This is a genomic window from Photobacterium sp. SKA34, from assembly GCF_000153325.1.
Taxonomy (GTDB): Bacteria; Pseudomonadota; Gammaproteobacteria; order Enterobacterales; family Vibrionaceae; genus Photobacterium.
The window spans coordinates 177,556-235,226 of sequence record NZ_CH724145.1 but is presented as its reverse complement, the minus strand read 5'-3'; the positions used below and the strand labels follow the sequence as shown (position 1 = coordinate 235,226).

Sequence of the window (57,671 nt, the reverse complement as noted above, 5' to 3'; positions counted from 1 at the left end):
AGTTGTTACTGAATACCCAATTACTTGGTTAATGTAAGTAGATGAATAGGTAAGCCTAATACCTTCAATTGTGGCTCCAATGTCTTCGCATCACCCACCACAATAATTTGATAATCTTTTGGGTTAAACCATTTCTGAGCTAAGTTATCCATGGTCGTTTTAGTAATCGTATCGACAATCTGGTTTCGCTGAGCGACAAAATCTTTTGGTAAATCATAAGTTAATATATTACCTAACAAGGATGCTTTTTGACTTGGCGTCTCATAACTCAAGGCATCTTTTTGCCCCACAGCTAAACGCATAAAGTTAACCTCTTTATCGGTTACCCCTAATGTACTCATTTTCTTCAACTCGGCGAGAAACTCTTTTATAGATGCAACCGAGGCATCAGCTCTAACTTGAGCATAATAAACCCCTACACCCACTTCTTTTCCACCACTAAAATAGCCCCCTGCGCCATAAGTAAAGCCTTTATCTTCACGTAGATTCATGTTGATACGGCTATTAAAGTTACCCGCTAAATTAAAGTTAGCCAATTGAGTTTTAAAAAGCTCACCTGCGGCATCAAATGGCATTCCATGACGCACTAAACGGATTACGGTTTGCGGTGCGTCCGCTTTATTTACCAACCATATTGCTTGTTGCTTCAACACAGGTAATTTTTGTGGTGCGATACTTGGCGCAGGTTCTCCTTGCCATTGCCCGATAGGTGCTAACGCTTGTACTAGTTTCGCTTGTGTTATATCCCCCACCACTACTGCATCAGCACTGTTAGGAGTATAATAACGATGATAGAAGTCTTTCACATCTTGCAGGGTAATATTGCTCAACGTTTGCTTGGTACCATCCGTTGGACTCCCAAACACAGTACCTTTAAATAAGACTTCTCGTGTTGCTTGCCCCGCTAACCAATCCGGACTTTGATGCTCATAAACAATACCTTCAATCATCTGCTTTTTAAGGCGCTTAAAATCACTTTCTTTAAAGGCGGGATGGAAAAGACGTTGCTCTAATAACGCCATCGTTTCAGGTAAGTTCTTAGTTAGCGTACTGAGTGAAATCGTGGTGCCATATAATCCAGCCTGTACTGAAATATTACTGCCAAGAGTATCTAACTTAGATGCCATTTGCTCTGCGGTATATTTCTCAGAGCCTTCATTCATCATCGTAGCTGTAAGCTCAGCTAAACCTTCTTTACTTGCCGGATCTAAACGACGCCCTGCAGGTACAGTTAACTGCAAACTGATCGTTGGGGTTTCTTGATACTGGGTACCAACCACTTTGATCCCATTCTCGAGGCTGAACTCATACAGTGTGGGCATGACGGCTTTCACTGGCTTTGAAGCCTTTGGCATCACTGAACGATCAAAATTATCTTTAACCGTGCGGTAAGCTAAATCTTGATCTTTGATCTTGGTATTTTTAGGCAACACACGTGGCGCTGGCGCATAATTGGGTTTCGCCGCTTGAAGCTGTAATTCACCATGCGGCACAACACTGAGCGTGACACTTGGATGTTGATAAATATACTGGTTATACGCACGCATTACGCTTTGCGTATTCACCTTATCAATGTTCGCTAAATCCGTTGAGATATAATTAGGGTTACCAAAGAAAGTCTGATAAGCCGCAAGTTGTGACACCTTACCGCTGACACTTTGTAAACCATAAATAGCACTCGCCTCAACCGAGCCTTTTATTTCATCCAGTTGGGCTTTATTAATCCCTTGCTTATCGATGCCATTAATGATCGACATAACGTCTTTACGCAATTCATCTAAATGGCCTTTATCGCCACTCGGTGCCATCGCATACACATACATAGTACACGCCAATTCCGCACAGTCTTGGAATGCCCCTGCATCAACGGCTTTACCTGTCTTCACCAATCTTTGATGAAGTAAGCTATTCGTGCCACTCCCTATCACTTGCCCTAACATATCCAGTGAGGGTTGTTGCTCGGCGCCTAAATACGCTGTCGGCCAGCCCATCATTAACATAGGCTGCTTAATATTATCTTGTAGCGTAATGTAACGTTCAGAAGGTAACGTCACTGGTTGCTTAGGTGCATCCTTTGCTTCAGGGCCGCGCGGAATAGAGCCAAAATACTTATTTACCCACTCCAGTGTTTGCGCTTTATTAATATCGCCACCAATAGTTAACGTCGCATTATTTGGTCCATACCAACGAAGGAAAAAGGCTTTAAGATCGTTGACATCAACACGATCTAAATCTTCAACATAACCAATGGTTTGCCATGAATACGGATGACTACGAGGGTATAACGCTTCCGCCATTTTTTCATAAATTAAACCATACGGGCGGTTTTCAAAGTTTTGTGCACGTTCATTTTTCACCGTATCTCGCTGAATTTCAAACTTACGCTGTGAAACCGCATCCAGTAAAAAACCCATACGATCTGACTCAAGCCATAAGGCTTTCTCTAATTGATTCGCTGGGACTGTTTCAAAGTAATTCGTGCGATCACGGTTAGTACTACCATTTAAATTACCGCCAGCTTCTGTAATCAATTTAAAATGCTGTTGATCACCAACATGCTTAGAGCCTTGAAACATCATATGCTCAAAGAAGTGGGCAAAGCCTGATTTACCTTGTTGCTCTCGCGCAGAGCCCACATGGTAAGTCACATCCACATTCACTAACGGATCAGAGTGATCCGGCGATAAAATAACAGTCAACCCATTAGCCAAACGGTATTTGCTATAAGGAATCACAGCTTTCCCTTGTACCGCTTTAACTTGCTCAATAAACGTTACCCCTTTGGGTAACACTTGGGTGGTCTGCTGTTCAGTAAATTGAGTACAACCTGTCAATGACACTACGGCTGCACCCAGGATCCATTTTTTCACGCTCGAGTTCCTTAAAACGATAATGATGGGAAAAGTCCCAATACGATTGCGGCTAATACGATATAACGTAATGTTTTGCCAATTAAAATGACAACTGCACACCACCAAAATCGCATCCGTAGCCAGCCTGCCGCTAAACATAAGGGATCACCAATAATTGGCATCCAGCTAAGTAGCAAACTCCAGTAGCCATATTTTTTTAGCCACAATAACGCTTTATGACTCTGTTTTTGCTCTGAAGTTTTATCTGGTAGTAAAAGTCCTAACCAATAATTAGTTAATCCACCTAAGGTATTACCTATCGCAACGACTGCGATTATTTGCCATATCGGGTTATCCCCTAATTTTACAGCAGCGATAAGATTCGCTTCAGATCCACCGGGTAACAATGTGGCACTAAGAAATCCGGTCGCAAATAGAACCCATAAGCCCGTATCACCGGTAAATAAATCAGTCATGTCTGTCGCCTTTTTATTAGGAAGGCAAAGTGTGCCATTTGAAGCGATAACTGAACAATATTTTTATATTGTCATTAAATAAAAAAAGGCAGCGAAACGCTGCCTTTTTAACTAGATAGTGAAAGAAATACCTTAACTTCCACCCACCAATGCTAACAAGATACCAGCAGCAACAGCAGAGCCCAATACACCAGCTACGTTTGGTCCCATTGCATGCATCAATAAGAAGTTTTGAGGGTTTGACTCTAAACCCACCTTATTCACCACACGTGCAGCCATAGGAACAGCAGATACACCTGCAGCACCAATTAATGGGTTAATTGGCTCTTTACTAAAGCGGTTAAGCGCTTTTGCCATTAATACACCACCACCAGTACCAACACTAAATGCAACCGCACCAAGCACCAAAATACCTAATGTTTCGATTTGTAGGAATGTCGCAGCTTCAAGTTTTGAACCAACACCTAAACCAAGCATGATAGTCACAATGTTAATAAGCTCGTTCTGTACTGTATTTGACAGACGATCAACCACACCAGATTCACGCATTAAGTTACCTAAACAGAACATACCAACAAGTGGGGTTGCTGATGGTAGGAACAAGATTGTCATTAGCAACACCGCTAATGGGAACAATACTTTTTCCATCTTCGTCACATGACGAAGCTGTTGCATCTGAATTTGACGTTCTTCAGGTGTTGTTAATGCTTTCATGATCGGTGGCTGGATAATCGGAACAAGAGCCATATAGCTATATGCCGCAACCGCAATTGCACCTAAAAGATCTGGTGATAAACGGCTTGCAAGGAAAATAGCGGTAGGACCATCCGCACCACCAATGATAGCGATTGATGACGCATCAGCGAGCGTAAATTCCATACCCGGTATAACATTCAGTACAATTGCACCAAACAAGGTAAAGAAAATACCAAACTGCGCCGCCGCACCTAATAACAGAGTTTTAGGGTTAGCAATCAAGGCACCAAAATCAGTCATGGCCCCAACACCCATAAAGATCAGCAATGGAAAAATTCCCGTTTCAATCCCCACATAATAGATGTAGTACAGCAGACCACCTGGATCGGTGAAACCAGCATTAGGGATATTGGCAAGAATGGCACCAAATCCCATCGGCAATAGCAATAACGGCTCAAAGCCCTTACGAATAGCCAAAAACAGTAGACCACACCCAACGATGATCATCACGATCTGACCAAACTCGAAGTTCGCGATCCCTGTTTCGGCCCAGAGTTTTAATAAACCTTCCATGGTTACCTCTTATGCCAGGCTAACGATTGGCGATCCAACAGTCACAGAGTCACCTTCTTTAACATGTAGTTGGTCAACGACACCACTACGTGCTGCACGTACCTCTGTTTCCATCTTCATCGCTTCTAAGATCACAAGAACATCACCTTCTGTTACTTGGTGACCCGGCTGAACGTTGATCTTAAAGATGTTACCCGCTAGCGGTGCTCCTACCGCCTCTGCAGCAGCACTTGCCGTAGACGCAGCAACAGGCGCTGATGCTGTCTGTTGTACCACTTCCACAGAAGAAAGTTCACCACCCTCTGCTACTTCAACGTTATAAACCTGACCGTTTACACGTACGCTATAGCTTTCAACCTCAGCTGCCGATTTAGCAGCAGGTGCTGCTACAACAAGCTCTTCCCCCGTAGGTGTTGGCTCAAAAGCATCTGAGTTGTTACGGTTTTTAAGGAAGTTAAGCCCAACTTGTGGGAATAATGCGTAAGTTAATACATCATCAACTTGTTGATCAGCTAACGTAATACCCTCAGCTTTTGCTTTTGCGACGAGATCATCAGTTAAGATAGCTAACTCATCATCAATTAAATCAGCTGGACGACAAGTAATAGGCTCAGCACCCTCAAGTACTTTCGCTTGAAGATCACTATTTACAGCCGCTGGCGCTGCGCCATATTCACCTTTTAGAATACCCGCCGTTTCTTTACTGATACTCTTATAACGCTCACACGTAAGTACGTTTAATACAGCCTGAGTACCTACAATTTGTGATGTTGGCGTAACTAATGGAATAAAACCAAGATCTTCACGTACACGTGGAATTTCTTCTAATACTTCATCAAAACGATCGGCTGCTCCTTGCTCTTTTAACTGACTTTCCATGTTGGTCAGCATGCCACCAGGCACTTGCGCTAATAGAATACGTGCATCAACACCTTTTAAGCTGCCTTCAAATTTCGCGTATTTCTTACGAACATCTCGGAAATAGCTAGCAATAGGCGCGAACTTTTCAAGATCTAAGTTCGTATCACGACCTGTACCTTGGAGCATTGCGACTACGGTTTCTGTTGGTGTGTGGCCGTAAGTTTGGCTCATTGAAGAAATAGACGTATCTAGAATATCGAGTCCAGCTTCTACTGCCTTCACAGCGGTTGCTGTTGAAAGGCCCGTTGTTGCATGGCAGTGCAAGGCCAATGGAATATCACATGATGCTTTAATACGTTTGATCAGCTCTTCGGCTTCATAAGGTTTCAGTAACCCCGCCATATCCTTAATACAAATAGAGTGACAGCCAAGATCTTCTAAACGCTTAGCAAGATCGGTCCATGTATCTAAGGTATGAACCGGACTTGTTGTGTAAGAAATAGTACCTTGTGCATGGGCACCTACATCAATCGTCGACTTTACGGCTTTTTCAAAATTACGCACATCATTCATTGCATCAAAAATACGGAAAACATCCATACCATTTGCATGTGCACGTTCAACAAATTTCTCAACAACATCATCACCATAATGACGATAGCCTAGTAAATTCTGTCCACGAAGTAACATCTGCATCGGTGTTTTTGGCATCACTTGCTTTAATGCACGTAGACGCTCCCAAGGATCTTCACCAAGATAACGAATGCATGAATCAAAAGTAGCGCCGCCCCATGTTTCTAACGACCAATAACCCACATCATCAAGTTGAGCCGCAATTGGCAACATATCTTCAAGGCGAAGACGGGTAGCAAATAAAGATTGGTGTGCATCACGCAATACCACATCAGTGATAGCTAGAGGCTTGGACATGTTCAAAACTCCTTGTAAGAATAAGTGTCCTAAAATCAAAACTATTTATTAGTTGGAAATATCAGCTCGAGCTCTTCGCTTGGCGATACTGATGCACAGCGACTGAGATCGCTGCAATCACATCGGGTTTAATACCGTTTTGATTTGGGGTCACTGCCGGTTTAGCAGTTTGAGGGGCTTCAATTGGCTCTGCTGGCGCAAGTTTTGCCAACAATTTCACCAAAAAAATAAGGATTGATAGAAAGACAAATACAACAACCATTCCTGTTGCCATAATTACCGCTGCTTGCCACAGCGTATCTCCCAAATCAGTCATCATAAGTTCCTTCTAGTTGTAACCGTAGTGTTAACGATTATCACGACAATTAAAAACAAGTCAAACTGATTTACAAAAATTGGTTGTTTTTGCAACATCTATCCAATTTTCACTCAAATAAAGCATATTTATCAGCCTTAATTGCAATATTTCATCACATGTAGCCACAATATAAATTCAAATACACAAAAATCTAATATAGAGAAGCAAGACACTGAAATATAGTAAAAAAAAAGATTTAATATATATCTTGAGGGGATAATATTTTTCTAAAAAAGAGGATTTATCGTATCAAATAAGCTCTTAGGTACCCTTCTTGACACTAAATAAATAAAACCATTATAACTTATTCACAATAATGATATAAAAACTTAGCGATGCTTAGAAATCAAAAAAAGATACAAAAAAGCCCAGCAAAAGCTGGGCTCTAAATGATGGTGCGCGCGGGAGGATTCGAACCTCCGACCGCCTGGTTCGTAGCCAGGTACTCTATCCAGCTGAGCTACGCGCGCACTAAATCGGTGTAACAGTAACAAACATTAAGGCTCATCACTTTTAATAATGGTGCGCGCGGGAGGATTCGAACCTCCGACCGCCTGGTTCGTAGCCAGGTACTCTATCCAGCTGAGCTACGCGCGCACTAAATCGGTGTAACAGTAACAAGCATTAAGGCTCATAACTTTTAATAATGGTGCGCGCGGGAGGATTCGAACCTCCGACCGCCTGGTTCGTAGCCAGGTACTCTATCCAGCTGAGCTACGCGCGCACTAAATCGGTGTAACAGTAACAAGCATTAAGGCTTATCACTTTTAATAATGGTGCGCGCGGGAGGATTCGAACCTCCGACCGCCTGGTTCGTAGCCAGGTACTCTATCCAGCTGAGCTACGCGCGCACTAAATCGGTGTAACAGTAACAAGCATTAAGGCTCATCACTTTTAATAATGGTGCGCGCGGGAGGATTCGAACCTCCGACCGCCTGGTTCGTAGCCAGGTACTCTATCCAGCTGAGCTACGCGCGCACTAAATCGGTGTAACAGTAACAAGCATTAAGGCTCATCACTTTTAATAATGGTGCGCGCGGGAGGATTCGAACCTCCGACCGCCTGGTTCGTAGCCAGGTACTCTATCCAGCTGAGCTACGCGCGCACTGTTCTTTCTTTTAGGAAAGATATTGCTTTTAGCTATAAAAGGATATAATGCATTCGACAAACCTTACCTTGCGATAATCGTTGACGAAAGCAAAATAAATGGCGGTGAAGGAGGGATTCGAACCCTCGATACGGGATAAACCGTATACTCCCTTAGCAGGGGAGCGCCTTCAGCCTCTCGGCCACCTCACCACACAAATCGGTGTGAATAACAAGTTTACCACTCATCACTCTAAATAATGGTGCGCGCGGGAGGATTCGAACCTCCGACCGCCTGGTTCGTAGCCAGGTACTCTATCCAGCTGAGCTACGCGCGCACTGGGTGTTTCTCGCTAAAGAAATCACCATATTGATATCAACAAGGTTGTCATCAATAAAGAATGGCGGTGAAGGAGGGATTCGAACCCTCGATACGGGATAAACCGTATACTCCCTTAGCAGGGGAGCGCCTTCAGCCTCTCGGCCACCTCACCACACAAATCGGTGTGAATAACAAGTTTACCACTCATCACTCTAAATAATGGTGCGCGCGGGAGGATTCGAACCTCCGACCGCCTGGTTCGTAGCCAGGTACTCTATCCAGCTGAGCTACGCGCGCACTAAATGCCTTATCGGCTAACTTATCTTATCAAAATAAAACAAGTTGAAAGATGGCGGTGAAGGAGGGATTCGAACCCTCGATACGGGATAAACCGTATACTCCCTTAGCAGGGGAGCGCCTTCAGCCTCTCGGCCACCTCACCGTCTTTCGGGGGCTCATATTACTGTCAGCCAAAAATAAGTCAATCACTTTATTGATAAAAAATGACAATCACGAACCGCATGCGTACTTAATAGTCAATGAGGTAATTTATACAACGTAAGCGTTGAAATATTCACTTAATTTTAACTTAATTGGTCCTGTAATTACTGACGATTAAATAAATATTTAAACGTATTCATTTATTACAGATACAAAAAAGGCCTAGTTTTTATACCAGACCTTCTTCAAATTAATAGTTACCAGAACCCTGAGAGTCTGTTTCTTTTTCTGCTTGAATTCGCATGTAAATTTCTTCGCGGTGAACAGATACTTCTTTAGGTGCATTAACACCAATACGTACTTGGTTACCTTTAACACCTAAAACAGTTACGGTTACTTCATCACCGATCATTAGGGTTTCACCTACGCGACGTGTCAAAATTAACATTTATGTGCTCCTTGAGTCATCTCAAACTTATAAGAATTTAACGTTTATTATCCAATATTATTTACTATTTCGTAAATAGCCACTGCTCAAGAAACAGCGAGATATGATTGATTATCCAGACTTTGACCGTCAACCACAAACCTTTTATGGATTAAATCTACAGCAGCAACATGATCATCATGATTAATTAACAAAGATAAGCATTTTTTGTCGCTCTGATAAATATGCACTTTAATGTTAGCCTCCTTTAACACCTTTTGAACAGAATCCAAATAGTGTTCCGTATTCTCTCCTACCAAGGAAAGAATAGAGACCATACCAATATGGCGCATTTTACTATCAAAAACTAGTTTCAAGCGTGCAATATCATCATTTACAACAACTATTTGTGATTTATTCTCATCTCTTGCATGATCAATAATCCATGCAGTTCCACCAAATAATGCTAAATGTTTGCTGATCTCAGTTTCTGGAAGCGCTATTTCAAGCAACACATGTTGATTTTGTAACGCGATACCAATGATAGTTGATGAAACCATACTATCAAAATTTACTAGCGTCCCTTCACTGTCATCAAAAGAAGAAAGTACACGAAGTGGAACGCGATGCTGGCAAGCATATTCAACAGATTGTAGCTGTAGTACTTTCGCACCTAAACGAGCCATTGACGTCATGTAGTCAAAATGAATGACATCAAGTCGTATTGCTGAAGGAACAATTCTTGGATCGGTAGAATAAACGCCATCAACATCAGTAAAGATCTGACATTCGTCTGCATCTAACGCACTTGCAATCGCTACTGCGGTAGTATCAGAACCACCGCGCCCCAATGTCGTAATATTGCCATCAATATCACGACCTTGAAAGCCAGCGACAATAACAATGTTATCGTCGCCAAGTAATGCGGTTATTCGCTGCGTTTCAACTTCACGAATAGTGGCATTATTAAATGCATTATCTGTTCGAATAACAACTTGATCAGCGATCAACGATACCGCACTGTAGCCACGTTTATTCAATGCCATGGCTAACAAGGCAATTGACACCTGCTCTCCCGCTGCAAGCAATACATCTAGCTCACGCGGTGTTGGTATTTCGTCTATTTGCTTAGCTAAACCTAATAAACGATTGGTCTCTCCTGCCATCGCAGAAAGAACAACGACAACCTGATGGCCAGACTGGCGCGCTTTTATCACACGCTCAGCCACCGCTTCAATTCGCTCTATTGAGCCAACCGATGTCCCACCAAATTTCTGCACTAATAGTGCCACATCACCTCTCCAGTAATTACAGTTTATCAGCTAGCCATGGTGCAACGGTTTCTAGTGCTGCAGGTAATGCTGCTGCATCTGTACCGCCCGCTTGCGCCATATCAGGACGACCACCGCCCTTGCCGCCAACTTGTTGAGCGACTAGGTTAACTAGTTCACCCGCCTTAACTTTGCCAACAAGATCTTTTGTTACACCCGCAATTAAGCCAACTTTATCGTCACTTACATTACCGAGTAGAACTACACCACTGCCTAGCTGATTCTTTAATTCATCAACCATGCCACGTAGGGCTTTGTTATCAGCACCGTTAAGTTTTGCGATTAAAACTTTAACGCCGTTGATCTCTTGCGCTTGGTTGATAAGATTTGCGCCTTCTTGAGCCGCTAACTTATCTTTTAATTGTTGAATTTCTTTTTCTAGTTGCTTGCTGTGCGAAACTAACGCTTCCACTTTGCTAACAACAGATGCTGAATCAGATTTCACGAGACGAGCAGTCTTAGCAAGCATTACATCTTCGTTATGCATCTCTTCAATTGACGCAGCGCCTGTTACCGCTTCAATACGACGAATACCTGCAGCGATACCGCTCTCAGATAGGATCTTAAATAGACCAATGTCACCTGTGCGTGTTGCGTGAATACCACCACAAAGCTCAGTTGAAAACTCACCCATGCTTAGTACACGTACTTCATCATCGTACTTCTCACCAAACAGTGCCATTGCACCTTTCGCTTTCGCCGCTTCGATATCCATGATATTCGTTTCAATCACATGATTAGCACGGATTTGGTCGTTAACCATGGTTTCTACAGCGCGTAGTTGCTCTGGTTTCACCGCTTCTAAGTTAGAGAAGTCAAAACGTAGACCATCAGCTTTTACTAATGAACCTTTCTGAGAAACGTGTTCACCTAAGATAGTACGCAATGCAGCATGCATTAGGTGAGTTGCTGAGTGGTTAAGGCTGATTGCTGCTCGGCGTGCTGAATCAACAGACGCTGTTAGTTTTTGACCAACAGTTAGAGAACCTTCAGCAACTTGACCTTTATGGCCAATAGCTGCACCGAATTTTTGTGTATCATCAACGTTGAACAGTACAGCTTCAGCAGTAAGGATACCGCTATCACCACACTGACCACCTGATTCTGCGTAGAATGGCGTATTCGTTAGTACTACTAGCGCTTCTTCACCTGCATTTACACTATCAACAGCAACACCATCACGGTATAGGGCAACAATTTCGCTTTCGCCATCCGTAGCGCTGTAACCACAGAATACTGTTTCAGCATCAACTTTAATTGCATTGTTATAATCAACACCAAAGTTACCCGCATCACGAGCACGTTGACGCTGTTCTTCCATTGCCGCTTCAAAGCCGTCTTCATCAATAGTAAAGCCACGCTCACGAGCAACATCATTGGTTAAATCAGCAGGGAAACCGTACGTATCGTATAGTTTAAATACTGTTTCACCATCAAGCACCTTACCGTCTAACTTATCGAGTGCTTCGTTAAGAATTGTCAAACCTCGGTCAAGAGTACGACCAAAGTTGTCTTCTTCAATCTTAAGTACTTTTTCTACTAATTCTTGTTGTGCTTTCAGCTCTTCGCCTGCGGTACCCATGATTTCAGCAAGAGGGCCTACAAGCTTGTAGAAGAACGCGCCTTCTGCACCTAACTTATTACCGTGACGTACTGCACGACGGATAATACGACGAAGTACATAACCACGACCTTCGTTTGACGGCATTACACCATCAGAGATCAAGTAAGCACATGAACGGATGTGGTCAGCCACAACGCGTAGTGATTGGTTAGAAAGATCTTCAAAGCCGATCACTTTCGCCGCTTCTTTAATTAGCGTTTGGAAAATGTCGATTTCATAGTTTGAGTGTACGCCTTGCATGATTGCAGCAATACGCTCAATACCCATGCCTGTATCAACAGAAGGCTTAGGTAGCGGTTCCATTGTACCGTCAACTTGACGGTTAAACTGCATAAATACGTTGTTCCAGATCTCGATGAATCGATCGCCATCTTCTTCAGGTGTACCAGGTCGACCACCCCAGATGTGATCACCGTGATCGTAGAAAATTTCTGTACATGGACCACAAGGGCCGGTGTCACCCATTTGCCAGAAGTTATCTGACTCAAAAGGCTTACCACCTTTCTTATCACCGATACGAACGATACGATCCGCAGGAATACCTATTTCTTTGTTCCAGATATCAAATGCTTCATCATCAGTTTCATAAACAGTCACAACTAAACGATCTGCTGGCAGTTTAAGAACTGAGGTTAAGAACTCCCAAGCGTATCCAATAGCATCATGCTTGAAGTAATCGCCAAAGCTGAAGTTACCTAACATTTCAAAGAAAGTATGGTGACGAGCAGTAAAACCTACATTTTCAAGGTCGTTATGCTTACCACCTGCGCGTACACAGCGCTGAGCCGTTGTTGCTCGGGTATAGCTACGCTTTTCAAGACCTAGAAATGTATCTTTAAATTGGTTCATACCTGCGTTAGTGAATAACAACGTTGGGTCATTCGCAGGTACAAGAGAAGAGCTTTCCACTATTTGGTGGCCTTTGCTCTCGAAAAACGCAAGATACGCACGGCGGATCTCATCAGTGCTCATGTACATTGGCAAATCCTGAATTAATGCTTTATTGAAAGACAGAAAATCATACTTATGTGATCTTCCTTCTCGCCCTTTGGGGTATGAAAAACATACTTTAGTAAAAAGGTCGAGCTGAGTAATCGAACTAAGATAAATTTTTTGGGGGCTATTGTAAAACAACGGCAGCAATAACTGAAAATGTTATGTGGGAAAATGCACTAAATAATCTGATTATTTAATGCATTTGATAGGTAATAGCTCAAGATTGAATAAGACGTTCTCATAATTTATTAAATAAACGTTCTTTGGCTACCTACTTCGAGATCTCTTTTGCTGATAAGCCTTGAACAGAGTTAAGAAGTGAAGACACGATAGAATCGCTATCAATACTTTCACCATTTAACACTCGCGCTAAAATATCACTGGCAAATTGCTGCGGTGAAATCACAATATCAGGATTCACACTTTTCACTTTATTAATATTTTTACTGTCATTTACCAGTGCAACCGTACGTGCACTGCTTTCTAATTCAATCGCAGACAGCACAATAAAAGCATTATCAGCATCGTCATCACTTAATGCGAGCACTGCTTTTGCATTCATGACACCGGCTTGAGTTAAGATCTCACCGTCGCTGTAATCCCCTACCACGACATCTAAACCTTCAAGTAAATCTTTCGCTACTTGTTGAGTTCGAGAGGATACAATCACGGTGATAGGTTGTTTACGAGAAGACAGTTGTTTTATTGTATTTATTGCAAGGCTAGATAAGCCACAAATAATAAAATGATTGGCTCTATTCATTTTTTTAGTATTACCTTTAACTAGTCGCTCAAAACCACTATGAACAACAGGACCTAATACTGATGTCGCCGATGTGGCAAAGACCGTGATACCAGAAACAATGACAGAGATAGTAAATAATCGCGCAGGCTCCGAAACGGGAACGATATCACCATACCCCACAGTCGACATGGTTTCTATCGCGTAGTAAAACGCGGTCAATAATGAGGTAATTTTAGGGTCAAAACCATTACCAAAATACAGCGCACCATAGGTTGATGTTAGCATTAAAGTGATCACGCTGATCAACGCAAAAATACTACCCGCAGCAATACTGCTTTTGGAAAAATGGCGACGTACTAAAAACAAAATTAATAAAGAAATTAAGGCATAGTAAATATTATGCGTCTGATCTGGGTGGATATGCGCGGTATAAAGCGTATCGATGATCATTAAAGTAAAACTGATCATCCACGAGATTCGAGCTCGAAAAAAGAGTCCAATAGAACTTAAGGCAATAAACACGCCTAACATGAAATAAGGCGCATTAGTTAAGAAACTATGGTTAATTTGCTCATAATCTTTCACATTAAAGATCGTGATCAGATCAATCGGTAAACCATAAATAGTATGGAAAATTAAGCCACTATTAACCAATATAAATAATGCGACAAAAATATGCCTAATACTATATATCCATAACGCGAAACGCTGAAAAATGCGTCCTATCCAACGCAATAACGAAAAACCGTCTTTCACTTCGTATATACCTATTAATAAGCGATATCAATGATTTATCGTTATAGTTTAGTCAAAAAAATAACGTTCCTCTATATTAAAACAAAACATGGTGTTAAGAAGGATCTAATTTTAATTCTATTAATAAAATACACCAGATATAAAAAAACCCAATCCTAAGATTGGGTTTCTTGATACTAAATTAACGTAATTTAGAATGCTTCGTCTTCTTTAATATCAGCCTTATTCTCGTCAACTTGATCCCCCTCAGTTACAGGTGTTAGCAGCAAGTCACGTAATTTTTTCTCAATTTCAGCGGCAATCGCAGGATTTTCTACAAGGTACTTACAAGAGTTTGCCTTACCTTGACCAATTTTATTACCTTGGTAACTATACCAAGCACCCGCTTTTTCTACTAGCTTATGCTTAACGCCTAAATCAATTAGCTCACCATTACGGTTGAAACCTTGACCATAAAGAATTTGAGTTTCAGCTTGCTTAAACGGTGCTGCAATTTTATTTTTAACTACTTTAATACGAGTTTCGTTACCAACAACTTCGTCACCTTCTTTGATTGCGCCAGTACGGCGGATATCAAGACGAACAGAAGCGTAGAACTTCAGTGCATTACCACCTGTCGTAGTTTCTGGGTTACCAAACATCACACCGATCTTCATACGGATCTGGTTGATGAAGATACACATACAGTTTGACTGCTTAAGGTTACCCGTTAACTTACGCATCGCTTGTGAAAGCATACGTGCTTGCAGACCCATGTGTGAGTCGCCCATTTCACCTTCGATTTCAGCTTTAGGTGTTAGAGCTGCTACTGAGTCAACAACGATTAAATCAACAGCACCAGAGCGTGCTAATGCATCACAAATTTCAAGCGCTTGCTCACCTGTATCTGGCTGAGAAACTAATAGCTGATCGATATCAACACCTAGTTTCTGTGCATAAATAGGATCAAGTGCGTGTTCAGCATCGATGAAAGCACAGGTTTTTCCTTTACGCTGAGCTGCTGCAATCGTTTCAAGGGTTAAGGTTGTTTTACCTGATGATTCTGGACCGTAAATTTCAACAATACGCCCCATTGGTAGACCACCAGCTCCCAGTGCAATATCTAGCGATAATGAACCGGTTGAAATGGTTTCGATATCCATCGTACGGTTATCGCCCAACTTCATGATTGAACCTTTACCGAACTGCTTCTCAATCTGGCCTAACGCTGCGGCAAGAGCCTTTTGTTTGTTGTCGTCCATTCGACTCTCCAACGGATGCTAAAATGAAATGAGTGAAGTGTTTCTATGTCGCCTAGTATACTGTCTATTCATACAGTGTCTATAGGTCATCATAATTTTTTTGTTAAATGTGCGTTAGCCTTGTGCTACTCCGCCACACTTGTTGCTCGTTCAAGCATGACAGACAATGCTTTAGCAATCGCTTGTAATCGTATATTTTTTCGATCGCCTTCAAAATGGCAGCACGTTGTTTGTCGCCAACCCGTTGCTTCAGCCCAACAGAACCAAACTGTACCCACAGGTTTTTCTTCACTACCACCATCAGGGCCTGCAATACCACTGATAGCTACACTAATATCTGCCCGTGAAGCAGCTAAAGCACCACACGCCATTTCAAATACAACAGCTTCACTTACCGCACCAAATTCTGCTAATGTCGCGCTAGAAACACTTAACATTTCTTGCTTTGCTTCGTTGCTATAGGTAACAAATGAACGATTAAACCAAGCAGAACTACCTGCAATTTCAGTGATCGCATAAGCTACACCACCTCCAGTACAAGATTCCGCAGTCGTTACAATCCAATTTTTATTTTTTAATGCCTGGCCTAAGTCTGTCGCAAGCTGTTCTATATTCATTTTTATTTGCTCCTTGCTAACACTATCAACGTGAAATGCTCTCAATATCTCGTTTCGTAATGCGAATTAAATATTCTTATCTCGACTTTACGCCTATCTAAGGCTGTTGCAAATATCTAAAAAAACGTATTTCGCTACTTTGCCCTATAGTCAGATTCACGTATCCTTAGCGATCAATATTCATTGGTCATGCTGATATGTAAGCATGACCACGTTCAAGCAAGAGTAGGCAATATCGTGACGATAAAAGGCTTAGAAAAACATACACCTATGATGCAGCAGTTCTTAAGAATAAAAGCTGAGAATCCTGATATATTATTGTTCTATCGCATGGGTGATTTCTATGAAATGTTTTTTGATGATGCGAAGCGTGCCTCTCAACTGCTTGATATTTCACTAACAAAGCGTGGCTCAACCAATGGCGAGCCGATTCCAATGGCTGGTGTGCCTTACCATGCAGTTGAAGGTTATTTAGCTAAATTGGTACAGCAAGGCGTATCTGTAGCGATTTGTGAGCAAATTGGTGATCCCGCTACCAGTAAAGGCCCTGTAGAACGTAAAGTGGTGCGTATCGTCACTCCAGGCACAGTCAGTGATGAAGCATTACTCAATGAGCGACGTGATAACTTAATTGCCGCTATTTATACTGAAAATGATAAATTTGGCTACGCAACATTAGATATCACCTCTGGTCGCTTCATGCTCACAGAGCCAAATAGTGAAGAAGAAATGCAGGCTGAGCTCCAACGCACTAGCCCTGCTGAACTCCTTTATCCTGAAGATTTTACCTACCTGCATTTACTGGAACCGTTTAAAGGCAAACGCCGTCGTCCTATTTGGGAATTTGAATTAGATACCGCGCGTCAACAACTAACTCTGCAATTTGGTACCCGTGATTTGATCGGCTTTGGGGTCGAGAATGCGGAGTTAGGGCTATGTGCTGCTGGCTGTTTAATGCAATATGTCAAAGATACCCAACGTACGGCATTACCACATATTCGTGCGATCACTTTAGATACTAAAGATCATGCGGTTATCTTAGATGCTGCGACACGTCGCAATTTAGAGTTAACGCAAAATCTTGCCGGTGGCTACGATAACACGCTAGCATCCGTCCTCGATCAAACCGCAACACCTATGGGGAGTCGTTTATTAAAGCGCTGGCTTCATCAGCCTATTCGCGATCAAAAACAATTGAATGGTCGCCTTGATGCCATAGAAGCATTTAAAAATAGCGGCATGTTTGTCGATGTATCGGGCGTCTTGCGTCACATGGGTGATTTAGAGCGTATTCTTGCACGTCTTGCACTACGTTCAGCACGTCCTCGCGATTTAGCCCGCATGCGAACGGCAATGCAATATCTACCCGAACTTGCTGAATTATTAGTGGAAATACCACAAGTACGCATTAACGACTTAGCCACTCACGCAGCACCAATGGACGACCTATGTGAGTTACTTGAACATGCCATTATTGAAAACCCACCGGTTATCATTCGTGATGGTGGCGTTTTAGCACCGGGATATAACGCAGAGCTTGATGAGTGGCGTGATTTAGCCGATGGCGCAACTAAATTCTTAGAAGAATTAGAAGCCAGTGAACGCGAACATCACGACATCGACAGCCTAAAAGTTGGCTTCAACCAAGTGCACGGTTTCTTTATTCAAGTGAGCCGTGGTCAAAGCCACTTAGTACCAAGCCATTATGTTCGACGACAAACACTGAAAAACGCCGAGCGTTATATCATCCCAGAGCTTAAAGAGCATGAAGATAAAGTCTTAAACTCTAAATCAAAAGCACTCGCTCTTGAGAAAAAATTATGGGAAGAGCTGTTTGATAAGCTATTGCCTCACCTTGAACAACTGCAAAATACAGCAAGTGCATTATCAGAACTTGATGTACTAACCAACCTTGCTGAACGTGCTGATAGCCTTAATTACTGTCGCCCTGAGTTAATGACAGAAACAGGCATCGAGATCACTGCGGGGCGTCACCCAGTTGTTGAGCATGTGCTAAGTGAACCGTTCATAGCCAACCCTATTTCGCTACATCAAAGCCGCCGTATGTTAATAATTACAGGTCCAAACATGGGTGGTAAATCAACCTACATGCGCCAAACCGCATTGATTGCGTTAATGGCGCATGTTGGCTCTTTTGTCCCAGCAGAAGCGGTAAAGATTGGCCCATTAGACCGCATATTTACCCGTATTGGCGCCTCTGATGACTTAGCATCTGGTCGCTCAACCTTCATGGTTGAAATGACAGAGACTGCGAATATTCTTCACAATGCTACCAAGCAAAGTTTAGTCTTAATGGATGAAATCGGTCGTGGTACCAGCACTTATGACGGCTTATCGCTTGCATGGGCAAGTGCGGAATGGCTCGCTGATAAAATCTCAGCGATGACACTATTTGCGACTCATTACTTTGAATTGACTGAGCTGCCATCACTGTTAACAGGGCTAGCTAATGTTCACCTTGATGCCGTTGAACATGGTGATGAAATAGCCTTTATGCATGCTGTACAAGAAGGTGCCGCAAGCAAGTCTTATGGTTTAGCTGTAGCGAGTTTAGCTGGTGTACCTAAGACGGTAATTAAACGCGCTAAGATCAAACTACAGCAATTAGAGGCATCAGGTCACCAACAAGCTCTGCAACCTAACGAGATCACAATTGGCGCCCCTAAAGAAGAGCATCAATTAAGTTTGATCCCAGAACCGAGTGAAGTAGAAGAAGCTTTAGCAAACGTGAATCCTGATGAGTTAACACCACGCCAAGCACTTGATGAACTCTATCGTTTAAAAGCGCTGCTTTAATTAAAAATCATTAAAATCAGATATAAAAAAGGACGCTGAAGCGTCCTTTTTTATTACTTTAAATTCATTATTGTCACGTCAAAAGTGATTTACAAAAATTGTTAAAGCCATATCAATCTAAACTTCTTGATTAAACAATGATTCGATATTTAATCCTTGATGAGTCAACATATCTCGTAAACGTCGTAGACCTTCAACTTGAATCTGACGTACTCGTTCACGGGTTAAACCAATTTCTCGTCCCACATCTTCTAATGTTGAGGCTTCATAACCTAATAGGCCAAATCGACGCGCTAACACTTCTCGTTGTTTAGGGTTGAGTTCTTGTAACCAGTGAACAATCGAGTTTTTAATATCATCGTCTTGAGTTGATGACTCAGGGCTCCCACCTTTCTCATCTGGAATGATGTCAAGCAGTGCTTTTTCAGAGTCCCCACCGATCGGATTATCTACCGAACTCACACGCTCATTTAAGCGCAGCATACGGTTCACATCATCTACTGGTTTTTCCAGTTGTTGAGCGATATCTTCTGCTGTTGGCTCATGATCCAGCTTTTGTGCTAATTCACGTGCTGTACGTAAATAGACATTGAGCTCTTTAACGACATGGATTGGCAACCGGATAGTTCGGGTTTGATTCATGATAGCCCGTTCAATCGTTTGACGGATCCACCATGTGGCATAGGTAGAAAAACGAAATCCACGCTCAGGATCAAATTTCTCAACCGCACGAATCAAGCCTAAATTTCCTTCTTCGACTAAATCGAGTAACGCGAGTCCTCGGTTACTATAACGGCGTGATATTTTAACCACTAAACGAAGATTACTTTCAATCATACGTTTACGGGCGACTTCATCACCTCTTAATGCACGACGTGCATATAATACTTCTTCTTCTGCGGTAAGTAATGGCGAATAACCAATTTCACCGAGATAGAGTTGAGTAGCATCCAGTGCTTTTTGAGTGGCCTCATATTTGGCAAGTTCAGCATCATCTGTATCATCAGTTACAGGTGATGCTGCGGTAGTTTCAGAACTATCACCAGCAGACGTCGTTGCTGGTACATCAATGTCCAGTTCTTCGTCTAAAGTGAATGAATCAAGGTTTGTGGCTGTGCTGCTTCTACTCATAGCGCCTCCCAGATGGCGAGTTAGCAAGACATTACAACTTCATCATGTCATCTCTTATTGCTGCATCATTGATCTTTCACTTTTATTTCGGTAAATAGCGCATCGGATCAACGGATTTACCTTTATAGCGAATTTCAAAGTGTAGCCTTACACTGCTAGCCCCAGTGCTTCCCATGGAAGCTATCTTTTGCCCAGCTTTTACTTGTTGTTGTTCTTTTACTAAAATCTTATCGTTGTGTGCATAAGCACTTAAGTAGTCTTCACCATGCTTAATAATGACCAAATTACCGTAACCCGGTAGCGCATCACCAGCATATACAACAAGACCTGCGGCAGTCGCCTTAATGGCTTCTCCTCGCGTACCTGCAATATCAATACCTCTATTGCCGTTATCTGAATTAGAAAAACCAGCAATAATTTTACCTTTTACAGGCCAAGCCCATTTAGATGTTGCTGAGCTTATAATTGGCTTAGTTGTTACAGGTTTGTTAACTTTTGAGTTTTCAGAGTACTCTTTTGGTTTTGGCTGTGCAACCGTTTTATTGGTTGTTTTTTGCTCTGGTTGTTTAACTTCTGGCTTTTTCTGTGTTGTTGGAGTGATATTTACAACAGAAGGTTTTACCACAATAGGAGGCGTTGAAGTGCTATATGATGAACTATTACTTCCATTCGAGAGGACTAAACGTTGACCTGGGTAGATAATATAAGGTTCTGATAAATTATTGATTTTAACAATATCTTTTACATTTTGCCCCGTAACATAGGATATAAAATATAAAGTATCTCCTCTCTTTACCGTGTATGAATTTCCTTTAAAACTACCACGCTCTAATTGTGAATAATCTTTGCTAAGATTGGCAACCGGTGCTGGTGTATGACTACTACAAGCTGATAGCAGGATCATACTCGTCACTGCTAACAAGGAAGGTTGAATTATTTTTTTCATCATACACTCTGTATTCATGGTTTAAGCCAAATCTCCAGCCAATAAAGGCACAAATCTTACGGGTTCAATCACGGTTTCGCAAAATGCTTCGCCATTTCGAACAATCAATTTCAATTCTTGCTGTTGGCAACCAACAGGTAAAATTAATCGTCCACCATCAACAAGTTGAGCAAGTAAGCTCTGGGGGATCTCACTTGCTGCAGCTGTCACGATAATAGCATCAAAAGGGCCTTTGCTTGCCCATCCTTGCCATCCATCGCCATGTTTAGTTGATATATTATGTAACTCTAACTGCTTGAAGCGTCGTTTTGCCTGCCACTGTAACGCTTTGATCCGTTCGACAGAATAAACATGCTCAACCAGTTGTGCTAATACGGCGGTTTGATATCCAGAGCCAGTACCAACCTCTAATACTGACGATTGATAGGTTAACCCAAGTAACTCTGTCATTCTTGCTACAATATAAGGCTGAGAAATCGTTTGTCCGCTACCTATAGGCAACGCATTGTTCTCGTATGCCTGATAGGAAAAAGCTTCATCAATAAAGCGTTCGCGAGGCACTGTTGCTATCGCATTGAGAACGCGTTGATTACTGATCCCTTTATTGTTTAAAAATGTTATCAAGCTATCTACTTGATTTTGATACCGCATGACTACTGGATCTCCACATTTTTCATCCAGCCCTCAATTCCAACCATGGCATCATGCGCGGTTAAATCGACTTGTAGCGGCGTGATCGATACCGCTCCTTGCTCTATCGCATAAAAGTCAGTACCAAGACCGGCATCTTGGCACTGGCCTGGAGGGCCTAACCAATATAGCAGTTGTCCTCTTGGGTCATGCTCTTTGATCATATTTTCAGCACGGTGTCTTGCGCCTAGACGAGTGACTTGCCAAGGCTTGAGCTGCTCAAAAGGCACATCAGGCACATTAATATTCAATATATTGTTGCTAGGTAATGACTGCTTAGATAGTTGTTGAATCACTTGTTTCACAACCTTTGCTGCCGTTATAAAGTGTGTATGACCAACAAGTGATACTGCAATAGCAGGAACACCGAGAAAGTGCCCTTCTGTTGCCGCAGCCACAGTACCGGAATACAGCACGTCATCACCTAAATTAGCGCCATGATTGATCCCTGCAACGACAATATCAGGACGTTTATCTAACCATTCATTCAGTGCAAAATGCACACAATCAGTGGGCGTTCCTTGCACTGAAATACGGTTTTCAGCTTCTTGTCGAATACGCAGTGGATAATCTAAGGTCAATGAATTTGAAGCACCCGATCGATTTCGATCAGGTGCAACCACGATTACATCAGCCAGTTGGCTTAATTCTTTTGCCAGTGTATTAATACCTTCGGCAAAAATGCCATCATCATTGCTGATCAATATTCTCATCATTCACAACCTCAGATTTAAGTGGCATGATTAACTCACGCACTACCGAGGTGGCAAAACTACCAGCAGGCAGAGCAAATGAAACAATCAAATCTTTGTCTTCAAAATGCCATTGCATATTATTAGGCATTAATAATAATGCGCGACGATCATGACGCATTCGGTTATCTCGAACAAGTTTAACCAATGCAGGTTCTTGTTCAACAATCGTTAACTCAAATGCTTGTGCTTCAGCTTGAGTAGGCAGGGCATTATCACCAAGCAACGGACCTGTAATAGCTACCTCGCCACAATTAACTTGCTGTTGAAGTACATCTGTTACCACATCAGCAACAAACGTGCGCTCATCGCCTGCCATTTGTAAGCAATCGCCTGCCATAATGGTTGAGGTTAACCCTTGCTCAATTCGCTTTGATAATACTTGGTTAAACATCCAAGAACGTGCTGCTGATAAGTAAAAACTACGCTTACTCTTATCACGCACACGGAATTCATCATTGCCCCAAGCGCGTGCTTTAATCACGTTATTACCACCATGACCAAAACGCTGCTCACCAAAATAGTTTGCAACACCTTGTGCTTTGACCATTTCTAGACGCTCAGTTAATGCATCAAGGTTATCTAGATCAGTAAGGCGTAATTGGAACCAGTTACCAGCTAAATCACCTGGGCGTAATTTTTTATCATGGCGTGTCACTTCAAGAATTTCGACACCTGGATGTTCAGCTTCAAATTGGCTTAAATCAGGATCAGCTTTACCTGGTAAGTGAACACTTAACCATTGCTCAGTGATTGCATGGCGATCTTTCAACCCAGCCCAGCTAACATCACGTGATTTAACACCACATGCTTTAGCTAACTCATTCACTACATATTTGGTGTTTTCACCGACTTTGCGAATTTTCACCATCAGGTGCTCGCCTGTACCGCTAAATTTAAAACCAAGTTCTTCATTAACGATAAAGTCCTGAGGGCTGGCTTTAAGACGTCCGTGACAGATTGGCTTTGTATGTAGCCAATTAAAACAATCCATTATATTTTCTGCAGTGTTGGAGTGAGACATAAGCTCAAGATACCTTTTTAATTAAAACAACCGCTTCACAAGCAATGCCTTCTTTACGTCCAGTAAAACCTAAACGCTCAGAGGTCGTTGCTTTAACATTTACATTGGTGATATCTGTTTCCAGATCTTCTGCAATCGCTTGGCACATCGCATCGATATACGGCGCCATTTTTGGCGCTTGTGCAATAATGGTAACGTCTACATTACCAAGACTGTAACCTTGTGCTTTAACTTTACTGTAGACATCACGTAATAAAAATCGGCTGTCAGCACCAGCCCATTCCGCATCTGTATCGGGAAAATGACGACCAATATCCCCCGCGCCTATTGCGCCAAGTAATGCATCACATACCGCGTGTAATGCAACGTCACCATCAGAATGAGCGATCAGACCTTGCTCATAAGGGATCGCTACCCCACCAATAATTACCGGGCCTTCACCACCAAATTTATGAACATCAAAACCATGACCAATTCGCATTATGGTAATTCCTTTAATAATTGTTGTAGGTAGAACTCAGCTAAAGCTAAATCTTCTGGTTGGGTTACTTTTAGGTTATCCGCACGCCCTTTCACCAGCACAGGAGAAAAACCACAAAATTCAAGCGCAGACGCTTCATCAGTGATCACCGCCTCTTTTGTTAAAGCGGTCGTTAACGCATCACGTAGTTGACCGGCACGAAACATTTGAGGTGTTAATGCATGCCATAGTTGCTCACGGTCAACTGTATGATCAATCACTGCGAGTGAATTTGAATTAACAGTGCTACGTTTCATGGTATCGCGTACCGGCGTGGCAAGGATTGCGCCATATTCAGACGTTTCAGCCGCAGCCATTAATTGACGAAGATCTTCGATACCTACACAAGGGCGAGCGGCATCATGTACCATCACCCAAGCGTTATCATCATTGATTGCTGCTAAGCCTGAAAATACCGAATCAACACGCTCATTACCGCCATCAACCACAGTGATACGAGGATCGTTCGCTAATGGTAACGTCGAAAAGTAAGGATCATTCTTACCTACCGCAATCACAACATGTTGGACTTCAGGCAAGCTTAATAACCGCTCAACCGAATGTTCTAGAATCGTTTTACCAGCAATCGTTAAATATTGCTTAGGACGATCAGCGGCCATTCGGCTACCAATCCCTGCTGCAGGTACAATAGCAATACATTTATCGATCATGAAAGGTTATCTCATCACTTAACTAAAAATGTGTAATTAGTTACTATCACCAACAACACGAATAAATGTTTCCCCTGGTTTTACCAAACCAAGATCGGTACGTGCACGCTCTTCCACAGCTTCTTTGCCGCCATGAAGATCTTTGATCTCCGCATACATTTGCTGATTACGCTGATGTAATTCGGCATTAGCGGCTTGTTGTAAGCTTACGCTCTCTGTGACAGCGGTAAATTCGTTCATACCGTTTTTGCCATACCAGAAATCATATTGTAGCCAAGCGATAAGAACCAATAATACAATAATAAACAGGCGCATACTTCTCCCTGCGACATAATTTTAAACAGCAAGCTGCATTCCGATTATTGAATAAACCTAAATAATTGGAATACATTTTGCGAGTCAGCAATAATCCCATAATCAGTCAATGGTGACTACTATTATGCCATGAGACTTTACATCTCCCTTACTTAGCCCTTCTTTTTGTTGAAAATAAAAACAGCGTTCATGACAACAATACAACATAAGCATTTATTCCTACATAAATATTGATGTCGCTTAGTGATACGTTTTTTTATTTTAGAGATAAAAAAACCGCCTCTTGCAAGGCGGTTTTATTTAACCAAATTGAGTAAACTCAATCATCGCTTAATAAAAAATTAAGCTTGGCCTTTAACTTCTTTAAGACCGTTGAAAGGAGCACGCTCACCTAGTGCTTCTTCGATACGGATAAGTTGGTTGTACTTAGCAACACGGTCAGAACGGCTCATAGAACCAGTTTTGATTTGACCTGCAGCAGTACCTACCGCTAGATCAGCGATAGTTGCGTCTTCTGTCTCGCCTGAACGGTGAGAGATAACAGCAGTGTAACCAGCGTCTTTAGCCATCTTAATAGCAGCTAGAGTTTCAGTTAGAGAACCGATTTGGTTAAGCTTGATTAGGATTGAGTTAGTGATACCTTTCTCAATACCTTCAGCGAAAATCTTAGTGTTTGTAACGAATAGATCGTCACCTACTAGTTGAATTTTGTCACCTAGTAGTTCAGTTTGGTGCTTGAAGCCAGCCCAATCTGATTCGTCTAGACCATCTTCGATAGAAACGATAGCTGGGAACTTCTCAGTTAGATCTTTAAGGAAGTAGTTGAACTCTTCTGAAGTGAATTGCTTACCTTCACCTTTAAGATCGTAGATGCCTTGCTCTTTGTTGTAGAACTCAGATGCAGCACAGTCCATTGCTAGAGTAATATCAGTACCTAGCTCGTAACCTGCAGCTTCAACAGCTTCTTGAATTGCTTTAAGAGCAGCTTCGTTTGACTCTAGGTTTGGTGCGAAACCACCTTCGTCACCTACAGCTGTGCTCATGCCCTTAGACTTAAGAACTTTAGCTAGGCTGTGGAATACTTCAGAACCCATACGTACAGCTTCACGAAGTGTCTTAGCACCTACAGGCTGAATCATGAACTCTTGAATATCAACAGTGTTATCTGCGTGCTCACCACCGTTGATGATGTTCATCATAGGTAGAGGCATAGAGAACTGACCTGCAGTACCGTTTAGCTCTGCAATGTGCTCGAATAAAGGCATGCCTTTAGATGCAGCAGCTGCTTTTGCGTTAGCTAGTGATACAGCTAGGATTGCGTTAGCGCCAAAGTTTGATTTGTTTTCAGTACCGTCAAGGTCGATCATTACTTGGTCGATTGCAGCTTGGTCTTTTGCATCTTGGCCGATTAGAGCTTCAGCGATTGGACCATTTGCAGCAGCAACAGCTTTCAGAACGCCTTTGCCTAGGAAACGAGATTTATCACCATCACGAAGCTCTAGAGCTTCACGAGAACCAGTTGAAGCACCAGATGGCGCAGCAGCCATACCTACGAAACCACCTTCTAGGTGAACTTCAGCTTCAATTGTTGGGTTACCACGTGAGTCAATGATTTCACGAGCTAGAACTTTAACGATCTTAGACATTGTGTTTCCTCTTGCTTTATCTTCAAATTAAAAGCTAAAAAATAGCTGTAGCCATAACAACTACAGCTATCAGTAATCCTTACTGGTTAAGCTCACCACGGTGGTATGCACCCGCCGCTTTTACAAAACCTTCAAACAATGGGTGCCCATCACGAGGTGTCGATGTGAACTCAGGGTGGAACTGTGCAGCTACGAACCAAGGGTGATTCGGAACTTCAATAATTTCAACAAGTTTCTTGTCAGCAGACAAACCAGATACTTTTAGACCCGCTTTTTCAAGCTTAGGTAGTAAAGTGTTGTTTACTTCATAACGGTGACGGTGACGCTCATGGATCGTTGGCTGACCGTATAACGTACGCGCCTTAGAACCATCTTGTAGATGACATAACTGAGAGCCAAGACGCATTGTACCGCCTAGATCTGATTTCTCAGTACGCTCTTCAACTTTACCTTCACTATCAATCCACTCAGTAATAAGACCAACGACTGGATATTTAGTTTCAGCATTAAATTCAGTTGAATGCGCATCAGCCATCTTGGCTACATTTCGAGCAAACTCGATTAATGCTACCTGCATACCTAAACAAATACCTAGGTATGGAATATTATTTTCACGTGCGTATTGAGCAGTAAGGATCTTACCTTCAACACCACGGCTACCAAAACCACCAGGAACCAAGATTGCGTCAAGGCCGGCTAGTACCTCTGTACCTTTTGACTCAACATCTTGAGAATCGATGTATTTAATTTTTACTGATAAACGGTTTTTCAGACCCGCGTGTTTAAGCGCTTCATTAACTGATTTGTATGCGTCAGGCAGTTCAATGTACTTACCAACCATACCAATAACTACTTCGGAGGTAGGGTTCGCTTCTTCATAAATAACTTGTTCCCATTCAGAAAGATCGGCTTCTGGTGCTGTAATACCAAAACGCTTACACACTAAGTCATCAAGACCTTGAGCCTTAATTAATTGTGGGATTTTGTAGATTGAATCTACATCTTTCATTGAGATAACAGCTTTTTCCTGCACGTTACAGAACAGGGCAATTTTTGCACGCTCATTTGCAGGAATCATACGATCAGAACGACACACTAAGATGTCTGGCTGAATACCGATAGAAAGAAGTTCTTTTACTGAGTGCTGAGTTGGCTTGGTTTTCACTTCGCCAGCTGCTGCTAGGTAAGGAACAAGTGTCAAGTGCATGAACATGGTGTTTTCACGACCTTGCTCTACTGCTAATTGACGGATAGCTTCCATAAATGGTAGTGATTCAATATCACCTACAGTACCGCCTACTTCAACGATTGCTACATCATGACCTTCAGCACCCGCTAATACGCGAGATTTGATTTCATTCGTGATATGAGGAATTACCTGAATCGTTGCACCTAAGTAATCACCACGACGCTCTTTGCGTAATACGTCTGCGTACACACGACCAGCAGTAAAGTTATTACGCTTGGTCATCTTGGTACGAATGAAACGCTCGTAGTGACCTAAGTCTAGGTCAGTCTCTGCACCGTCTTCCGTAACGAATACTTCGCCGTGTTGAATTGGGCTCATTGTGCCTGGATCAACGTTGATGTAAGGGTCAAGCTTCATCATAGTCACGTTAAGACCACGTGCTTCTAAAATCGCTGCAAGTGATGCAGCAGCAATGCCTTTACCTAGAGAGGAAACTACTCCGCCCGTAACAAAAATGTAATTCGTAGTCATGTTTAACCTGGAAGATTGGTGTAGAGGATAAATGTATCTGGACGGGAAATTAGTATACCAGACACCATTTATCGCCACAACGTGAAAACTATCACACCGCCATTTGATTTTTTTTGCTTCAAATCAAGTAAGCGTTATGCCACTGAAATATCAAGCTTTAACAACCATAATAATGCTATATAGGTATAATCTATTTAAAAATAATGCTGAGATTTTAATTACTGGTTTTTACTTTCTTTCTCTTTAACATTATTCCATGCATCATCTAGCTCAGTTAATGAGCACTGACTAATGATCTTTCCTTGTTCTAGCACATTTTCTTCCACTTGGCGAAAACGCTTTTCAAATTTTTTATTGGCTTTTTGTAATGCCAACTCAGGTTTCACTTTTAAATGACGGCTTAAATTCACCACAGAAAATAGTAAATCACCGAGCTCTTCTTCTATTCGTTGTTGTTCTGGCACCGCTTGAATCACTTCGTCCATCACTTCATCAAGCTCTTCTTTTACCTTATCAACCACTGGCGCTAATTCATCCCAATCAAAACCAACATTCGCGCAGCGTTTTTGAATTTTATCAGCACGCATTAATGCCGGTAGTGCGTTTGGAATATTGGCAAGCAAGCTCACATCTTGATCTTTGGCTGCGCGCTCTTTGGCTTTTTCTGCCTCCCAGTTTTGTTTAACGGCTGCTTCATCTTCAAAATCAGCATCACTAAAAACATGAGGATGGCGACGGACCAGCTTTTCGCTTATGCCAGCAACGACATCATCAAAGTCAAACAACCCTTGCTCTTTTGCCATCTGACTATAAAAGACAACTTGGAACAGTAAATCACCTAATTCTTCTTTTACATCATTCCAGTTTTTCTGCTCGATAGCATCAGCCACTTCATAGGCTTCTTCAAGGGTATAGGGAACGATTGAATCAAAATTTTGTTTCAAATCCCACGGACAACCACGTTGTGGGTCTCGCAACTGAGACATAATTGCTAATAATTGTTCCATCCGAGATGCTTTTTTATTATCCATACCACCAACCCTTTAAAGTGGCGCTTTAAGCATCTAACTTTAAAGCGCCAAAAATTTGATAGTTAATACTAGAAAACTAATTTAGAAATTCATAGCAACGATCAATCATCATATTGGCAATGCCCATGTTGCTTATGATGATGATCTTTAGCGTGATCACAATTTTTATGTCCATTACCGCTATCATAATGGTGATTCTCACATCGATGTTGATGTGAATCATGCCGATGGTGTCTACACCCTTGGTGATGTGAATTATGGTGTTGGCAATCAGAATAATGAGAGCAGGTATGATTAAAAGAATCTACGCTAGAAGACTCTGCTAACGCATAGTGCGGCAACAGAAATGACATTAACAATAGCAATCCTGTAGTAAGACCTTTACCTGTGCTCAGGTTTAATACATTCGACTTCATAATATCCCCTTTAATTATTTAAACGTTACTTTATCTGCACCCTCTTTCATTCCCTGCAGACAAAGAATAAAAAATAGCAATTGTTTGATTTCATCACTAGGTACATTGATGAAATTTTTATCAGGAATAAGAAGCATTGAAATAAGTAATAAAATACTCGCAACATTATTTTTAGTTAATAATTTTAATAGTAAATTTTTCATAATAGTTCTCTTGCCGCTTTATTAATAAAGCAACGTCATTAATTAATAACAACTATCACTCATCCATATAATTCAGATGGGATAATTACTTTGTTAAATTAACACTTACTTTGAATCCAATTCAGATCCAGAAATAAGTAAACTATTAGGCAATAGGAGGGCGATAAATTGATTTTATAACGGCAAGAACAAGCGACTCTTGAAGATATTCAATAGGTAACAGCTTACTAACGCGAGCTATAATGAGTGGAGGAAAAGAGAGTAGATGAAATGGATTACTACCAGTACGAGGCAAGACTCGACAACATGAACACTGTGAACAATCACTACAACCGTTATCACATTGCAAACTGCAGTGATGAGATTGTTGAGTAGCTGTCTGCTTATATTGCAGTTCGTTCTTAATATTAATATCTAAATTAACAGCATTAGATACTTGAATATTTTGACTCATATACGCGGCATTTACACTACTACTTAACAGTAATATTGCTATAAATAATGCATATAATATTTTATGTAATTGAGATAAATACATACTGAGTCTTTATTTTTAAGTTAATAGAATACTATCGGTCTATTATATATGAGTCAACATTAAGTCTTGTCTTAGATCATTAAAAAAATAAATAATTGCTACTACTCATTATATTTTATAAATAAAAAGGGAAGCATAATGCTCCCTTTAATTTTTATATTTACTGGTTAATTAGCCGTATAAACGTTTAGCCTCAGCGACATCTTTAACTTGTTCAATGCGTTTTAGTACACGACCTAACACTTCTAAATCAGTTAATTCAAGCTCAAAGTCCATGATAGACATTTGCTTTTTATAATCGACTCGGCTTTTCATTCCCGCTACTTTCACTTTTTCATTCATTAAAGTATTGGTTAATTCTTTCAATAAGCCATTGCGTTCAGAAGCCGTCACACGCACGGTAATTGTATAGTTACCGACAAAACCACCGCCCCAAACCGTATCAATAATACGCTCTGGCGCATGATGACGAAGCTCTTCAAGCTGCTCACAATCCATACGGTGAACAGAAATACCACGGCCTTGTGTGACAAAACCTTGAATGTCATCGCCAGGAATAGGTTGACAACAACGAGCAAGGTGAGTCATCAGATTATCAACACCTTCAACAACAACAGCATCACGTTGCGGTTTTTTATGGTTTGTTGCTTGCTTATTGCTTGCCTCTGATAGCTTTTCTAAAAGCTGCTGATCTTCTTCTTCAGCAGTGGGTTTATTCACTAGCGCATTAATATGGTTAATCACCTGATTAATACGTAAATCACCACTACCAATCCCTGCATATAGCTCTTCAGGCGATTTCACATTAAAACGTTTTGCCGCATAGTATTGCGCATCTTTTAATGTCGCATGAATTTTTACGAGCTCTGCTTCTAAGATCTCTTTACCCGCAATAATATTCTTATCACGATCTTGCTTACGAAACCACGCATGAACTTTGGCCCTAGCACGGCTTGATGTCACAAAGCCTAAATTCGGATTTAACCAATCTCGTGACGGATTCGGCTCTTTTTGAGTGATGATCTCAACTTGATCGCCCATTTGAAGATGATAAGTGAAAGGTACAATACGCCCCTCTACTTTAGCCCCAATACAACGGTGACCCACTTCAGAGTGAATATGATAAGCAAAATCAAGCGGTGTCGCATTCGATGGCAAGTCAACCACATCCCCTTTGGGTGTGAAAGCATAGACGCGATCATCAAATACCTGACTACGTAACTCATCCAGCATTTCGCCAGAATCTGACATTTCTTCTTGCCATGCTAATAACTTACGTAGCCAGTTAATTTTCTCATCGTAAGCGGTTTTCGCGCCACCAGATGCCGTCCCCTCCTTGTACTTCCAGTGCGCAGCAACCCCTAATTCAGACTCTTCATGCATTTGCTTAGTACGGATCTGAATTTCAATCGTTTTACCTTCAGGGCCAAGTACTACAGTGTGAATAGACTGATAACCGTTGGGTTTAGGGTTGGCAACGTAATCATCAAACTCTTTTGGTAGGTGACGATATTTAGTATGTACAACGCCCAGTGCGGCATAGCAATCTTGCAGCTCTTCAGCAACAATACGCACAGCTCGAACATCAAAAAGCTCATCAAATTCTAAGCTTTTCTTCTGCATTTTGCGCCAAATGCTGTAAATATGCTTAGGTCGACCTTGCACTTCTGCACGGATATTTGATGCTTTCATCGCGTCGGATAAATCATCAACAAAGTGTGTTATGTAATCCTCACGATCAATACGACGCTCAGATAACTGCTTAGCTATTTGTTTGTAGGTTTCTGGGTGTTGGTAACGGAACGCGTAATCTTCAATTTCCCACTTAAGCTGACCAATACCGAGACGATTTGCTAATGGTGCATAAATGTTGGCACATTCTTGCGCTGCAGCTCGGCGTACTTCATCTGGCTGATCTTTCACTTCACGTAAATTACAGATACGTTCGGCCAATTTAATAACCACGCAACGGAAATCATCAACCATCGACAGTAACATGCGTCGAATATTATCCACCTGCGCGGCTTGCGCGGCTTCTTCCGCCGTTGATTTTAACTGGCTAATTGCACACATTTGTTCAACACCTTGAACTAAATGTAAAATCGTCCCGCTATATTCTTCTTTTAACGCGTCAGTGCTGTAACAACCGCCTTCCACTAATGGGTATAACAAGGCTGCAATTAACGTATCGTCATCCATACTCAAGGTGACAAGGATTTCAACTAGCTCACGACCACGCCACAACAGTAACGGACCATTTTCTTGTTCAGCGGCAAGTTCAATACAACGCTGATATGTTCCTTCTATCCGACTCGATACTTTAGCATCTTGACGTAAACTCTCGACCCACGAGACAAGCTCAAATGTGGTATTTTCCTTTAAATGCGCACCGCGAACTGCGACCATGTTTCTATCCTGTTTTCTCTGATATACCGATGATTGTCTTACATCACATTGCTATTTTTTTTATGGTGATTAGCTTTTAACAAACAACGCCATTGATTCTAAATGCCCTGTATGAGGGAACATATCCATCATACCAAGACGTGCCAACTTATACCCTTGCTGCAACAACATTTGACTGTCACGAGCCAATGTTGCTGGATTACATGATACATAGACCACTTTGCTTGGCGCTAAATTTACAATATGTTGCATCACGCCAGCCGCCCCAGCTCGTGCTGGGTCTAATAAAATCTTATCAAATTGCTCTTGCGCCCACACTAGTTTCGTTGCATCTTCATCCAAATTTGCTTGATAAAATGTTGCGTTACCTAGACCATTCGCTGCCGCATTAGTAGTCGCTCGCGCTACCATTTCATCAACACCTTCTACACCGACTACCGCTTTCGCTCGTCTTGCCAGCGGAAGGCTGAAATTGCCTAGCCCACAGAATAAATCTAATACCCTATCCTGCGGCTGAATATCAAGCCAATTGATCGCTTGCTCAACCATTTTAACGTTAACGTCTCGATTAACCTGAATGAAATCTTTTGGTGAGAAAGTTAGCCTGACATCGTCAATATCGTAGTACGGTTGCTCACCTAACACATGGTCAAGCTCATCTGACGACGGCGCTAAAAATAGCATCAATGCATGTTCAGTAGCGAAAGCTTTAATCGCTGCAAGATCGTTGTCATTAAATGGCTGCAAATGACGAATTAACAAGACGCGACCGTTATCTGCATTAACCAATTCTATATGGCCGACATGCTTACGTCCTTTAAGATTGCTTAACAGTTCACGTAATGGCGGTAACAAATCATTAAGTGTGGTCGCTAGAACAGGACAAGCATTCACATCAACAATGTCTTTACTCTGTTTTTTACGAAAACCAAATACCATTTTGCCATTAGGTAACATACGAACACTCAAGCGTGCACAGCGACGATAATGTTCACTTTGCCCAACAATAGGCTCAACTTGTGTTACATCGTCTTTTTCTGTGATCGCAAATTTCGCCATCAATTCACTTAGCGCCTGTTGTTTGGCAATAACTTGACCTTGGTGGGATAAATGTTGCAAGTTACAACCGCCACACTGGTCATAGATTGGACAATGAGGTTTAATACGCGCAGCACTGTCTTTTAAACGTTTGATCACGCGAGCTCGGGCATAGTTTTTTTTGTCTTCCGTCAATTGCACAACAACGGTTTCATCGGGTAATGCACCATCAATGAAAACAGGTTTATTGTTCAAATGGCCGATGCCAGCGCCGATATGATCTAAACGGCTGATAGTAATTTCTTTATGCTTGGTATCGGTTTTACGTTTTTGAGGCTTAAAAAAGCGTGCCATAAAATTTTGCTCACTGTTCAGGCATTGAGTATTTGTCGAACAGCACTGATTTATTTAATCTAGTGCTACTGATGGGAGCTAATTCTCCCACAGATTTGTCTGCTTGTAATTAAGAGAACCATGACCAGATATGGACTTCGTGCCAGAGTATTTACTCTGACATTAGCACCTACACTTATAATCGGCTTATTATTAAGCGCTTTTTTCACCATGAGCCGTTATCAGGATCTGGAACATCAGCTGATTTCTACAGGTGCGAGTATCATCGAACCTTTAGCGATTTCAGCTGAATACGGCATGACAGAAAAAAACCGAGAAGCAATTCGTCGGTTGATTGGTTATACCCATAGAAAACATTCCGACATCATCCGCAGCATTGCAGTATTTGATAATCATAACCATATTTTTGCCACATCTAACTTCCACCGTAATTTTGATTCCTTCATGTACCCTGAAGGCAAACCTATTCCTCGGCTACTGGATACTCAGTTAACCGATAACACCTTAATATTACGCGCGCCAATTCTTACCGAAGGTCAATTTGGTACCAATGTTGGTAGCGATGTTCGTGGTAAAGCCCTCGGTTATATCGCTATCGAGCTCGATCTCAGCACGCTTCGTCTACAACAATACCAAGAAGTATTTACCGCCTTAATGGTGTTATTACTGGGCTTAACCCTATCATCATTGTTTGCATATCGCTTAATGCAAGATGTGACACAACCGATTTCTCATATGATCAGTGTGGTAGATAGGATCCGTCGTGGCCACCTTGATATTCGAATTGAAGGTCGATTGTTGGGCGAATTAGATACCCTGAAAAACGGTATTAACGCCATGGCAATTTCGTTGTCGGAATACCACATTGAAATGCAACAAAGTATTGATCAGGCAACATCCGATCTACGTGAAACGTTAGAACAGCTAGAAATTCAGAACGTTGAATTAGATATTGCGAAAAAGCGTGCGCAGGAAGCAGCACGGGTGAAATCAGAGTTTTTAGCCAATATGTCTCATGAACTACGTACGCCGCTAAACGGGGTAATTGGCTTTACCCGACAAATGCTCAAAACAAAACTGAATACTAGCCAGAAAGATTACCTATTAACAATTGAGAATTCAGCCAATAACCTGCTGACCATCATCAATGACATTCTCGATTTCTCGAAGCTCGAAGCAGGTAAACTGTTACTAGAAAACATTCCTTTCGACTTTACGGACTCGCTCGATGAAGTCATGCGCTTACTTGCGCCAAGTGCCCACGAAAAAGGCCTAGAGCTGACACTTAAGATTGACGATCGTATTCCTGCAGGCTTAATTGGTGATCCATTACGTATTCAGCAAGTGGTCACTAACTTAATTGGTAATGCGGTTAAGTTTACCGAACATGGCAATATTGATGTCTCTGTCGAGTTAAAATCCGATGTAGATAATAATATCGCCCTACAATTTATGGTCCGTGATACCGGTATTGGTATTTCAGAGCGTCAACAAGCACAATTATTCCAAGCATTTAGCCAAGCCGACGCCAGTATTTCTCGCCGTTATGGCGGTACAGGGTTAGGCCTTGTGATCACTCAGAAACTGGTGAGCCAAATGGGAGGCGAAGTCAGTTTAACCAGCCGCTTACACCAAGGTTCAACCTTCTGGTTCACTATTCAAATGAACAAGACGGATCTCCCCGTATCACAACCAATTAATACAACAGCACTACAAGGTAAGTCTTTACTATTGGTTGAAGCCAATATGCAAGCGGCCTCTGTTATTCAACAACGTTTAATGCTCGCAGGGATACATGTTACATATCGCGCAAGCATGCCTGATGATATTGATCACCATGACTTTGCTCTATTATGTTTATCGCCGGGTGAGCAGCCACCACTGCCAGTAATACTCAATGATGTATTTAAAGCCGAACAAACGGCGGATAAGGTGTTAGTTTGCTTACCAACAACAGAACTTGCGTTATCAGAAAAACTCACTCAAACCGGTGTTTATGCCTGCTTAGGTAAACCGCTTGCACAACGTAAACTGCTTGAAGCGTTATGTGACAATGATGACGAGCCACTTAGCGAATTAGAAGTACCACTATTACCGACTGTTGTTGAAAAACTGCAACCTCTTACCGTGATGGCAGTAGATGATAACCCAGCTAACTTAAAGCTAATTTCAGCTCTACTAGGTGAGCGAGTAGAAACGGTCATTACCGCAACCGGCGGTAAAAAAGCCGTCGAGTATGCTAAGAACAAAGCCTTTGATTTGATCTTTATGGATATTCAAATGCCTGAAATGGATGGTGTGACAGCCTGCCAGAAAATCCATGACACAGCGCTGAACCATAACACGCCAGTGATTGCAGTTACTGCACACGCCATGGCGGGAGAGCGTGAGCGTTTAATTAATGCAGGCATGGATGATTACCTCACCAAACCGATTGAAGAGCATATTCTGCAGCAAATTTTAGCAAAATGGATTGCACCAACAACGCCACAAGCAACACCATCATCTGTAAGTAGAGCGCTTGTTACGCTTGAAGGACAAGTAAATGATCTCGCTCCTGTGAAAAAAAATAACAACGTTAGTTTTGATTGGGATTTAGCGCTAAAACAAGCGGCGGGAAAAGTTGATTTAGCCCATGACATGCTACAAATGTTACTTGATTTCATGCCTGAGGTAGAAATGCTGGTAAATGAAGCATTAGATGGTAAAGATGTTGAGCTCTGGTCACCTATTCATAAATTACACGGTAGCTGCGCTTACAGCGGAGTTCCCCGTCTGAAGAATTTATGTTTGGAAATTGAAACTGCACTTAAAGCTAATGCAACTCTGTCCGATATTGAACCAGAGCTATTAGAGCTGATTGATGAAATGGATAACATCGTCAAAACGTCTAAAGGCTATCGAAACTAACCTGTTTTCGCTTTAAACAGGTTAGCTAACGATCAAAAAACGGTAGATATATTATCTACCGTTTTTTATTTATTAACGCGAAAAGCTAAAATCGATTTAACGTTCTAAAATGACAGTTGCAACCGCATAATGACGCTCATCAGCAATGGTAAGGTGAACATGATTCACTCCCATTGCTTGCGCTAGTTCATTCGCTTTGCCTGATAAGCTAAGTAGTGGCTTACCACGCTCATCATTTTTAACAGTAAAATCATGGAAAGAGACGCCACACGCAATACCGGTACCGAGTGCTTTTGATGCTGCTTCTTTAACCGCAAAACGTTTTGCTAAAAAGCGCCCTTTTTGCTTTAATTGCTGAAACTGTTCAAGCTCAAAGCTAGACAGTATTTTCTGGGCAAACGCATCGCCCGATCGAGCAAAGACCTTTTCGACTCGCTCAATTTCAGCAATATCAGTCCCTAAACCAACAATCGCCATTAACCACGCGCTTCCTGCATTAACAAACGCATATCTGCAACTGACTTTTCTAATCCATCAAACATTGCTCGACCCATAATAGAATGACCAATGTTGAGTTCATAGAGCTCTGGTAATGCCGCTATAAGCTTAACATTGTGATAAGTTAAACCATGCCCTGCATTTACTTTAATGCCTAAATTATGGGCGTAGCTTGCACCTGCAGCAACCTTCTTCAGCTCATCCAATTGTGCTTCTTCGGTTTTTGCTTCTGCATATTGCCCAGTATGAAGTTCAATAAACGGTGCGCCACAAGCATGAGCAGCATCAATTTGCGCGCGATCAGCATCAATGAAAAGTGACACTTTGATCCCAGCAGCAGTAAGCTTTTCCGTTGCCGCTTTTACTTTTTCTAGTTGACCCGAGACATCTAAACCACCTTCAGTGGTTAACTCTTCACGCTTTTCTGGTACGAGGCAAACATATTCTGGCTTAACATCTAACGCAATTGCCACCATTTCATCAGTGACGGCCATTTCTAAATTCATTCGAGTTTGGATCGTCTCACGTAAAATACGCACATCACGATCATTAATGTGGCGACGATCTTCACGCAAATGAATAGTGATGCCATCAGCGCCCGCTCGCTCAGCTACTTCTGCAGCATGAACTGGATCTGGGTAACTTGTACCACGCGCATTACGTAATGTCGCAATATGATCGATGTTCACGCCAAGTAATATATTGTTCATGTTCCGATTCTCCTTCCTCGCGGGATAAACAATTCCCGGCTTTTTAATGGCTTAGAACCAAGATACGGTTTTAATGCCATCCTTGTAAATCGTTTTGCTGCACGCAATTGCTCTGGGGTTTCAAATCGTCTAGCGGCAATGGCTTTTAATTCATTACCGCGAAAGGTTAATAAACCAATTTTCATTGAAGCAATAAAGCCCTGCTGCTCACGGTAGTTATAGGTCATATTATCTTCAACACTTAACCCACTACCAGCGCAATGCAGAAAATCAATCCCGTAGCCTAGATGATGTAGCAGCGAAAGCTCAAAGCGGCGCAAAGCAGGCTCTGGGTTATCCGCTTGTGCAAGTTCTCTAAGCACATTCAAATAATCCAGAAACAGCTGAGGATAAGGGGTATGGTTGCCCAATACACGTACCAGTATTTCATTCACATACATTGCTGAATATAAAATATAGCTACGTAGGGGTAAACCAATACTGATAGGCTCGGCATGAGTAAGAACAGGCATCGCACCTTTGCCACTCCACTTCATAAATAAGGGAGTAAAGGGTTGGAGTGTGCCTTTTAGATTAGAGCGCTTACGGCGAGCGCCTTTAGAGAGAAGAGTAAGACGGCCGTGATCCTCGCTAAATACGTCAAGGATCAGGCTCGTCTCACTATAGGGACGAGAATGAAGGACAAAACAACGCTGTAGCCCTTCCATTACTACCCTTATAAGTCGTCGATGTAACCAAGGCTCCGCAGTGCGCGTTCGTCATCTGCCCAACCTGATTTCACTTTAACCCAAAGTTCAAGGTAAACTTTACGTTCAAACAAGTCTTCCATGTCTAAACGCGCTTCGCGCCCTATCACTTTGATTTTATCGCCACCTTTACCAATCACCATTTTCTTCTGGCCTTTACGTTCAACCAGAATCAAACCATTGATATCGAAACCATCTGTTTCAGGGTTGTAATCGAATCGCTCGATTTCAACCGTTACAGCGTATGGTAATTCATCACCCGTAAAACGCATCAGCTTTTCACGGATAATTTCAGAGGCCATAAAGCGTTGAGAACGATCAGTTACGTATTCTTCAGGGAAGTAGTACTCACACTCAGGTAAGTGCTGACGTACGATTTTCTCTACCGCATCAATGTTTGTACCATGCTTTGCTGATACCGGAATTACATCAACAAATTCCATCTTACTTGCAAGCTCTTGCAAGTGAGGGAATAGTTCATGCTTATCTTTTACGTTATCAACTTTATTTACTAACAATACAGTTGGTAACTGGCTCTTCGCCAGCTTGTTTAATACCATCTCATCGTCAGCCGTCCACATGGTGCCATCAACTAAAAACAACACTAATTCAACATCGGTTAATGAACTGCTTGCAGCTCGGTTCATTAAACGGTTAATTGTACGTTTCTCTTCAATGTGCAATCCTGGAGTATCAACATACACAGCTTGATAGCCGTCACGTGTATCTACACCCATAATACGGTGGCGAGTGGTTTGTGGTTTACGAGAAGTTATAGATAACTTCTGTCCCACTAAACGGTTTAGCAAGGTTGATTTACCGACATTCGGTCGACCAACAATGGCTATAAAGCCACAATGTTGTTTATCTGTCATGATTCCAACTGATTTAGTGCAAGTTCTGCTGCTGCCTGCTCTGCCTTGCGCCGACTGCCGCCTTTGCCAATTACAGGCTTATCCAAGCCTGTTACGTCACATTGTACGGTGAACTCTTGATTATGAGCTTCACCTTGTACCTTAGTTACAGTATATGCAGGTAGCGGTAAACGACGACCTTGTAAACACTCTTGCAGACGTGTTTTTGGATCTTTTTGATTGATACCTGGCTCAATCGTATCAAGGCGAGTTTTATACCAAGCCAGTACGATACGGCGTACTTGCTCAACATCGCTATCTAGATAAATCGCGCCAATGATTGCTTCAACACAGTCAGCAAGAATAGAATCGCGGCGGAAACCACCGCTCTTTAACTCGCCAGGGCCTAATAACAAATGGTCACCAAGTTCGAATTCTCGACCTAGCTCTGCCAATGTTTTACCACGGACTAGTGTTGCACGCATTCGGCTCATATCACCTTCATCCACTGAAGGAAAACGGTGATATAAGTCATCAGCAACAACAAAACTTAAAATAGAGTCACCTAAAAATTCTAAGCGCTCATTGTGGGTGCCATTAGCACTGCGGTGTGTCAGTGCTAATGTCATCAACTCACAATTATTAAATTGGTAGCCCAGCTTGCGCTGAAGCCTATTCGCTGGAGTTGTCATTTTCTCTCGATTATTTAATGCTACCGATACGATTGAAACGTACACCGGTAGGGATCCAAGATGGAAGTAAACTATCTGCTTGTCGATCAAACTCAAAGCTGATCCAAATAGCTACCGCCTTGCCAACAAGATTCGCTTCTGGCACAAAGCCCCAGTAACGACTGTCGGCACTATTGTCACGGTTATCACCCATAACAAAATAGTTTCCTTCTGGTACAACCCACTCGCCAATACCTGGACGAGGTTCATACGCCATACGACGATCACGACGTAATGGATTGTTCAGAATATGGTGTTCAACATCACCCAGTTGTTCTTTAAACTCAACTAAACGTGCCATACCTTGCTTAAAGTCACTATCAGTCATATCGGTTAATTTAACCGGTTTACACACTGACGTACCTTTAGGTTGAATACACAGTTGCTTATCTTCACTGTAACGAACAGTATCGCCCGGTAGGCCAACAACACGCTTAATATAATCAATCTTTGGCTGTGGTGGGAATTTAAACACCACAACATCGCCACGCTTTGGCTCACCTGTACTGACGATTTTATCGTGGAAAACAGGATCTCGTAGGCCATAAGCAAATTTTTCAACCAGAATAAAATCACCTACGTATAAAGTCGGTAACATTGATTCTGATGGAATTTGAAAAGGTTCATAAATGAAAGAGCGGAATACCATGATCAAAGCAATGACAGGGAACATTGAACTTGCTGATTCAATCCATGCAGGCTGTGGTGCAACAGTTTCTAGCGTTTTAGCATCGACTTGACCACCGGATTGTTCAGTTGCTGCAGCTATTTTTAATTGACGCTTCGGTGCCCAAAGAAACTTATCAAGTGCCCAAATGATCCCTGTCACTAGCGTAGCGAGTACCAGAATCAAAGAAAAAGTGTTTGCCATATTATCCCTTATGTTTAACCCGACCAACAGAAGAATGTTGATCTGCTCTGCCCCATTTAGAGCGTCAGAGTAAAAGAAAGTGCTATTTAATTAATAAATAAGCACTTTCTAATCGTTTTTGAAGCTTACTAGCTAAAGATAATTATTTATCTTTACCCACATGAAGAATCGCCAAGAACGCTTCTTGAGGTAATTCTACGTTACCGATCTGCTTCATACGCTTCTTACCATCTTTCTGTTTCTGCAACAGTTTCTTCTTACGACTAATATCACCGCCATAACACTTAGCAATTACGTTTTTACGTAGTTGCTTCACGGTAGAACGAGCAATAATATGCGTACCGATCGCGGCTTGAATTGCAATATCAAACATCTGACGAGGGATGAACTCTTTCATTTTCTCAACAACATCACGACCACGAGATTGTGAATTATCTTTGTGAGTAATGATAGCAAGTGCATCAACACGCTCACCATTAAGAAGAATATCAACACGTACCATGTCTGATTCTTGGTAACACTGGAAATTATAATCAAGTGATGCATAACCACGAGATGTTGATTTCAAGCGATCAAAGAAATCCAGAACCACTTCTGACATTGGAATATCATAAGTTAGTGCGACTTGATTGCCGTGGTAAACCATATCAACCTGCACACCACGCTTTTCAATACATAAGGTAATAACGTTACCTAAATATTCACTTGGTACCAGAATATGACAGCGAGCAATTGGCTCACCCATAATTTCGATATCATTCACTGCTGGCAGTTTAGCAGGGCTATCAACGTACAACATTGTGCCGTCTGTTTTCTTCACTTCATACACTACAGTCGGTGCTGTTGTGATCAGGTTTAGATCATATTCACGTTCTAGGCGCTCTTGAATAATCTCCATATGAAGCATACCCAAGAAACCACAACGGAAACCAAAACCTAGTGCTGATGAGCTTTCTGGCTCATAGAACAATGATGCATCGTTCAGGCTTAATTTACCTAACGCATCACGGAAGTTTTCGTAATCATCAGAAGACACAGGGAATAGACCTGCGTACACCTGAGGTTTCACTTTCTTAAAGCCAGGCAGAGCAGTTTCACAACCACCTTTTGAAAGCGTTAACGTATCACCTACAGGTGCGCCAAGAATATCTTTAATACCACAAACAACCCAACCAACTTCACCTGTATTTAGCTCTGTTGTATCAATTTGTTTTGGTGTGAAGATACCTAAACGGTCAACGCCCCAGATTTGACCTGTGGTCATGACTTTGATCTTGTCATTTTTCTTTAGCTTACCGTTTTTAATACGAACTAAAGAAACAACACCTAAGTAATTATCAAACCATGAGTCAATAATCAGAGCCTGTAACGGTGCATTTGGATCACCTTCTGGCGCTGGAATTGCTTCCACGATCTTCTCAAGAACATCATCAACACCTAAGCCTGTTTTCGCTGAACAGCGAACGGCGTCAATAGCATCGATGCCAACAATGTCTTCAATCTCTTCTGCTACACGCTCAGGTTCAGCCGCAGGTAAGTCAATCTTATTTAAGATTGGCACTACTTCCAAATCCATCTCAATGGCAGTGTAACAGTTAGCAAGAGTCTGAGCTTCAACGCCCTGACCCGCATCAACCACCAGCAATGCGCCTTCACAAGCGGCAAGTGAACGAGAAACTTCGTACGAGAAGTCTACATGTCCAGGTGTGTCGATAAAGTTTAATTGATAAGTTTCACCATCTTTAGCCGTGTAATCGAGCGTCACGCTCTGGGCTTTGATGGTAATACCGCGTTCGCGTTCAAGATCCATAGAATCTAAAACTTGTGCAGCCATTTCTCGATCAGAAAGGCCGCCACAAACTTGAATTAGACGGTCGGATAAGGTCGACTTACCATGGTCGATATGTGCGATAATCGAAAAGTTACGAATGTGCTTCATGAATGGCGTGACTAGCTCGTGATAAAAATGAATGGGATCTTACGATCAAGTTGTCGGATTCTACCGAATTTAAACGCTACTCGCTATCTTTCGATGCGGCATTTATCAGCTTATCTGATGAAATCGGTGCGCCGAGGACTCGAATAAGGGTTGGCTTATACGCTGAATTACCCTCTAAGCGTTTGGCATAGTACCGTGCAATCAGTAATCCTAGCGTTGTCGCAATAACAGCAGAACTGATAACACCCAGTTCGTTACTATGTGCTAAATCAACAAATACCCATTGCCCCAATGCACTACCTAACAGTAAAAAAAGCAGCGGGAGCATATAGATTAATAAGGCAGAGCTTAACATACTTCGCTCAGATAAGCCGATTTCAACTATCTGCCCTATAGAAAGCGACGATTGCGTTGCTATTTTTACATCATGGACACGACCAGGCATTGCTTTCGTTACAATGCCTGTTCCGCAACTATCACGTGATGCACAATGACCACAGCTTGTTTGTTGCTGGCAACTTACCGTCACCGTTCCTTTTTCAACAGCGGTCACTGTCGCTAAAGTGCGCATCATGACTAATTACCTTTTACGGCCTTATTGGGTGTCCCTTTAGTGTTATCGAAAGTGACACTTTCTGCAATATGTCTTGCTGTTGGTGGCGGAATATCGCCGACAACCGTAATTTCTTTATTGTCTTTAACTATATTGCTTAATGTTCGGCGGCCTTGACGGACGAGCTGCCCACTTAACGCATAGCTATCAATATCAGACACATATACAGAGAAGCTAAATAAACCATCACTGTACATACGACTTTCAACAGGACGCTCTGTCATCAAGAGACGATGGCGATCGCCTGAAATTAATTTAAAACCATCAGGTAACCATGACAGTTTCCAATCAAGATTGGCTTTTTCTTGGACCGGTAATTTTACCACTTCTGGTAGTTTCACCGTTTTCAGCTTACTAAGCATTTCAGCCACTTTCGGATTCACCGCATAAGAAACTGCGCGAAATTGCTCTAATAAATCACCATTTCTGTCTAATAAATCAGCACGCATTACTAAGTGACTCAGCTGATCAACCCATACTAAATATGAGTAACGCTCACCGTCTTTTGGCGCAATACGGATAACATCGCAGGTAACTCCCGCTTCTCTTGCACGCCCCATAGAAATGAAATCATAGTAATGGGCTAAGTCTTGAATATTTGCCTTCATCAACGGCATGATAGGCGCCACTATTTTCGCACTTTTTACTGTGAATGGATCAAGACCAGGCTCAAAGTAACTCACCTCATTACCGCGTTGAATAACTTCTTGAGGTGGACCACTTAAGTAAAGTAAATGACTGTAGCCTTGACCATCCTCTATCGCATGTCGATAACGCAAGGTATCAATACTGTTCTTTTTTACTCGAATATAAGAAATTTCGTAACTCAGCTTTTGGCTTGCCTGCTCCATTTGATGCAACAAAGCCTCTGCCGAAGGCTTTTCAGCTTCAGCAAAGGCTTGAAGAGGCAAAAGCAAGCTGACCAATGCTATCGCACCGACCAGAATCTTTTTCATTAATCTGCCACAGAATTATGTTGTTTAAGTAAAGAGTGATCTAGGCTGCCATCTTGCGCATTAAAACGCAGCTGCAACTCATAATCTTGCAACATGGAGTTAATACGACGACGTTGCTCCATCAACTGCGCTTCAGTTGGTGCACGATCCGTATTGCTTGCCATATTGGTATTTAAGCTTACTGGTTCCGCTTTACCTGTAAACGGAATCGTTTGTAACACAGGCACATCATTGTTAGTTGAACCTGATGAATTATCTTCACCACCATATTGCTGAACGCCAACAATAACAGCTAAAGAGACACAAGCAGCAACGGCCACTTGGCCAAATTGAGTAAGCCATGCCGGTAACGTGCGCTGGGCTTTAAATGGTGTTGGTTGCTCTTCAATTGCTTGCGAAATTGGCTCTGAAACAACCGCAACGGGTGTTTCAGTATGGCCAACTGAATGGGCAGGTTCATCGTCTAACGCTAATGCGACATTCGCTGCAATATTCCATTCTTTGCATTGCGGAGCATCACCGCGTAACACATCACCAATTAAGGTGTAGTCACGCCATGTAAGCTCATCTTCTTTGTCAACAGTCAGCGCATTAATAATGCTCTGATCTAGCTCTTCGCCATCAAGCAATGCCGAGATCTTTTCTTTATCAGCCATTTTTTCCACCGTTGGGTGCAACATTATTGCTGCATGAGAGGACGGATACGTTTTTCAACCGCCTCACGTGCACGGAATATACGAGAGCGAACTGTACCTACTGGACATCCCATAACCTCTGCAATTTCCTCATAACTTAGACCATCCAGTTCACGTAATGAGATTGCGGTTTTGAGATCATCTGGTAGCGCTTCAATCGTGCTAAAAACAACCCGCTTCAATTCATCTGACAACATTTGGTTCTCAGGGTTCGAAATTTCTTTCAGCGCGCTACCACTTTCATAGTATTCCGCATCTTCTGCATCAACATCAGATGCTGGCGGACGACGCCCCTGAGCGACTAAATAGTTTTTTGCAGTATTAACTGCAATTCGGTAGAGCCATGTATAGAAGGCACTTTCACCACGGAATGTTGGCAACGCTCGGTACGCTTTAATAAACGCCTCTTGCGCCACATCTGGTACATCACCAGAATTACTGACATAACGTGATACAAGGTTACAAACTTTATTCTGGTATTTAATAACCAGAAGGTTGAAAGCTTGCTTATCTCCCCGCTGTACTCGCTCAATTAATACCTGATCAGTTTGCTGCTCGCTCATTCGAGCGTGTACTCCTATATCTGTCTTTACTCAATATTGCATTAGCTAAATAAAGCCACAAATACTTACGTTTAGTGCTCTATCAAAAATGCTATATCATGATTTGTTCGGCGTAGTAACGCTAACAAGCCGAGTGTCACCTTAAACAAATCATTGAGTTATGAAATATTTATGAGCATGAGCACTACTTATGACCGAAGGATAATGGCAAAGTTCCTACGCCCATTAAATAATTTCGGCTTATTATGTTTATTTTTTATATCACTGTGACTTATGCACGGTGTATTAAGTGAACACTATCTTACCTTAATTCACGATACTAACGGGCTTTTCAGCGTGAAAAAAGCAAAATTAATAACAAGTTTTAGGATTATTACATGATATAACTTTTTTGTTATTCACCTTTAATCGTCATTAATTCACACTTAGAGGCTAGGTATAAAAATTGTCATGCGATATATTTGAATACTTAATCATTTATAAAGTGCTATTTGTCGTACAATTATCATGATAATTTGATGTGAATTTGTTAGGATATGGGCAGATAACAAAAGGATATGAGATCTCGTATGAATCAGGTTCATCAACATAATTGCGATGTATTAGTTATTGGCAGTGGCGCAGCTGGTCTTTCATTAGCCTTACACCTTTCATCATCTGCCAATGTTACAGTGTTATGTAAAGGGCCACTGAGTGAAGGCTCAACCTATTACGCACAGGGCGGAATTGCAGCAGTATTTGATGAGTCAGACAGTATCGATTCACATGTTGAAGATACCCTTATTGCCGGCGCTCACTTATGCGATAAAGACGTCGTTCGTTTTATTGCCGAAAATGCTAAAGAATGTGTTCAATGGCTTATCGATGGCGGCGTACCGTTTGATCGTGAAGAGTCTGATAGTGATGATAACCCTCGCTTTCATTTAACCCGAGAAGGCGGCCACAGCCATCGTCGTATTCTCCATGCCGCTGATGCAACAGGCATGGCAATGCAGACCTCACTTCAAGAACAAGCCCGTAATCATCCTAATATTACGATTTTAGAACGTCATAATGCGCTCGATTTAATCACCGAAAAAAAACTTAACCCAGATACCGAATCAAACCGCGTATTAGGCGCTTATATGTGGAACCGTGATAAAGAAATGGTAGAAACTCTGGGGGCTAAGTTCGTTATTCTAGCCACAGGTGGCGCTTCAAAAGTCTATCAATATACCTCTAACCCGGACGTTTCTTCCGGTGATGGTATCGCAATGGCCTGGCGTGCAGGTTGTCGTGTAGCAAATCTTGAATTCAATCAGTTTCACCCAACCTGTTTGTTCCACCCTGAAGCCCAGACCTTCTTGCTAACAGAAGCACTGCGCGGAGAAGGGGCGTATTTACGTCGCCCTGATGGCTCTCGTTTTATGCCTGAATTTGATGAACGCGCAGAGCTCGCACCTCGTGATATTGTAGCCCGTGCCATCGACTATGAAATGAAACGTTTAGGCGCTGACTGCATGTACCTTGATATCAGCCATAAGCCTGCAGACTTTGTTAAAAAACACTTCCCAATGATTGATGAAAAGCTGCAAAGCTACGGCATTGATATCACGAAAGAGCCGATTCCTATTGTTCCGGCCGCTCACTATACCTGTGGTGGCGTTATGGTTGATAAAAAAGGTAAAACGGATATTGATGGCTTATATGCTATTGGTGAAGTGAGCTACACAGGCTTGCATGGTGCCAACCGTATGGCATCAAATTCACTGTTAGAATGTGTAGTTTATGCTTGGTCAGCGGCAAAAGATATTCAAGCTAAAATGGATATAGTTACCGTTCCACCAGCTTTACCAATATGGGATGAAAGTAAAGTCAGCAACTCGGATGAAGAAGTCGTTATCCAACATAACTGGCACGAATTACGTTTATTTATGTGGGATTATGTCGGTATTGTTCGTTCAACAAAACGACTTGAACGTGCAATGCACCGAATAGAGTTACTGAAAAATGAAATTACCGAGTATTACAGTAATTTCCGTGTTTCAAACAATTTAATTGAACTCCGTAACCTCGTATTAGTTGCAGAGCTCATCATTCGTTGTGCTATTGAGCGAAAAGAAAGTCGAGGTCTTCACTATACATTGGATTACCCAGAATTAGACGATAACGCACAACCAACGGTCTTAACCCCGAAATAAATCGTCAATATCATCCACGTAGACCAAACATAAAAGTCCCGATCAAGTATCGGGATTTTTTATATGCTCCAATCACACAAATGACTGCTTTAAAAAAACATTCGTTGCTAACGAGGTGAGAAATACAGATACGTAAACATTTTCAAATGGCGATAATGACGTTCGGACAAACTATCACGCCAGACAATAATCCAACGATGAGATATCCCCTCCACTTTAAAAAGGATCAACCAACGGGTTAATGGGCGAGCATAAATCACGCTACCTCGTTGCTGTTGATAATAAACGTCACCCACAGAAGAAAGTCGGAAGTGGCCTTGTAATCGATAACTGTATATCGCCGAATTAAGGTATTCGTCATACAGCTTCTCACACCAAACCAAAGCAATGGGAAGAAAAAGTAATGAACTTGAAAATAAGAGAAGTATAGCCACAAACAAGTAAGCTACCGTTAATGTGGCTAGGTGTAATTTAGATGGGAATAAATTAAGATCCACGTAATTTACTGTTGTTGTGAGCAACAATCATATCCACCATATTAGCATGAGCTTCATTTTCACTGCGGCCGTGTTTCATCACCCATGTAAAAAGATCAGGATCATCACAGGTTAATAGATTAATAAAGTCTTGCTGCTGTTGCTCTGATAGTTCATCAAAACGCTCTTCAAAAAACGGCATAATAATCACATCTAACTCTAGCATTCCACGTCGGCATGCCCATTTAACTCGTGCTTTATCTTCCGCGCTTAACATATTTAACCTCGATAACTAGAACTAAAAACCTATTTAATGCTGTAGATTTAAAACAAAGAGAAACAGCTATTTATAGTAGCAGTGACATCACTTCCCGACCATGCGCTTAAACAAGCAATCATTAAAGATGAGACATTAAAACGATAAATCCCCTTTCAATGACTCTTGCTTGATTCCCACAGCGAGACGATGGTTAATTATTTTATTTACTTGGTATACCATGTCGTAATAATGACAACATTCTGTGGACAGAGATATGAGTACTTGGTCAACAAATCTAACGTTTTCCCCCCTTGCTTTATCATCGCAAGATCCTCTTCCAGCTTTAGCATTAAGTAAGCTTGATGACTGGGGAATGGTCACGTTAATTGGTGCCGACAGTAAAGCCTATTTACAAGGTCAGTTAACGTGTGATCTTGTATCACTAGAAGCGAGTAAATCAACATTAGCAGCACATTGTGATGCAAAAGGTAAAATGCGTACTGTAATCCGTATTTTCCATATCGACAATGGCTATGGTTATCTTCAACGCCAAACTGTCATGGCAACCCAGATCCCTGAGCTAAAAAAATACGCTGTTTTCTCTAAAACCGACATCAATCAATCAACTGACGTAATCTTTGGTCTTAGTGGTGAACAAGCTCAAAGCGCGATTGATAACTACTTTACAGGTAGTGATGATGTCCGTCATAACGACACAGCAACCGCTGTAAAAGTAGATAACTTACGTTGGTTTATTATCACGCCAATGGAGCATGCTGAAGCTGTCGCTCAACACTTTGCTGCTAACGCGACCCTAACCGACACTGCGTTGTGGAACTTATACGATATTAAAGCTGTACTCCCCCGTGTTGAAGCAGCAACTGAACTTGAGTTTATTCCACAAGCGATGAACCTTCAGGCCGTTAACGGGATTAGCTTTAAGAAAGGGTGTTATACCGGTCAAGAAACGGTTGCCCGTGCAAAATACCGTGGTATCAACAAACGCGCGATGTACATCGTGAGCGGTGAATCCACACAATGCCCACAGGCAGGTGATGCACTTGAACGTAGCGTCGGTGAAAACTGGCGTAAAGGTGGTACGGTTATCACTGGCTACCAATTTAATGATCAACAAGCGTTAGCCTTAGTAGTATTACCAAACGATCTCGATGACGATGCACAATTTCGATTTGCATCACAACCAGATGCTATCTGGGAAAAAAATCCATTACCTTACGCTTTAGACGATGACGCATAATTCTATCGATACTGCTGTTACCCGTTTTCTTGAAGAAGAAGGGGTTGATTTTCGCCTTCTTCACCATAGCAAACCAGCGAAAACCATTGAAGAAGCGGCTCAAGAACGCGGTGTTGACCCAAAGCAACTGGTCAAATCCATTTTGCTCAAAGATATGGCAGGGTTTCATATTTTAGCTTGTGTACCAGGCCCGAATGCTGTTGATCCTAAGAAAGTCCGTGAGCTATTTGGTTGTCGTCGTATGACCTGTGCTGATGCTTCTGATGTTGAAAAAATCACAGGTTTGGTCATTGGTACTGTTGCGCCATTAGGCTTGAAACGCCCATTACCTATTATTTTCGATCATCAAATAGAGCAACATACTAAAGTGAACATTAGTAGCGGTGATCGTATGGCTGGGCTTGAGTTAGCTACCGATGATTTAGTGATCTTATGCGATCCTATGTTTGGTGATATCACCCGAGACTAATCCATTAAAAGTTAAGCCCCTAAAATAAGGGGCTTTTATTTAATGCTAACACGTTAACTCGCTTTACTTATCTCATCACCTTCTACCCATCCACCATGTTCTTGCCGTGGGTGATAACACGTAGGTAATTTTTTACTTCTTTGCGTCCATGGCGATTCTTTAATGGCTTTCGTCATATCTTCATAGCCAGCTTCACGGCGTAAACGAATAGAACGACGTGAGAACTCTGCATCACTTAATGGAATATGGCCTTTCAGTGGATCAAAGGTAATATGCACGATATCAATATGTCTACCTACTTTTAATGACACCACATCAGGCATTTGTTCACTATCCACAACATCTTTTGAATGTTCTAAAATATGATCAAGATTACGCTTTGCTACGAGCGCTTCAATATGATCACAAGATCGACTCGCGTACTGGATCTCTTTTTCACGCCATAACACTTCACTCATGGTTTGTGGCAATTCACCTTTCGCATTCCATAAATCAACCATAAAGACGAGTAAATCTTCATCTTTTCCAGCTAAATCTAAAATACCATTGATCGGTGAATTTGAAACGCACCCGCCATCCCAATAGTGATCATCACCAATTTGGGTAGCAGGAAAGCCTGGTGGTAAAGATCCACTAGCAACAGCATGAGCTGGTTGTAATGGCTGTGTATGACTATCAAAAAATACCAACTCCCCCTTCGTCACACTTGTTGCACCAACAGTTAAACGGGCTTTCTGTTGATTAATAATAGAGAAATCAGACAGGTCATCGATAGTGGAAAATAACGGGCTAGTATCATAAAAACTGGTTGCTGATTCACCGGGTAATGATAACCATGGGTTGATAATACGGGGGACAAAAAAGTCTGGTTGACCCATTATTAATGCTTGAGACGCACTAAAGGTATTAAACATCGGTGCCATTGAGGGTAATAAATCAATATCAGTCTCAGGTCTTGAGATACGATCCCAAAAATCAGTCAATTTATTTAAACGATCTTCAGGTTTATTGCCTGCCAAGATGGCACTATTTAACGCACCGATGGAAATGCCAGCAAACCAGTCTGGTGTGTATCCCGCCTCTTCCAGTGCTTGATACGCGCCAATATGATAAGCACCTAATGCACCACCACCTTGTAGAACAAGGCAAACCTTTGGTTTTTTCTTAGTACGTGTTCTAGCCATCATAATCCCTTTTTATCTGATAAGTCCGAATATCACTCTACAGATTAAAAAGGCATCAGCTTGATAAAAAAACAGATAATCGATATAAAACAAAGCGAACTCACAAGCTGTTTTTTATCATTTGCAACCTATTACATATTTTATTCTTGCAATTAGCACTCTTTGATACTCGATCTTTTATTGTGCCAATTACGCTCATTAATGTTATTTCTTACTAGGTATCCACACTATGTCTGTTTCTCCTTCACATAAAAAAGATATCAACTGGCGTGGTGTAGATCTCAACCTGCTGATCTCCTTTTCCGCTCTAATGGAAACACAAAGTGTTACGAAGGCGGCAAACAAACTCGCGATTGGACAATCTGCCATGAGTCATAATTTGTCTCGTTTAAGGCTGCTCCTTGACGATCCTTTATTTGAACGTCAAGGACACAATATGATCCCAACCCAAAAAGCGCTAGAGCTCTCGGTCACTGTTGAAAAAATTCTAAACTTAATCACTAGAGAGTTATTACAACCGAGTACCTTTGAGCCAGAGCTGTTCACTGGAACGTTTAAAATAGGCCTAACCGACTACGCAGAGCTACTTTTCGCACCCGCCATTTTTGATGCCATTCATACTTGCTCACCACAAAGCCATCTCAGCTTCTATAATGTTGATCGCCATAACTATCAAACCGTTTTTAATGATCAACAATTAGACTTGGTGATTGGATCAATGACAAATATGGGCAAAGACATTAGTAGCCAATATTTATATACCGAAGATCATGTTTGTTTATTCGATAGCAAAGCAACAGGACTCAATGCTCCTATCACCATAGAACAATATAGTGCGCATCCGCATGCCTTAGTTTCACCAGATGGACAACTCATTACTCAAGTTGATGACCAATTAAAAAATCATGCATTACAACGTCAAGTCGCGGTAGGTTCACGTAACTTTTTGACCATCCGTCATTTACTCAAAGGAAGGGATTTACTGTGTGTGGTTTCTCGCTTAATGGCACAATTAGATCTGTTCCATGATGATTTGACTCAATGTTTAATTCCTGTCGATATTGCAGATTTCGATATTCGTTTATTATGGTTACATCGCAATGGTACTCACCCTCGTAATGAGTGGCTACGTCAACGAGTTGCCACTACGGTTATCGGACAGGTAGAACAACTCCAACAACAATAACGGATAACAAAAAAGCAGAGTATGCATACTCTGCTTTCTACGACTACTTACCCGGTTGAGGCTCTTGAATTTGATATAACTTGTGTTCGTCACAAGGTTCATCGCAATTACATTCTTTATCAACACCCACGTTGGCTAAACCACCACAGCTGCCTTTGATGGTACGTTGATTTAAAACCCAACCTATCGCCATAGCAAAAATAACAAGAAGAAAAATACCTAGCGTTAATAAAAATGTAGTCACAACTTAAAACCTCCAATTTTTGTTAAGTCGCTAACAGGCGATAATGATGACATCCCTACTTTAACAACAGGCGCTTTCTTTTTACTGCCGCAACCACAGCCACATGCGCCTTTTTCACGCTTACAATCACGACCTTGATCTGCCGATGTTAACGCTTCTTTTACTGCGCCACCTGATAACACATCAGCCAATGTTGTGCGTGGTGCAACTCGACTAATATTAAAGCCTGCATTTAATAGTCGAGTCAGTGATCGCTGACCAATATTACCTAAGACAATTTCAGACACGCCATGCTCAGTAAGTTGACGCTGGATTATTTTTTTATGCTTACAACCTAGTTCGCGACTACCTGTATTTTCAATTCTATTAACTTGCTGCCCTTGTTGATCGTAAATAACAAAAACAGCCGCTTTACCAAAGTGCCCTGCAACCAGCTCACGTGGTGTTAATGCAATTGCTATTGCCATAATTTTTCCTCACTCACTTAACCGAGCGCTCACAACGAATATGATCGCTTTTTATCACTTATCAAAATAAAAGCGTTCATGGTGTTGGCATATAACCGTCAAGTTCTAACGCCAACCCTTGAACTAACGCTTGCGCCACTTTTTTTCGTCCCGATGCCACAATATTGCCTAATGTTTGACGAGAAACACCAAGTTGCTTTGCCGCTTCTACCTGTTGCAAACCTTGCATATCAACTAACCGAAGTGCTTCTAATTCATCGCTATCTAAACGTAATGACGCTAGCTCTTTCATCGGTACGCCATTTGGTTTAAAGCAACTGTACGCGGGATGACATCCTATTCGACGTTCAATCTTAGGCCTAGCCATGGTTCACCTTATCTAACTAACCATGGTGAATTATTGGCATACGCCAAAAATATTACTTTGATCTAGATACGTAATAAGTAATAAGTAATAAAAATTTTTCTTATCGAAATACATCAATGATTTATAAATTCACAAAATAAAATCCCAATATAACGGCTTTTAAAGACAATGAAGATGAAAGTACCATGCACGGATATTGTAGCGAAGAGAAGATAACAAACGTGAAGATGGCGCGAACTACCTTTAAAAATAAAGTCTGTTTATTTTATTCGACAATCATAAAAACTTTATAAACAGAACAATCATCTGATTTTTTATTTCTTTGCTAATTAATAAGTTAGATAGTTACATATAGGAAACAGCATATGCTAATTATGTCACAGAAGTGTCATGCACAAACTGCTATACTTGGCGCCGTCAATAACCAGGAAGGTTGGAGTTAGCAGTATTATGCGGATGTTTAAACGCTACTTACCAAAATTAATCGCCAAACATGTCAGTCGCTTATTTAGTGGTCGCCTCTACATTGACGGACGCGGTGGGTACCATTTTGAAAATGGTTTACTACTGGTTCCTATCAAAGCAGAGAAGCGTCATTACGATACCGTGAATGAGGTGAATTTAGAGGTAAGACGCTTACGTGAAACCTATGAAGCTTAAGCGCTATTGCTAACTATAAAGCCCATATCAAAATGGGCTTTTTTGATCTTACTGTTCTTCATCTTCAACAATAATGGTGGCGTAATCTTCCGCCATCAATAAATCATTCAGTTCGTTAACATCATTCACCCTAATCTGAAATAACCAACCGTCACCATAGGGATCACTATTGATGAGCTCTGGCGCCGAATCTAATTCATCGTTAATAGCTATCACGACACCAGACAAGGGGGCATAAATATCTGAGGCCGCTTTTACAGATTCAGCCATCGCACACTCTTCCCCCACGTCTGTGGGCGATTCAATATCAGGTAATTCAACATAAACCATATCACCAAGTAATGATTGAGCATGGTCTGTAATACCAATCGTATAAATCCCATCACCTTCAGAACGAATCCATTCGTGGCTGTGGGTATATTGTAATTCAAGAGGAACGTAACTCATTTTCACATCCTTATAAAAGTAGCGATAACCTTAAAGCGCTACTGTCACCCTGTCAGATCTATATAAATTAACGCACATTATTTATGCCTGATATTTACTGTAGGTGAAAAAATCCATTTTGTTAGTCACGAAAAAAAAAAAAGTCACCATCAGGTGACTTTTCAACATTCGATAACAAGCATGTTATTTTTCGTAGCGAGCAAGCTCTGGCATTTCACCACTCAAACCTAACGCTTTACGCATAAACTCGTCTTTCACACCAGGCACTTTATCTGCCACTAACATACCTATATCACGTAATAGTTTTTTTGCTGGATTTGAACCTGAAAACAGATCTTTAAATCCTTGCATCGCCGTGATCATCTTCGCTGCTTCAGCTTTACGCCAGCGTTCATATTGACGTAAATGCGCCTGTTTACCTATGTCTTTATCTGCTAACCATAATGCTTTGAGCTCTTGTGCCAAAGCCGCTGCATCAAGCAAACCAAGGTTTACCCCCTGTCCTGCCAATGGGTGAATAGTATGTGCAGCATCACCGACTAACGCGACGCGTTCACGCACAAAATCACGCGCATAACGCATACGCAGTGGAAAAGCTTGGCGCTCACCTTCTACGCGACATAAACCTAAGCGATTATCAAATGCAGTAGTTAAATGCTGATTAAACAACTCATCCGACATATCACATAATTGCTTAGCCTCTTCTGGCGGTACGGACCACACAATAGAGCATAAGTCAGGTTCAGATAACGGTAAAAAGGCTAACGGTCCTTGTGGACGAAAAATCTGTCGTGCCATTTTCATGTGTGGCTCTTGGCTACGAATATTGGCCACAATGGCACTATGACCATAATCCCAATGGGTTAATGGAATATCTTGTTGCTGACGTACCCAAGAATTTGCCCCATCAGCACCGACAACCAATTTCGCCGTCAGATGTTTGCCAGATGCTAATGTTAACCAAGCCTCAGATTCACCAAAAGCGATGTTTTCACAGCGCTCTGGAGCTAATAACGTCACATTACTGAGCTGTTTTATACGTTCTAATAAGGCAAGCTGAATAACTCGATTTTCAACAATATGCCCCAGATCAGGCTGAGCTAATCGTTCTGCATCAAAGTGAATTTGGGCAAAGCTGTCTTGCTCCCATACGGTCATTTCAGAATATGGGCTCATACGGCGACTTGCAATTCCTTCCCAAACGCCTAAGCGACGAAAAATACGTTCACTGGCACGGCTCAATGCCGATACACGTAAATCAGGTAATAACTGCAATTGAGGCTCAGGTAAATGTCCTTCAATAACGGCAACTCGAAGTTCAGTTTCAGCCAATGCTGCAGCTAACGTTAACCCTACCATTCCGCCGCCAATAATCGCGACATCAACACTTTGCATCATAGCTATCGTTCTACCTGTCCCATAGCACGACGCAATAGCGGTGCTTTTAATGTATTTGAAAGATTCATTGCAGCCAAACCGACATTCCGTCCAGCCGTTAGCAATCGATTATCGTTAGCAAATAAGTTTACCAATCCTGTTGTCATCATAATGGTATTTTGACGATCAAGCATACGGCGCTCTCGATAACGCCCTAACACCTCAGGTAAACCTATATCGTTACTTTGTTGATGACCTGAAACGATCTCTTCAGCAAGCGTCATTACATCTCGAATACCGAGGTTAAATCCTTGTCCTGCGATAGGGTGTAATGTCTGCGCCGCATTACCAATCACTGCAATACGATGTGAAACTAATGAGTTCGATTGACGAAGTAACAATGGATAGCATGAGCGTTTACCCGTTTGGTTTAGCGCACCTAAACGCCACCCAAATGCTTG

The 57,671-nt window shown here is 41.8% G+C and carries 54 protein-coding genes and 11 tRNA genes; 7 read left to right on the top strand and 58 right to left on the bottom strand.

Features of this window, described 5'->3' with window-relative positions; all coding sequences use genetic code 11:
* Window positions 1–20: 20 nt before the first annotated feature.
* From SKA34_RS19575 to pncC, 22 genes are all read right to left on the bottom strand, one after another.
* The gene (locus tag SKA34_RS19575; protein WP_006647229.1) at window positions 21–2,870 is read right to left on the bottom strand and encodes a pitrilysin family protein; all 2,850 of its coding nucleotides are present in this window, start codon (window positions 2,868–2,870) and stop codon (window positions 21–23) included.
* 11 nt (window positions 2,871–2,881) lie between these two features.
* Window positions 2,882–3,328: a YqaA family protein gene (locus SKA34_RS19570; protein WP_006647228.1), complete on the bottom strand. Its 447-nt coding sequence runs from the start codon at window positions 3,326–3,328 to the stop codon at window positions 2,882–2,884.
* Window positions 3,329–3,460: 132 nt separating this feature from the next.
* Window positions 3,461–4,597: a sodium ion-translocating decarboxylase subunit beta gene (locus SKA34_RS19565; RefSeq protein ID WP_006647227.1), complete on the bottom strand. Its 1,137-nt coding sequence runs from the start codon at window positions 4,595–4,597 to the stop codon at window positions 3,461–3,463.
* A 9-nt stretch (window positions 4,598–4,606) separates the two neighbouring features.
* Window positions 4,607–6,388, bottom strand: a complete 1,782-nt coding sequence (gene oadA / locus SKA34_RS19560; protein ID WP_006647226.1) for a sodium-extruding oxaloacetate decarboxylase subunit alpha — start codon at window positions 6,386–6,388, stop codon at window positions 4,607–4,609.
* A 61-nt stretch (window positions 6,389–6,449) separates the two neighbouring features.
* Entirely contained in the window at window positions 6,450–6,704 is a 255-nt protein-coding gene (locus SKA34_RS19555; protein ID WP_006647225.1) for an oxaloacetate decarboxylase subunit gamma, read from the bottom strand.
* Between the two features lie 435 nt (window positions 6,705–7,139).
* Window positions 7,140–7,216: transfer RNA gene (locus tag SKA34_RS19550), tRNA-Arg, on the bottom strand.
* Window positions 7,217–7,266: 50 nt separating this feature from the next.
* A tRNA-Arg gene (locus SKA34_RS19545) sits at window positions 7,267–7,343 on the bottom strand.
* 50 nt (window positions 7,344–7,393) lie between these two features.
* A tRNA-Arg gene (locus tag SKA34_RS19540) sits at window positions 7,394–7,470 on the bottom strand.
* A 50-nt stretch (window positions 7,471–7,520) separates the two neighbouring features.
* Window positions 7,521–7,597, bottom strand: a tRNA-Arg gene (locus tag SKA34_RS19535).
* Between the two features lie 50 nt (window positions 7,598–7,647).
* Window positions 7,648–7,724 (bottom strand) — tRNA-Arg (locus SKA34_RS19530).
* A 50-nt stretch (window positions 7,725–7,774) separates the two neighbouring features.
* Window positions 7,775–7,851 (bottom strand) — tRNA-Arg (locus SKA34_RS19525).
* Between the two features lie 102 nt (window positions 7,852–7,953).
* A tRNA-Ser gene (locus SKA34_RS19520) sits at window positions 7,954–8,045 on the bottom strand.
* A gap of 48 nt (window positions 8,046–8,093) precedes the next feature.
* Window positions 8,094–8,170, bottom strand: a tRNA-Arg gene (locus SKA34_RS19515).
* 64 nt (window positions 8,171–8,234) lie between these two features.
* Window positions 8,235–8,326: transfer RNA gene (locus SKA34_RS19510), tRNA-Ser, on the bottom strand.
* Between the two features lie 48 nt (window positions 8,327–8,374).
* Window positions 8,375–8,451 (bottom strand) — tRNA-Arg (locus SKA34_RS19505).
* Between the two features lie 53 nt (window positions 8,452–8,504).
* Window positions 8,505–8,596, bottom strand: a tRNA-Ser gene (locus tag SKA34_RS19500).
* 249 nt (window positions 8,597–8,845) lie between these two features.
* Entirely contained in the window at window positions 8,846–9,043 is a 198-nt protein-coding gene (gene csrA, locus SKA34_RS19495; RefSeq protein ID WP_005371488.1) for a carbon storage regulator CsrA, read from the bottom strand.
* An 86-nt stretch (window positions 9,044–9,129) separates the two neighbouring features.
* Window positions 9,130–10,314 (bottom strand): aspartate kinase, encoded by a 1,185-nt coding sequence (locus SKA34_RS19490; protein ID WP_006647224.1) that lies wholly within the window; start codon window positions 10,312–10,314, stop codon window positions 9,130–9,132.
* 16 nt (window positions 10,315–10,330) lie between these two features.
* Entirely contained in the window at window positions 10,331–12,955 is a 2,625-nt protein-coding gene (alaS, locus tag SKA34_RS19485) for an alanine--tRNA ligase (RefSeq protein ID WP_006647223.1), read from the bottom strand.
* A gap of 289 nt (window positions 12,956–13,244) precedes the next feature.
* Window positions 13,245–14,474 (bottom strand): voltage-gated potassium channel protein, encoded by a 1,230-nt coding sequence (gene kch / locus SKA34_RS19480; RefSeq protein WP_006647222.1) that lies wholly within the window; start codon window positions 14,472–14,474, stop codon window positions 13,245–13,247.
* A 191-nt stretch (window positions 14,475–14,665) separates the two neighbouring features.
* Window positions 14,666–15,715, bottom strand: a complete 1,050-nt coding sequence (recA, locus tag SKA34_RS19475; protein ID WP_006647221.1) for a recombinase RecA — start codon at window positions 15,713–15,715, stop codon at window positions 14,666–14,668.
* 125 nt (window positions 15,716–15,840) lie between these two features.
* Window positions 15,841–16,332: a nicotinamide-nucleotide amidase gene (gene pncC / locus SKA34_RS19470; protein ID WP_006647220.1), complete on the bottom strand. Its 492-nt coding sequence runs from the start codon at window positions 16,330–16,332 to the stop codon at window positions 15,841–15,843.
* A gap of 237 nt (window positions 16,333–16,569) precedes the next feature.
* On the opposite strand from pncC, the gene mutS reads away from it, so the two are divergent.
* Window positions 16,570–19,149: a DNA mismatch repair protein MutS gene (mutS, locus tag SKA34_RS19465; protein WP_006647219.1), complete on the top strand. Its 2,580-nt coding sequence runs from the start codon at window positions 16,570–16,572 to the stop codon at window positions 19,147–19,149.
* Between the two features lie 117 nt (window positions 19,150–19,266).
* On the opposite strand, the gene rpoS is transcribed toward mutS, so the two are convergent.
* From rpoS to rlmD, 16 genes are all read right to left on the bottom strand, one after another.
* Entirely contained in the window at window positions 19,267–20,280 is a 1,014-nt protein-coding gene (rpoS, locus tag SKA34_RS19460) for an RNA polymerase sigma factor RpoS (RefSeq protein ID WP_006647218.1), read from the bottom strand.
* Window positions 20,281–20,362: 82 nt separating this feature from the next.
* On the bottom strand, window positions 20,363–21,226 hold the full coding sequence (locus tag SKA34_RS19455) for a peptidoglycan DD-metalloendopeptidase family protein (RefSeq protein ID WP_039861017.1): 864 nt from the start codon (window positions 21,224–21,226) through the stop codon (window positions 20,363–20,365).
* A 21-nt stretch (window positions 21,227–21,247) separates the two neighbouring features.
* Window positions 21,248–21,877: a protein-L-isoaspartate(D-aspartate) O-methyltransferase gene (locus SKA34_RS19450; RefSeq protein ID WP_006647216.1), complete on the bottom strand. Its 630-nt coding sequence runs from the start codon at window positions 21,875–21,877 to the stop codon at window positions 21,248–21,250.
* 2 nt (window positions 21,878–21,879) lie between these two features.
* Window positions 21,880–22,629: a 5'/3'-nucleotidase SurE gene (gene surE / locus SKA34_RS19445; RefSeq protein ID WP_006647215.1), complete on the bottom strand. Its 750-nt coding sequence runs from the start codon at window positions 22,627–22,629 to the stop codon at window positions 21,880–21,882.
* A complete protein-coding gene (truD, locus tag SKA34_RS19440; RefSeq protein ID WP_006647214.1) occupies window positions 22,607–23,662 on the bottom strand; it encodes a tRNA pseudouridine(13) synthase TruD in 1,056 nt (351 codons plus the stop codon). The genes surE and truD overlap by 23 nt, the downstream gene beginning before the upstream one ends.
* A gap of 34 nt (window positions 23,663–23,696) precedes the next feature.
* The gene (ispF, locus tag SKA34_RS19435; RefSeq protein WP_006647213.1) at window positions 23,697–24,173 is read right to left on the bottom strand and encodes a 2-C-methyl-D-erythritol 2,4-cyclodiphosphate synthase; all 477 of its coding nucleotides are present in this window, start codon (window positions 24,171–24,173) and stop codon (window positions 23,697–23,699) included.
* Complete coding sequence (gene ispD, locus SKA34_RS19430; RefSeq protein ID WP_006647212.1) at window positions 24,173–24,883, bottom strand: 2-C-methyl-D-erythritol 4-phosphate cytidylyltransferase; 711 nt, start codon at window positions 24,881–24,883, stop codon at window positions 24,173–24,175. Before ispD ends, ispF begins: the two co-directional genes overlap by 1 nt.
* Before the next feature lie 36 nt (window positions 24,884–24,919).
* Window positions 24,920–25,198 (bottom strand): cell division protein FtsB, encoded by a 279-nt coding sequence (gene ftsB / locus SKA34_RS19425; protein ID WP_006647211.1) that lies wholly within the window; start codon window positions 25,196–25,198, stop codon window positions 24,920–24,922.
* 341 nt (window positions 25,199–25,539) lie between these two features.
* On the bottom strand, window positions 25,540–26,844 hold the full coding sequence (gene eno / locus SKA34_RS19420) for a phosphopyruvate hydratase (RefSeq protein WP_006647210.1): 1,305 nt from the start codon (window positions 26,842–26,844) through the stop codon (window positions 25,540–25,542).
* Between the two features lie 79 nt (window positions 26,845–26,923).
* Window positions 26,924–28,564: a CTP synthase gene (locus SKA34_RS19415; protein ID WP_006647209.1), complete on the bottom strand. Its 1,641-nt coding sequence runs from the start codon at window positions 28,562–28,564 to the stop codon at window positions 26,924–26,926.
* Window positions 28,565–28,782: 218 nt separating this feature from the next.
* Window positions 28,783–29,595 carry a nucleoside triphosphate pyrophosphohydrolase gene (gene mazG / locus SKA34_RS19410; protein ID WP_006647208.1) on the bottom strand — a complete coding sequence of 271 codons (813 nt, stop codon included), beginning with the start codon at window positions 29,593–29,595 and terminating at the stop codon, window positions 28,783–28,785.
* Window positions 29,596–29,696: 101 nt separating this feature from the next.
* A complete protein-coding gene (locus tag SKA34_RS23235) occupies window positions 29,697–30,011 on the bottom strand; it encodes a hypothetical protein (RefSeq protein ID WP_157044511.1) in 315 nt (104 codons plus the stop codon).
* Between the two features lie 14 nt (window positions 30,012–30,025).
* Window positions 30,026–30,214, bottom strand: a complete 189-nt coding sequence (locus SKA34_RS19405) for a hypothetical protein (protein WP_006647206.1) — start codon at window positions 30,212–30,214, stop codon at window positions 30,026–30,028.
* A gap of 145 nt (window positions 30,215–30,359) precedes the next feature.
* Window positions 30,360–30,668, bottom strand: coding sequence for a hypothetical protein (locus tag SKA34_RS19400; RefSeq protein ID WP_157044510.1), 309 nt, complete (start codon window positions 30,666–30,668; stop codon window positions 30,360–30,362).
* Between the two features lie 255 nt (window positions 30,669–30,923).
* Window positions 30,924–33,158: a GTP diphosphokinase gene (relA, locus tag SKA34_RS19395; RefSeq protein ID WP_006647205.1), complete on the bottom strand. Its 2,235-nt coding sequence runs from the start codon at window positions 33,156–33,158 to the stop codon at window positions 30,924–30,926.
* Window positions 33,159–33,227: 69 nt separating this feature from the next.
* Window positions 33,228–34,550, bottom strand: coding sequence for a 23S rRNA (uracil(1939)-C(5))-methyltransferase RlmD (rlmD, locus tag SKA34_RS19390; RefSeq protein WP_006647204.1), 1,323 nt, complete (start codon window positions 34,548–34,550; stop codon window positions 33,228–33,230).
* Between the two features lie 120 nt (window positions 34,551–34,670).
* Here rlmD and barA point away from each other — a divergent pair, with 120 nt between their 5' ends.
* The gene (gene barA / locus SKA34_RS19385) at window positions 34,671–37,460 is read left to right on the top strand and encodes a two-component sensor histidine kinase BarA (protein ID WP_006647203.1); all 2,790 of its coding nucleotides are present in this window, start codon (window positions 34,671–34,673) and stop codon (window positions 37,458–37,460) included.
* Window positions 37,461–37,556: 96 nt separating this feature from the next.
* Here the strand turns inward: barA and acpS are convergent, their stop codons facing one another.
* From acpS to rpoE, 11 genes are all read right to left on the bottom strand, one after another.
* Window positions 37,557–37,937 carry a holo-ACP synthase gene (acpS, locus tag SKA34_RS19380; RefSeq protein WP_006647202.1) on the bottom strand — a complete coding sequence of 127 codons (381 nt, stop codon included), beginning with the start codon at window positions 37,935–37,937 and terminating at the stop codon, window positions 37,557–37,559.
* Complete coding sequence (pdxJ, locus tag SKA34_RS19375; protein WP_006647201.1) at window positions 37,937–38,668, bottom strand: pyridoxine 5'-phosphate synthase; 732 nt, start codon at window positions 38,666–38,668, stop codon at window positions 37,937–37,939. The genes acpS and pdxJ overlap by 1 nt, the downstream gene beginning before the upstream one ends.
* Complete coding sequence (recO, locus tag SKA34_RS19370) at window positions 38,665–39,375, bottom strand: DNA repair protein RecO (RefSeq protein WP_006647200.1); 711 nt, start codon at window positions 39,373–39,375, stop codon at window positions 38,665–38,667. Before recO ends, pdxJ begins: the two co-directional genes overlap by 4 nt.
* An 8-nt stretch (window positions 39,376–39,383) precedes the next feature.
* Window positions 39,384–40,289: a GTPase Era gene (gene era, locus SKA34_RS19365; RefSeq protein WP_005371444.1), complete on the bottom strand. Its 906-nt coding sequence runs from the start codon at window positions 40,287–40,289 to the stop codon at window positions 39,384–39,386.
* The gene (gene rnc / locus SKA34_RS19360; RefSeq protein ID WP_039860952.1) at window positions 40,286–40,960 is read right to left on the bottom strand and encodes a ribonuclease III; all 675 of its coding nucleotides are present in this window, start codon (window positions 40,958–40,960) and stop codon (window positions 40,286–40,288) included. The genes era and rnc overlap by 4 nt, the downstream gene beginning before the upstream one ends.
* A 10-nt stretch (window positions 40,961–40,970) precedes the next feature.
* Window positions 40,971–41,870, bottom strand: a complete 900-nt coding sequence (gene lepB / locus SKA34_RS19355; protein WP_006647198.1) for a signal peptidase I — start codon at window positions 41,868–41,870, stop codon at window positions 40,971–40,973.
* Between the two features lie 142 nt (window positions 41,871–42,012).
* The gene (lepA, locus tag SKA34_RS19350; RefSeq protein WP_006647197.1) at window positions 42,013–43,809 is read right to left on the bottom strand and encodes a translation elongation factor 4; all 1,797 of its coding nucleotides are present in this window, start codon (window positions 43,807–43,809) and stop codon (window positions 42,013–42,015) included.
* A gap of 76 nt (window positions 43,810–43,885) precedes the next feature.
* Window positions 43,886–44,383, bottom strand: coding sequence for a SoxR reducing system RseC family protein (locus tag SKA34_RS19345; protein WP_006647196.1), 498 nt, complete (start codon window positions 44,381–44,383; stop codon window positions 43,886–43,888).
* Between the two features lie 2 nt (window positions 44,384–44,385).
* Complete coding sequence (rseB, locus tag SKA34_RS19340) at window positions 44,386–45,378, bottom strand: sigma-E factor regulatory protein RseB (RefSeq protein WP_006647195.1); 993 nt, start codon at window positions 45,376–45,378, stop codon at window positions 44,386–44,388.
* Entirely contained in the window at window positions 45,378–46,034 is a 657-nt protein-coding gene (locus SKA34_RS19335) for an RseA family anti-sigma factor (protein WP_039860949.1), read from the bottom strand. Before SKA34_RS19335 ends, rseB begins: the two co-directional genes overlap by 1 nt.
* Window positions 46,035–46,057: 23 nt before the next feature.
* Window positions 46,058–46,636: an RNA polymerase sigma factor RpoE gene (gene rpoE, locus SKA34_RS19330; protein WP_005371428.1), complete on the bottom strand. Its 579-nt coding sequence runs from the start codon at window positions 46,634–46,636 to the stop codon at window positions 46,058–46,060.
* A 569-nt stretch (window positions 46,637–47,205) separates the two neighbouring features.
* Here rpoE and nadB point away from each other — a divergent pair.
* Window positions 47,206–48,816: an L-aspartate oxidase gene (nadB, locus tag SKA34_RS19325; RefSeq protein ID WP_006647193.1), complete on the top strand. Its 1,611-nt coding sequence runs from the start codon at window positions 47,206–47,208 to the stop codon at window positions 48,814–48,816.
* Window positions 48,817–48,923: 107 nt separating this feature from the next.
* On the opposite strand, the gene SKA34_RS19320 is transcribed toward nadB, so the two are convergent.
* Entirely contained in the window at window positions 48,924–49,313 is a 390-nt protein-coding gene (locus SKA34_RS19320; RefSeq protein WP_006647192.1) for a protein YgfX, read from the bottom strand.
* The gene (locus SKA34_RS19315) at window positions 49,303–49,569 is read right to left on the bottom strand and encodes a succinate dehydrogenase assembly factor 2 (protein WP_006647191.1); all 267 of its coding nucleotides are present in this window, start codon (window positions 49,567–49,569) and stop codon (window positions 49,303–49,305) included. The genes SKA34_RS19320 and SKA34_RS19315 overlap by 11 nt, the downstream gene beginning before the upstream one ends.
* A gap of 256 nt (window positions 49,570–49,825) precedes the next feature.
* Here SKA34_RS19315 and ygfZ point away from each other — a divergent pair, with 256 nt between their 5' ends.
* Together ygfZ and SKA34_RS19305 are read left to right on the top strand one after the other, a co-directional pair.
* Window positions 49,826–50,809 carry a tRNA-modifying protein YgfZ gene (gene ygfZ, locus SKA34_RS19310; protein ID WP_006647190.1) on the top strand — a complete coding sequence of 328 codons (984 nt, stop codon included), beginning with the start codon at window positions 49,826–49,828 and terminating at the stop codon, window positions 50,807–50,809.
* On the top strand, window positions 50,799–51,278 hold the full coding sequence (locus SKA34_RS19305) for an aminoacyl-tRNA deacylase (RefSeq protein ID WP_006647189.1): 480 nt from the start codon (window positions 50,799–50,801) through the stop codon (window positions 51,276–51,278). The genes ygfZ and SKA34_RS19305 overlap by 11 nt, the downstream gene beginning before the upstream one ends.
* A gap of 53 nt (window positions 51,279–51,331) precedes the next feature.
* Here the strand turns inward: SKA34_RS19305 and SKA34_RS19300 are convergent, their stop codons facing one another.
* A complete protein-coding gene (locus SKA34_RS19300) occupies window positions 51,332–52,462 on the bottom strand; it encodes a patatin-like phospholipase family protein (protein WP_006647188.1) in 1,131 nt (376 codons plus the stop codon).
* Window positions 52,463–52,691: 229 nt separating this feature from the next.
* On the opposite strand from SKA34_RS19300, the gene SKA34_RS19295 reads away from it, so the two are divergent.
* Window positions 52,692–53,648, top strand: a complete 957-nt coding sequence (locus tag SKA34_RS19295) for a LysR family transcriptional regulator (RefSeq protein ID WP_006647187.1) — start codon at window positions 52,692–52,694, stop codon at window positions 53,646–53,648.
* 43 nt (window positions 53,649–53,691) lie between these two features.
* On the opposite strand, the gene nqrM is transcribed toward SKA34_RS19295, so the two are convergent.
* From nqrM to SKA34_RS19280, 3 genes are all read right to left on the bottom strand, one after another.
* Window positions 53,692–53,892, bottom strand: a complete 201-nt coding sequence (gene nqrM / locus SKA34_RS19290) for a (Na+)-NQR maturation NqrM (RefSeq protein ID WP_006647186.1) — start codon at window positions 53,890–53,892, stop codon at window positions 53,692–53,694.
* Window positions 53,889–54,359, bottom strand: a complete 471-nt coding sequence (locus tag SKA34_RS19285; RefSeq protein ID WP_006647185.1) for a NifB/NifX family molybdenum-iron cluster-binding protein — start codon at window positions 54,357–54,359, stop codon at window positions 53,889–53,891. The genes nqrM and SKA34_RS19285 overlap by 4 nt, the downstream gene beginning before the upstream one ends.
* 76 nt (window positions 54,360–54,435) lie before the next feature.
* Complete coding sequence (locus tag SKA34_RS19280; protein ID WP_039860946.1) at window positions 54,436–54,726, bottom strand: DUF134 domain-containing protein; 291 nt, start codon at window positions 54,724–54,726, stop codon at window positions 54,436–54,438.
* Window positions 54,727–55,176: 450 nt separating this feature from the next.
* On the opposite strand from SKA34_RS19280, the gene SKA34_RS19275 reads away from it, so the two are divergent.
* Window positions 55,177–55,386 carry a DUF1107 domain-containing protein gene (locus tag SKA34_RS19275; protein ID WP_039860945.1) on the top strand — a complete coding sequence of 70 codons (210 nt, stop codon included), beginning with the start codon at window positions 55,177–55,179 and terminating at the stop codon, window positions 55,384–55,386.
* Between the two features lie 48 nt (window positions 55,387–55,434).
* Here the strand turns inward: SKA34_RS19275 and gcvH are convergent, their stop codons facing one another.
* From gcvH to SKA34_RS19260, 3 genes are all read right to left on the bottom strand, one after another.
* Complete coding sequence (gcvH, locus tag SKA34_RS19270; protein WP_006647183.1) at window positions 55,435–55,833, bottom strand: glycine cleavage system protein GcvH; 399 nt, start codon at window positions 55,831–55,833, stop codon at window positions 55,435–55,437.
* A 183-nt stretch (window positions 55,834–56,016) separates the two neighbouring features.
* Complete coding sequence (locus SKA34_RS19265) at window positions 56,017–57,231, bottom strand: FAD-dependent 2-octaprenylphenol hydroxylase (RefSeq protein ID WP_039860941.1); 1,215 nt, start codon at window positions 57,229–57,231, stop codon at window positions 56,017–56,019.
* 2 nt (window positions 57,232–57,233) lie between these two features.
* Window positions 57,234–57,671, bottom strand: a 438-nt coding sequence (locus SKA34_RS19260; RefSeq protein WP_006647181.1) for an FAD-dependent monooxygenase, incomplete at its 5' end; no start/stop codon positions are given.

Excerpts from the sequence above, each read along its gene's own strand:
- SKA34_RS19335 (WP_039860949.1), bottom strand. The coding sequence starts at position 46,034 with ATGGCTGATAAAGAAAAGATCTCGGCATTGCTTGATGGCGAAGAGCTA.
- rpoS (WP_006647218.1), bottom strand. The coding sequence starts at position 20,280 with ATGAGTAGAAGCAGCACAGCCACAAACCTTGATTCATTCACTTTAGAC.
- SKA34_RS19555 (WP_006647225.1), bottom strand. The coding sequence starts at position 6,704 with ATGACTGATTTGGGAGATACGCTGTGGCAAGCAGCGGTAATTATGGCA.
- recA (WP_006647221.1), bottom strand. The coding sequence starts at position 15,715 with ATGGACGACAACAAACAAAAGGCTCTTGCCGCAGCGTTAGGCCAGATT.
- nadB (WP_006647193.1), top strand. The coding sequence starts at position 47,206 with ATGAATCAGGTTCATCAACATAATTGCGATGTATTAGTTATTGGCAGT.
- ispD (WP_006647212.1), bottom strand. The coding sequence starts at position 24,883 with ATGATCGATAAATGTATTGCTATTGTACCTGCAGCAGGGATTGGTAGC.
- barA (WP_006647203.1), top strand. The coding sequence starts at position 34,671 with ATGACCAGATATGGACTTCGTGCCAGAGTATTTACTCTGACATTAGCA.
- era (WP_005371444.1), bottom strand. The coding sequence starts at position 40,289 with ATGACAGATAAACAACATTGTGGCTTTATAGCCATTGTTGGTCGACCG.
- SKA34_RS19570 (WP_006647228.1), bottom strand. The coding sequence starts at position 3,328 with ATGACTGATTTATTTACCGGTGATACGGGCTTATGGGTTCTATTTGCG.
- SKA34_RS23235 (WP_157044511.1), bottom strand. The coding sequence starts at position 30,011 with ATGAAGTCGAATGTATTAAACCTGAGCACAGGTAAAGGTCTTACTACA.
- rpoE (WP_005371428.1), bottom strand. The coding sequence starts at position 46,636 with ATGAGCGAGCAGCAAACTGATCAGGTATTAATTGAGCGAGTACAGCGG.
- SKA34_RS19415 (WP_006647209.1), bottom strand. The coding sequence starts at position 28,564 with ATGACTACGAATTACATTTTTGTTACGGGCGGAGTAGTTTCCTCTCTA.
- surE (WP_006647215.1), bottom strand. The coding sequence starts at position 22,629 with ATGAGAATATTGATCAGCAATGATGATGGCATTTTTGCCGAAGGTATT.
- ispF (WP_006647213.1), bottom strand. The coding sequence starts at position 24,173 with ATGCGAATTGGTCATGGTTTTGATGTTCATAAATTTGGTGGTGAAGGC.
- ygfZ (WP_006647190.1), top strand. The coding sequence starts at position 49,826 with ATGAGTACTTGGTCAACAAATCTAACGTTTTCCCCCCTTGCTTTATCA.
- SKA34_RS19285 (WP_006647185.1), bottom strand. The coding sequence starts at position 54,359 with ATGGCAATAGCAATTGCATTAACACCACGTGAGCTGGTTGCAGGGCAC.
- ftsB (WP_006647211.1), bottom strand. The coding sequence starts at position 25,198 with ATGCGCCTGTTTATTATTGTATTATTGGTTCTTATCGCTTGGCTACAA.
- rseB (WP_006647195.1), bottom strand. The coding sequence starts at position 45,378 with ATGAAAAAGATTCTGGTCGGTGCGATAGCATTGGTCAGCTTGCTTTTG.
- SKA34_RS19565 (WP_006647227.1), bottom strand. The coding sequence starts at position 4,597 with ATGGAAGGTTTATTAAAACTCTGGGCCGAAACAGGGATCGCGAACTTC.
- rlmD (WP_006647204.1), bottom strand. The coding sequence starts at position 34,550 with ATGGCACGCTTTTTTAAGCCTCAAAAACGTAAAACCGATACCAAGCAT.
- eno (WP_006647210.1), bottom strand. The coding sequence starts at position 26,844 with ATGTCTAAGATCGTTAAAGTTCTAGCTCGTGAAATCATTGACTCACGT.
- lepA (WP_006647197.1), bottom strand. The coding sequence starts at position 43,809 with ATGAAGCACATTCGTAACTTTTCGATTATCGCACATATCGACCATGGT.
- oadA (WP_006647226.1), bottom strand. The coding sequence starts at position 6,388 with ATGTCCAAGCCTCTAGCTATCACTGATGTGGTATTGCGTGATGCACAC.
- SKA34_RS19450 (WP_006647216.1), bottom strand. The coding sequence starts at position 21,877 with ATGCGGTATCAAAATCAAGTAGATAGCTTGATAACATTTTTAAACAAT.
- pdxJ (WP_006647201.1), bottom strand. The coding sequence starts at position 38,668 with ATGAACAATATATTACTTGGCGTGAACATCGATCATATTGCGACATTA.
- SKA34_RS19295 (WP_006647187.1), top strand. The coding sequence starts at position 52,692 with ATGTCTGTTTCTCCTTCACATAAAAAAGATATCAACTGGCGTGGTGTA.
- csrA (WP_005371488.1), bottom strand. The coding sequence starts at position 9,043 with ATGTTAATTTTGACACGTCGCGTAGGTGAAACCCTAATGATCGGTGAT.
- SKA34_RS19400 (WP_157044510.1), bottom strand. The coding sequence starts at position 30,668 with ATGAGTCAAAATATTCAAGTATCTAATGCTGTTAATTTAGATATTAAT.
- SKA34_RS19275 (WP_039860945.1), top strand. The coding sequence starts at position 55,177 with ATGCGGATGTTTAAACGCTACTTACCAAAATTAATCGCCAAACATGTC.
- gcvH (WP_006647183.1), bottom strand. The coding sequence starts at position 55,833 with ATGAGTTACGTTCCTCTTGAATTACAATATACCCACAGCCACGAATGG.
- truD (WP_006647214.1), bottom strand. The coding sequence starts at position 23,662 with ATGGATTGTTTTAATTGGCTACATACAAAGCCAATCTGTCACGGACGT.
- mazG (WP_006647208.1), bottom strand. The coding sequence starts at position 29,595 with ATGGATAATAAAAAAGCATCTCGGATGGAACAATTATTAGCAATTATG.
- recO (WP_006647200.1), bottom strand. The coding sequence starts at position 39,375 with ATGGAAGGGCTACAGCGTTGTTTTGTCCTTCATTCTCGTCCCTATAGT.
- acpS (WP_006647202.1), bottom strand. The coding sequence starts at position 37,937 with ATGGCGATTGTTGGTTTAGGGACTGATATTGCTGAAATTGAGCGAGTC.
- pncC (WP_006647220.1), bottom strand. The coding sequence starts at position 16,332 with ATGAATATAGAACAGCTTGCGACAGACTTAGGCCAGGCATTAAAAAAT.
- SKA34_RS19300 (WP_006647188.1), bottom strand. The coding sequence starts at position 52,462 with ATGGCTAGAACACGTACTAAGAAAAAACCAAAGGTTTGCCTTGTTCTA.
- SKA34_RS19405 (WP_006647206.1), bottom strand. The coding sequence starts at position 30,214 with ATGAAAAATTTACTATTAAAATTATTAACTAAAAATAATGTTGCGAGT.
- SKA34_RS19455 (WP_039861017.1), bottom strand. The coding sequence starts at position 21,226 with ATGAAAAAAATAATTCAACCTTCCTTGTTAGCAGTGACGAGTATGATC.
- lepB (WP_006647198.1), bottom strand. The coding sequence starts at position 41,870 with ATGGCAAACACTTTTTCTTTGATTCTGGTACTCGCTACGCTAGTGACA.
- rnc (WP_039860952.1), bottom strand. The coding sequence starts at position 40,960 with ATGACAACTCCAGCGAATAGGCTTCAGCGCAAGCTGGGCTACCAATTT.
- SKA34_RS19315 (WP_006647191.1), bottom strand. The coding sequence starts at position 49,569 with ATGTTAAGCGCGGAAGATAAAGCACGAGTTAAATGGGCATGCCGACGT.
- SKA34_RS19305 (WP_006647189.1), top strand. The coding sequence starts at position 50,799 with ATGACGCATAATTCTATCGATACTGCTGTTACCCGTTTTCTTGAAGAA.
- SKA34_RS19345 (WP_006647196.1), bottom strand. The coding sequence starts at position 44,383 with ATGATGCGCACTTTAGCGACAGTGACCGCTGTTGAAAAAGGAACGGTG.
- SKA34_RS19265 (WP_039860941.1), bottom strand. The coding sequence starts at position 57,231 with ATGATGCAAAGTGTTGATGTCGCGATTATTGGCGGCGGAATGGTAGGG.
- relA (WP_006647205.1), bottom strand. The coding sequence starts at position 33,158 with ATGGTCGCAGTTCGCGGTGCGCATTTAAAGGAAAATACCACATTTGAG.
- alaS (WP_006647223.1), bottom strand. The coding sequence starts at position 12,955 with ATGTACATGAGCACTGATGAGATCCGCCGTGCGTATCTTGCGTTTTTC.
- SKA34_RS19280 (WP_039860946.1), bottom strand. The coding sequence starts at position 54,726 with ATGGCTAGGCCTAAGATTGAACGTCGAATAGGATGTCATCCCGCGTAC.